Origin of the sequence: Streptosporangium sp. NPDC006007 (genome assembly GCF_040614315.1) — a bacterium.
Taxonomy (GTDB): domain Bacteria; phylum Actinomycetota; class Actinomycetes; order Streptosporangiales; family Streptosporangiaceae; genus Streptosporangium.
This window is the reverse complement of the sequence record NZ_JBEXUG010000020.1, coordinates 1-57,671: the sequence shown is the minus strand read 5'-3', so window position 1 is coordinate 57,671 and position 57,671 is coordinate 1. Positions and strand designations below refer to the sequence as shown.

The following is a 57,671-nucleotide window of genomic DNA, read 5'->3' as shown; positions in this document are numbered from 1 at the left end:
GCGCATCCAGGGTGGCAGCCCCCCGGACATCGCGATCCTGCCCCAGCCCGGCCTGGTCCAGCAGTACGCCAAGGAGAAGGCCCTCAAGCCGCTCACCCCCGAGGTGCGAAAGCAGATCGACGACAACTACACCCCGTACTGGAAGGAGCTCGGCTCCGCCGACGGCCAGGTCTACGGCGTGCTGGTGAAGGCGGCGCACAAGTCGCTCATCTGGTATCGCGACCAGGCCTTCCAGGACGCCGGGGCGCAGCCGCCCGCCACCTGGGACGACCTCGTCAAGACCGCCCAGACGATCGCGGACTCCGGCACCCCGCCCTTCTCCCTCTGCGGCGCGTCCGGCTGGACCCTGACGGACCTGTTCGAGAACGTGTATCTGTCCAGCGCGGGCCCGGAGAACTACACCAAGCTCTCCAAGCACGAGATCCCCTGGACCGACCCCACCGTGACCACCGCGCTGAAGAAGATCGGGCAGCTCGTCGGCAAGAAGGAGTTCCTGCTCGGCGGCCCCTCCGGGGCCCTGCAGACCGACTTCCCCACCTGCGTGACCCAGGTCTACGGCCAGGACAAGTCGGCGATGGTCATCGAGGCGGACTTCGTGGCCACCTCGGCCGAGCAGTCGGGCGCCAAGCTGGGCGAGGAGGCCAAGTACTTCGCGTTCCCGAAGGCCGGCGAGACCGAGCCGGTCGTGCTGGGCGGCGACATCGCGGTGGCGCTGAAGGACTCCAAGGGGGCCATGGCGCTGCTTGAGTTCCTCGCCTCCAAGGAGGGCGGCGAGATCTGGGCCAAGCTGCCCGGCTACCTGTCCCCCAACCGCAACGTCTCACCGGACAACTATCCGGCCGAGCTGACCAAGAAGCTCGCCCAGACGATCATCTCGGCCGGTGACGCGGTCCGCTACGACATGTCCGACCTCGCGCCCAGCGCGTTCGGCGGCACCGAGGGCAAGGGCGAGTGGAAGCTCCTGCAGGACTTCGTCCGCGACCCCTCGGACATCGCGTCGATCCAGAGCAGGCTTGAGGACGAGGCCAAGAAAGCCTGGAAGTAGGGGGGCAGGCCGTGACCGACCGGTTGGACGGCCCGCAGGGTCCGCCCGGCGACGGCGACGCCGCCCGCGGGCCCTCCTTGAGACCGCGCGAAACCCCCGAGCCCCCTCCCGCCCCGGGCCGCGCCGGGAGGCTGGGCCCGTCCCCCAGGCCGGCGATTCTCTTCCTGCTGCCCGGCGCGGTCGTGCTCGGCGCGATGGTGATCTATCCGATCGTCTACTCGGTCTTCCGCAGCCTCTTCGACGCCGGCGGCGGCACCTTCGTCGGCGCCGAGAACTACGCGTCGATCTTCAGCGACTCCTCCACCCTGACCACGATCAGGAACAACCTGATCTGGGTCGTGGTGGCCCCGGCCCTGGTCACCGTGATCGGCCTGATCTTCGCGGTGCTGACCGAGCGGATCCGCTGGGCGACCGCGTTCAAGCTGATCGTCTTCATGCCGATGGCCGTCTCCCTGATGGCCTCGGGCGTCATATTCCGGCTGGTCTACGAGCAGGCCCCCGACAGGGGCGTGGCGAACGCCGTGATCACCTCGGTCCGGGACGTCTTCGGCTCCGACCAGGGCTACCCGGACGCACGGCCCAGGGAGAACGAAGAAGCGCCGGTCACCGCCCGGGACGGCGCGGTGGTGACCAGGCGGCCCGTCGGCCCCGGGCAGGCCGTGCTCATCCCACTGGTGGGCGTGAAACCGGACAGCCTCGCCTCCGCGGCGACGGCGAAGACCGTCCAACCGGGCCCCGGCGAGCTGGCCGGCACCGTCTGGGTGGACTTCACCCAGGGGGGCGGCGGAACGCTCAACCAGGTGGACGGCACAGAGAAGGCCCTGGCCGGGGTGACGGTCGAGGCGGTGCGGAACGGCGCCGTCCAGGCCACCACCGTCACCGGGACCGACGGGACCTTCCGCTTCACCGGTCTGGCCCCGGGTGACCATCTCCTGCGGCTGCCGCGGTCGAACTTCGAGGCGGCCTTCAACGGGGTCCCCTGGCTCGGGCCGACCCTGATCACCCCGGCGATCATCGGAGCGTTCATCTGGGTCTGGGCCGGTTTCGCCATGGTGCTGATCGCGGCGGGGCTCTCGGCCATCCCGCGTGACGCGCTGGAGGCGGCCCGCATCGACGGGGCCACCGAGTGGCAGGTCTTCCGCAAGATCACCGTCCCGCTGCTCTCCCCGGTGCTGCTCGTCGTCTTCGTCACGATGATCATCAATACCCTGAAGGTCTTCGACCTGGTCTTCGTGATCGCTCCGGGGTCGGTGCAGCCGCAGGCCAACGTGATCGCGCTGGAGATGTGGCGGGTCTCGTTCGGCGGGGGCGGCGACCAGGGGCTGGGCAGCGCGCTGGCCGTCTTCCTGCTGGTCCTCGTCCTCCCGTTCATGATCATCAATATCCGCCGGTTCAGGAGGGACAACCAGTGACGACCTCCACCGCCGGCACTCCGCGGCGCGGCGCACTCGGCCGGATCGTCGACCGGGTCGGCGGCGGCCTCGTCCAGGCCGTCCTGGTGCTGATCGGCGTGTTCTGGCTGGTCCCCACCCTCGGCCTGTTCGTGGTCTCGATCCGCGACGAGGCGGCCAACAACTCCACCGGCTGGTGGACGGTGTTCACCAAGCCGGCCGAGCTGACCCTCAAAAGCTACTCGGACCTGCTGGCGACCGGGTTCACCTCGTCGTTCTGGAACACCGTGTTCATCACGGTGCCCACGACCGCCTTGGTGATCGGCATCGCGGCGATGGCGGCCTACGCCTTCGCCTGGATGGAGTTCCCCGGCAGGGACGCGCTCTTCCTGGTCGTGGTCGGCCTGCTGGTGGTGCCGGTCCAGATCGCGCTGATCCCGATCGCGAAGCTCTACGGCACGGTCGGGATCTTCGGCTCCATCACCGGTGTGGTGCTCTTCCACACCGCCTTCGGTCTCCCCTTCGCCATCTTCCTGCTCCGCAACTTCTTCGCGGGCATTCCACGCTCGCTGCTTGAGGCGGCGCGGATGGACGGCGCGGGCGAGTGGAAGATCTTCTCGACCGTGGTGTTCCCGCTGGCCAAGCCCGCGGTCGCCTCGCTCGGCATCTTCCAGTTTCTCTGGGTCTGGAACGATCTGCTCGTCGCGCTGGTCTTCGCTGACGCCGAGAACCAGCCGATGACCAAGGCTCTCCAGTCTCAGATGCGGCAGTTTGGTACCAACATCGACATTCTCGCTCCCGGTGCCTTTCTGTCGCTAATTATCCCGTTAGTCCTGTTCTTCGCATTTCAGCGATATTTCGTACAGGGCATGATGGCGGGATCGGTGAAATAAAGGGGCAGGTCCGGTACGGCTCGCACCGATTTCTGGTGCCAGCCGTACCGGGTCTCAAACCCCGATAGGGTCTTCCGCATGGCCGCACGTCCTTTGAACGAAATCGTGGAAGCCGGGTGGGCCGAGGCCCTCGAACCCGTTGCCGGGAAGATCGCAGAAATGGGTGACTTCCTCCGCGGGGAGGTCGCCGAGGGCAGGCAGTACCTCCCCTCGGGAGCCAACGTGCTCCGCGCCTTCCAGCAGCCCTTCGACCAGGTCAAGGTCCTGATCGTCGGACAGGACCCCTACCCCACACCGGGCCACCCGATCGGCCTGAGCTTCTCGGTGGCCGCCGACGTGCGCCCGATCCCGGGCAGCCTTCGCAACATCTACAAGGAGCTCACCGAGGACCTCGGGCTGCCGATGCCGACCAACGGCGACCTGACCCCGTGGACCGAGCAGGGGGTGCTGCTGCTCAACCGGGTGCTCACCGTCGCGCCGGGCAAGCCCGCCTCGCATCGGGGCAAGGGCTGGGAGGAGGTCACCGAGCAGGCCATCAAGGCCCTCGTCGCCCGCGACCGGCCGATGGTGGCGATCCTGTGGGGCCGGGACGCCCGCTCGCTGCGCCCGATGCTCGGCGACGTCCCGGCCGTCGAGTCGGCCCACCCGAGCCCCCTGTCGGCCCGCAGCGGCTTCTTCGGCTCCCGCCCCTTCAGCCGCGCCAACGACCTTCTCCAGCGGCAGGGCGCGGCACCGGTGGAGTGGAAGCTCCCATAGTCCGATCATCCCCCTCCAGGGCACTAGGATTTCCACCATGAGTGATGAATCGGGCACCGAACGCTATCTACGCCTGACCGTTGAGCTGACCGTGGAGGTGCGGGACATCGCCGCACTTCAGAACGCCGCGTTGAAGGAGATCAACCACCCGGACGCCGATCTGGACGATGACGAGCGCAGGGAGCAGGCGGAGATGGTCTCCGCCGACGAGAGCGGGGCCAGCGCGTTGCAGTGGCTCATCGAGCCGGACCACGTCCTGGGCCTGATCGAACATATCGAGCAGGTCGAGCCCCGGGAGGCCGTGCTGGGTGTGGAACCCTCCGAGGCCCCCTCGGAGGAGGACGACGAGCACGACCACGACCACGACCACTGAGATCGGCACCGATCTCTCAGCCATCCCCGGAGGCCCGGAGCCGGCCCTCCCGCTCGAAGGCCGGGTAGACCCCGGCGCCTTCGGGGGTGGCCCCGGGTTCCCCCGGCCGGCCGCGCGCCAAAGACCGGTCAGACCTTGTGGCCGACCCCGGCCCAGCCGAGGATCTGAAAACGCCTGAGCGCCCCGGCCGAGATGAACCTGCCGCTGTCCAGGATCTCGAAGTCGCCGAAGAACTCCTTGATCTCCTTGAGACTGCGGGGAACCACGCCGGACGGGGTCCGCGCGTAGACCTGCCTCACCCTGTCGGTGTCCTTGCCGCGATCCTCGGTCGAGGACAGGTGGCTGAGCACCAGGTAGCTGCCCGGCGCCATCATCTCCCGCAGCTTGGCGACCTCGGCGTAGGGGTCGTCGAGGAAGTGCAGGACCGCGACGAGGAGGACGGCGACCGGCTCGGCGGGGACGATCAGCCCCGTCTCCACGGCGTCGCTCCAGATCTCCCCGGGAGAGCGGAGATCACCCTCGATCATGGCGACCGTGGGGGCGCCGGCGAGCAGCGCCCTGCCGTGCACGCAGACGACGGGGTCGTTGTCGACGTAGACCGTACGGGCCTCGGGAAGGACCGAGGTGGCGACCTGGTGCACGTTGTCACGGGTCGGCAGGCCCGCGCCGATGTCCAGGAGCTGGTGGATGCCCGCCTCGCTCACCAGGTGCCGGACCGCGTTGCCGAGGAACTCCCGGTTGAGCCGGACCCCCTCGCGGGACTCGGGGAACGCCTTGAGGATCTGCTCGGCCGCCTGGCGGTCGGCGGCGAAGTTGTCCTTGCCGCCGAGCATGTAGTCGTAGATCCTGGCCACGTTGGGCGTGTTGACATCGATACCGAAAGGATGTTGATCGCTCACGGCCACCACCTCGCCCTGCCACTGATCGTGGTAGCCGTAGATCGGCTCAATCGCAAATGATAGCCCAACCAGGACATCGGGAACTTGGAACGGGAACACAGGACTCGCCGCCCATCTCCTCGGTGTGCGGCGGCCCCCCGCGCCACGGTCCGCGCCCCGGCCCGTCCGCCTCCCACGCGGCGAGAAGGGGTGTCAGCCCACCGAGACCAGCGGCGGAGGGTAGCCGCCGATCCCGGCGGGCAGCCGCCACGGCTCATGGAGCGTTCTCGTCGGTACGGCCTCCAGTTCCGGTAGGTAACGCCGGATGTACTCCCCGTGAGGATCGAACCGCCTGGCCTGCCGGACCGGATTGACGACCCGATTCGGCCGGGTGTCGTTACCCGTCCCGGCCACCCACTGCCAGTTGCCGTAGTTGTTGGGCACATCCCCGTCGAGCAGCAGCTCGAAGAAGTGCGCGGCCCCCACACGCCAGTCCACCCGCAACCGCCTGACCAGGAACGACGCCGCGATCATGCGGGCCCGGTTGTGCATCCAGCCCTCGGTGAGCAGCTGGCGCATGCCCGCGTCCACGATCGGCACCCCGGTCCTGCCCTCCTTCCACGCCTGCGCCGCGTCCCCGTCGTCGTGCCACTCCTGCCCTCGCGGGCGGTAGTCGTCCCGGCTGATGCGGGGGAAGGCGGACGTCACCTGGTGGAAGAAGTCGCGCCAGCACAGCTGCCTGACGTAGTCGTCGCCACCCCCGCCATCGCCGCCGCGATGCCCGCCGCCGCCGGAGAGCGACGCCAACTCCAGCGGTGACAGGCAGCCGAAGCGCAGGTAGGGGCTGAGCCTGGAGGTGCGGTTGCCCGCGAGGTCGTCGTGGCCGTCGGCGTAGCCGGCCACGGAGCGCTTCAGCCACCGCGCCATCCGCTCTCGTGCCACCGTCTCACCGCCCCTGAACAGCCTGGGCGCGAGCCGCCCCGGCACGGGCAGCGGGCCGGCCTCCATCTGTGGGGGGACGGGCACGACATCCGGCGCGTCCAGCACCTCCCGGCGCCGCCACCCGTTCCAGGCCCGCCAGTAGGGGGTGAAGACGCGGTAGTGGTCGCCACCGCCGGAGGGTCTGAGCGCGCCGGGCGGCACGACCGTCACGCCGGGGAAGGTGCGGAACCCCATCCGGTGCCGTCCGCACTCCTCGGCCAGCCGCCGTTCCCTGCGCCGCGCGAACGCGCTGACGTCCTCACCGGTGTAGACGGCCTGAGCCGACAGCTCGCCGGCCAGCCGCAGCGTCTCCGCCACCGGATCGCCCCACCGGATCAGCAGGTCACCGCCCCGGCCGCGGAGGGATTCGCGCAGGTCGGCGAGGCAGTCGGCCAGAAAGCCCGTCCGGCGGCCGAGCGCCAGGACGGGATCGACCACGAACAGCGGGGCGACACGGCGGGCGTCCGCGCACGCGGTGGCCAGCGCCGGATGGTCGTGCACCCGGAGGTCACGGTTGAACAGCACGATGACGGTGTCCATCACAGCCTGGTCTTCGCGACTCCGCCCCTCGGTGGTTGCATCCACCGGGACCGCGGACGCGAAAGAAGGTCCGGGACGGACCGACCGTCCACACCGGCTGGCAGGCTGGTACCGCGATCGTGGGACTGTGGGAGCGGGGTGAGACGGCGATGGACGAGCAGGGCCGGGTGGTCACCGAGGAGGAGCCGGGTTACGGCATAGGGGCCGTCGCCCGGCGGCTCGGCGTGCCCGCCCCCACGCTGCGCACCTGGAACCTGCGCTACGGGATCGGGCCGAGCCGTCGCAGCCCCGGCGGGCACCGCCGCTACGACACCGACGACCTGCGCCGCCTTGAGGAGATGAACCGGCTCATCAGGACCGGGGTTCCGGCCGCCGACGCGGCGCGCGAGGTGCTGAGGTCCCGGGGCGTCCCCTCGCCCGCGGTCCGGGAGGAGCGGCCCGCCCGCCCCTCCCCGGCCCCGGAGGGGACCGGAACCGTCCGGCCGGACTCCGCCGGTGAGGGGGCGGCCGACGAGGGGGCGGCCGGCCTGTCACGCCCCCGGCCCCAGATCCCCACGGCGGCGATGCTGGCGCGGGCCGCGTTCGCGCTGGACAGCCAGGCCGTCTCCGACTGGATCGGCGAGGCGCTGGCCAGGCACGGCGTCATGTGGACCTGGGAGCGCCTGGTGCTCCCGGTCTTCGAGACGATCTGCGCGCGCCAGGCCGAGAGTGGCGCGGGCGTCGAGGTCGAGCACCTGTTCTCCGACCGGGTGCTGGCCGCGCTGATCCGGCTCGTCGAGCGTCCCGCCCGGCCCGTCAACGATCGGCCGGTTCTGCTGGCCTGCGCCGAGGACGAGCAGCACTGCCTGCCGATCTACGCGCTGGCCGCCGTGCTCACCGTGGAGTACCGGGTCGAGACCCGCGTGCTGGGCGCGCGGACCCCGTACGCGGCGCTGGGTGACGCGATGCGCCGCCTCGGCCCCGCGGTGGTCTTCGTCTGGTCCCAGCGGCGGGAGACCGGTGACCCCGCGCCACTGGCCTCGCTGCCCCTGCTGCGCCCGTCGAGCCGGATCGTCGTGGGCGGCGGTGGCTGGTGGGGCGGGCTGCCCGCGTCGGTCTCCCGCGTCACCTCGTTCCCCGAGGCGCTCACCCGGATCGGTGCCGCCCTGCGCTGACCTCCTCGGGTGCCGCCCTTCCGAGCCTCTTCTCCCCGGGCCGGTCCCGCCCCCGCCGGGCACGCCCTCCCCGCGCCGCCGCCGCGCCGGCTCCCCGGCCGAGGTTGCGATCACGGAGGCCCGAGGGGTATGAATAAGTTTTGAATAGGTTTTCTCGGCAAGGGGAGCCACCATGACAGAGACCCTGAACGCACGGCTCGCCGAGGGCGACGACGCCGCACTGGCCGAGTGCTTCCGTACTCACGGCTCGCTTGTCCGCTCCTACCTGCGGCGGTTCGTGGCCCCGCAGGAGGTCGAGGACCTGCAGCAGATCGTGTTCGCGGAGGTCTGGCGGTCACGGCACCGCTTCGACCCGGCGCGCAGCCTGCCGGCCTGGCTGCTCGGCATCGCGCACAACCGGGCGGTGGACCACCTGCGGGTGCGGACCCTGCGGACGGTGCCGCTGGACGTGGTGGCCGACCCGGCCGGCGCGGACGGCCGGACCCACGGGGACGGCATGGCGGAGCGCGACCAGGTTCAGCGGGCGCTGGCCGAGCTGCCCGCGCCGCAGCGCGAGGCCATCGAGCTGGCCTACTACGGCGAGCTGACCCAGCGGGAGATCGCCGAGAGGCTGAGCGTGCCGCTCGGCACCGTCAAGGCCCGTACCGCCCGCGGCCTGCGGCGTCTGTCGAACATCCTCGCCCCGGCCGCCGCGTGAGCCGGACTACCGCCACCAAGGGGCGACAGAGGGAATGAGGGGGACAGATGCCATGAACAGCGACGGCACAGGCCAACCAGGCCGCCCAGATCGCGCGGACCATCCAGGCCGCACAGACCACTCAGATCGCGCGGGCCGTTCAGGCCACCCGGACGGGCCGGTCAGGCCCCGGGTCGCGGTGTCCAGCTGCCTCATGGGCGAGCCGGTGCGCTTCAACGGGGGGCACAGCCGCGACAGGTTCCTCAGCGGAGAGCTGGACGCCCACGTCGACTGGGTGCGCGTCTGCCCGGAGATGGAGATCGGCCTCGGCACCCCACGCGAAACCCTCCGTCTCGAACGCTCCACCGCCGGACCGCGCCTGGTCACCAGGAAGACCGGGGCCGACCTGACCGACAGGATGACCGAGCTGGCCACCCGGCGGGCGCGCGCCCTGGACGTGGACGGCTACGTGTTCAAGTCAAGAAGCCCCAGCTGCGGGGTGCACGGCATCCCGGTCTACGCCGGTGAGACGGCCGTGGAGCGCGGGGGCAGGGGCCTGTTCGCCGCCCACGTCCTGGACACCCATCCGCTGCTGCCGGTGGAGGACGAGGGGCGGCTGAACGACGCGCTGCTCCGTGAGACCTTCGTGGAGCGGATCTTCGCGCACGCCCGGCTGCGCGCCCTGCTGGAGAGCGACTGGCACGCCCGCGACCTGGTCGCCTTCCACTCCCGGCACAAGATGCAGATGCTCGCCCACGACCCCGCCCTCTACCGCGAGGCCGGCCGGCTGGTCGCCCGGGCGGGGGTGCGTCCCCGCCTGGAGCTGGCCGCCGACTACGCGCGGGTGTTCGGCACGGCCTTCGCCAGAAAGGCGAGCATCGGCCGGAACGTCAACGTGCTCCAGCACTGCATGGGCATGATGGGGGAGTCACTGGATCCGGCCCGGCGGGCCGACCTGACGGAGGTCATCGCCTCCTACCGGGCCGGCCGGGTGGCGCTGAGCGTGCCGACGGCCCTGCTCCGCCACCACGCGCTGGGCGAGGCCGCCGCGTATGTCCGGGACCAGACCTACTTCGCGCCCTACCCGCCGGAGCTCCGCCTCCGCAACCACGTCCCCGTCTGAGGCCGGGGGCTCAGTCCATCCTCAGCACCGCCAGGGACCTGGGCGGCAGCAACAGCTCCTCACCCCGGGCGGTGATCGCCGGATCCGAGGCCAGCAGGACGTGGCCGGGGGCGAGCCGTACCGTGAGCGGGATCGGGCCGAGGTTGGCGGCGATCCGGAGCCTCCCCCGGTGCACGACCAGCCAGGTCTCGCCGTACTCGGCCCCGACCCGATCCAGCCTCGGGTCCGTCAGCTCCGGATGCGCGCGGCGCAGCGCGATCAGCGCCCGGTACCAGTCGAGATGGGCCCGGTGCGCGTCGTCCTCCAGCTCGGTCCAGTCGAGCTTGGAGCGCAGGAACGTCAGCTCCTCGCCCGGGTCCGGCGCCTTGGCGGCCCAGTCGTCGTAGCCGAAGCCGACGAACTCCCGCCGCCGCCGATCCGCCTCGCCCTCGCGCAGCCGCGGCTCGACGTGGTCGGTGAAGAACAGGAACGGGGTGCGCGCCCCCCACTCCTCCCCCATGAACAGCATGGGGGTGAACGGGGAGGTCAGCAGCAGCCCGGCGGCCAGCCGGAGCGCCTCGGGGGCCATCCGGTCACCCTCGGCGCGGTTGCCGATCTGGTCGTGGTTCTGCGCGCAGCAGACGAAGCGGTAGCCGGGCAGGTGCCGCGCCGGGCGGCCGTGGGAACGGCCCCTGAAGGACGAGTAGGTTCCGTCGTGGTGGTAGGCGGAGGTCAGCACCTTGGGCAGCGCCCCGGCGAAGTCGTCGTAGTAGCCGTGCCGCTCGCCGGTCACCGCCACGTGCAGCGCGTGGTGGACGTCGTCGTTCCAGCTCGCGGTCAGGCCGTACCCGCCGGCCTCGCGCGAGGTCGTCAGCCGGGGGTCGTTGAGGTCGGACTCGGCGATGAGGGCGAGCGGCCTGCCCACGGCGGCCGAGAGCGCCTCCACCTCGGCGGCCATCTCCTCCAGCAGGTGTACCGCGCGCGTGTCGCGCAGCGCGTGCACGGCGTCCAGCCGCAGGCCGTCGACGTGGTAGTCGCGCAGCCACTGGAGCGCGTTGCCGACGAAGTAGCGGCGCACCTCGTCGGAGCCGGGACCGTCCAGGTTGACCGCCCTGCCCCAGAAGGACGAGGCGGTGGGGTGGAAGTAGGGGCCGAACGGCGCCAGGAAGTCACCGGACGGGCCGAGGTGGTTGTGGACGACGTCGAGGATCACACCGATCCCGCGCCGGTGGCAGGCGTCCACGAACCGTTTGAACCCGTCGGGGCCGCCGTAGTTCTCGGTGACGGCCCACAGGTCCACCCCGTCGTAGCCCCAGTTGCGCGTCCCCGGCACCGGAGGCACCGGCATGACCTCGACGAAGTCGACGCCCAGCTCGACGAGGTGGTCGAGCCGCCCGGCCGCCGCCTCGAAGGTCCCCTCCGGGGTGAAGGCGCCGATGTGCAGCTCGTAGATCACCGAACCCGGCAGGTCGCGCCCGCGCCACAGGTCGTCGCCCCAGACGAACCGGTCGTGCTCGTAGACCCGGCTGGGGCCGAAGATCCCCTCGGGCTGCCGGCGGCTCCGCGGGTCCGGTAGCGCCTCGCCGCCGTCCAGCCGGAACCGGTAGTCGGTTCCGTGTCCGGCGCCCGGCACCTCCGCCGACCACCAGCCGCCGGCCCCGGCCGACATCGGGTGACGGATCTCGCCGATCTCCACGTCCACCGCCGCCGCCCGCGGCGCCCAGACCTCGAACACGGATCACTCCCTTTCCAGCAGCGCGACGGGGTGCGCGGACAGCAGATGCGCGAGCGGGATCCGCCCGGTGTGCCCGGCACCGGAGAGCAGGTCCCGCCACCGGCCGGGCGGCAACATGATCGTCCTGCTCCCCCAGCCGCCGCGCCGGGCCAGCCCCACCGGCAGCCGGGTGGCCACCGCCACCGCCCGATTCCCCCGCGCGAACGCGATCGCGTGCTCGTCGGAGGCCACCGGGACGTACGGCAGAGCCGGATCCAGCCTCCGGCGCAGGTGCAGCGCCTGGGTGGTGACCAGCAGTTTGGCCTCGTCCCACGAGGCCGCCCGCGCCGGGGCTCCGGCGCCGGAGGCGAGCAGCCGGCGGCGGCGCGCGAAGTCCACCGGGCGCCGGTTGTCCGGATCCACGAGGGAGAAGTCGGTGATCTCGTTGCCCCAGTAGAGATCGGGCACGCCGGGCAGCATGAGCTGGACGAGCTTCTGGCTCAGGGAGTTGGACCGGGCGTACGGCTCGATCCCGGCGGCGAAGTCCGCGACGGCGGCGCCGCACTCGTCGAGGGCCCGGCCGGCGAAGTCGCGCAGGCCCCGCTCGTAGGCGGGGTCGGGGGCGGCCCAGGAGATCGAGGTCTTGGCCTCGCGGGCCGCCTTGAACAGATACTCGAAGAACCGGTCCCCGCCGATCGGCCAGGCGGCCATCAGGTTCTGCCAGGCCAGATAGTCCAGGGCCGGATCGAAAGACACCTTGGACGACCACTCCCCCACCGCCGCCGCCCACTCCTCGGGCAGCTCCGACAGCACGGCCAGCCGGGCGCGCACGTCCTCGGAGCGCTTGGTGTCGTGGGTGGACAGCGTCGTCATCGTGCCCGGCGGCATCTCCCGGCAGAAGGCGTGGAACTCCTCCACCGGCTCGCCGAACCGGTCCGGCTCCCCGCCCACCTCGTTGAGGCAGGCCAGCGGGTACCACCGGTAGAGGGCGGTGTCCTCCACCCCCTTGGCCATGACCGGCCCGCAGGTCTGCTGGAAGCGAATGACCGCCTCGGCCGGGCCGTACAGCACCCGGTCGACGACCTCCTCGACCGGGGCGCCCTCGGGGAGCCGGGAGGCGGCCAGGAGTCCGGCCGCCTCGACGATCGCGGCCGAGACCTCGGGCACCGGCTCCCCCGGCACCGCGTAGGCCCGGTAGACCGGCATCGCGGCCAGCAGTTCCACCAGCGTCTCGCGGTCGGAGCCGACGACGGCGTGCAGCCGGTCGATCTCGGCGGTGAAGAACAGGTCGAGGACCTCCCGCTTGGACTCCCGGACCACCGTGGCGTAGTCGCGCGGCATGGCGGTGAGCGTGACGAACAGGTCCACCAGTGGCCGCCGCCCGGCCGGGTCCACGAACAGCCCGGTGATCCGGTTGAGCAGTTCGTAGCCGGTGGTGCCGTCGCAGTCCCAGTCGTCCGGCAGCCGTTCGGGGCCGACGAGGATCTTCTCCGCCACGGTCCACACGCCCGAGGCGCCGCGGAGCCTGGCGAGGTAGCCGCGCGGTTCGGCCAGCCCGTCGGGGTGGTCCACCCGCAGGCCGTGGACGATCCCCTCCCGGACGAGCCCCAGGATCACCCGGTGGGTGGCGTCGAACACCGCGGGGTCCTCCACCCGCAGCCCGATCAGCGAGGAGACGTCGAAGAACCGCCGGTAGCCGGGTCCGGCCCGCCAGTCGACCAGCCGGTAGTGGGTGTCGGGGAAGGGGAACACGTGGTCGTGGTAGCGCAGCAGGTCGCCGTCCACCACCGGATCGACAAAGTCGCCGAGCACCGGCATGTTCACCTTGCCGCCGGTCCAGTCGATGTCGAACCACGACGCGTACGGCGACGCCGGCCCGTCCCTCAGCACCGACCAGAGTGGCCGGTTGCCCGGCTCCGGCACCGGGATCGTCATGTGGTTGGGCACGATGTCCACGACGACGCCCAGCCCGTGCGCGGTCAGCACCGCCGACAGCGCCCGCAGCCCCTCGATCCCGCCGAACTCCTCCCGGATCCGGGTGTGGTCGGTCACGTCGTAGCCGTGCCGCGACTCCGGCACCGCCTGCAGGATCGGCGACAGGTAGACGTGGCTCACCCCCAGGTCCCGCAGGTAGGGGGCGAGCGCGGCCACCTCGGCGAAGCCGAGGTCGGGGGTGAGCTGAATCCGGTAGGTCGACAGCGGCCTCTTCGTCGCCTCAGACACGCCGCAGCACCCGCACCGACCGGCCGGCCACCGGCACCGCCTCTCCCGCCCGGCAGGCCGGCGTGTCCTCCGCGACCGGCATCGCCGTGTCGATCTCCGTCACCCACGTCTCGCCGTAGTCCTTGGGGACGGTGAACTCGATGACGTCGTGGTGGGCGTTGAACAGCAGCAGGAACGAGTCGTCGGTGATGCGCCGCCCCCTGCGGTCCGGCTCGGTGATGGCGTCGCCGTTCAGGAAGACCGCCAGTGACTTGGCGTAGCCCACGTTCCAGTCGGCGTCGGTCATCTTCTCCCCCTGCGGGGTGAGCCAGGCGATGTCGCCGAGGTCGTCCTCCGAGCCCCGTACCGGCCGGCCGTAGAAGAAGCGGCGCCGCCGGAAGACCGGGTGGCCGGCGCGGAGCCTGGCCAGCCGCCGGGTGAACTCCAGCAGAAGCCGGTTCTCCCGGACGTCGGACCAGTCCACCCGGCTCAGCTCGTTGTCCTGGCAGTAGACGTTGTTGTTGCCCTGCTGGGTGCGGCCCAGCTCGTCGCCGTGGGAGATCATCGGCACGCCCTGCGACAGGAACAGGGTGGTCAGGAAGTTGCGTTTCTGCTGCTCGCGGAGGGCCTCGATCGCGGGCGAGGCGGGCCCCTCGGCGCCGCAGTTCCAGGAGCGGTTGTCGTCGGTGCCGTCCCGGTTCTGCTCGCCGTTGGCCTCGTTGTGCTTGTCGTTGTAGGACACCAGGTCCCGCAGGGTGAACCCGTCGTGGCAGGTGACGAAGTTGATCGAGGCGGCCGGGCGGCGGCTGTCGTCCTGGTAGAGGTCGCTGGAGCCGGTCAGCCGGGAGGCGAACTCCGGCAGCGAGGCGGGCTCGCCCCGCCACAGGTCGCGGATCGTGTCGCGGTACATGCCGTTCCACTCGGTCCACCGGGCGGGGAAGTTGCCGACCTGGTAGCCGCCGGGTCCGACGTCCCACGGCTCGGCGATGAGCTTGACCTGCGAGAGCACCGGATCCTGCTGGACCAGGTCGAAGAAGGCGCTCAGCCGGTCCACCTCGTGCAGCTCCCGCGCCAGCGTGGCCGCCAGGTCGAACCGGAACCCGTCCACGCGCATCTCGATGACCCAGTAGCGGAGCGAGTCCATGATCATCTGAAGCACGTGCGGGGAGCGCATGAACAGGCTGTTGCCGGTGCCCGTGGTGTCCATGTAGTACCGCCTGTCGTCCTCGACCAGCCGGTAGTAGTGGGCGTTGTCGATCCCCCGCATGCTCAGCGTCGGCCCCAGGTGGTTGCCCTCGGCCGTGTGGTTGTAGACCACGTCGAGGATGACCTCGATGTTCGCCTCGTGCAGCGCCTTGACCATGGCCTTGAACTCCAGTACCTGCCCGCCGCGCTGGCCGGTGCTCGAATAGGCGTTGTGCGGGGCGAAGAAGCCGATGCTGTTGTAGCCCCAGTAGTTCGTCAGGCCCCGCTCGGTGAGGACGTGGTCGGTGACGAACTGGTGCACCGGCATCAGCTCGATCGCCGTCACCCCGAGCGCCGTCAGATGATCGATGATCTCCGGGTGGCCGATCGCCGCGTAGGTGCCGCGGATCCGTTCGGGGATCCTCGGATGGCCGACGGTCAGGCCCTTGACGTGGGCCTCGTAGATCACCGTGTCGTGGTACGGCGTGGCGGGCGGCCGGTCGTGTCCCCAGCCGAAGAACGGGTTGATCACGATGGAGCGGGGGACGAACGGGGCCGAGTCCTTGTCGTTACGGCTGTCCGGCTGCCCGAAGCGGTAGTCGTACACCGCCTCGTCCCACCGCACGTCCCCCTCCACCGCCTTGGCGTAGGGGTCGAGCAGGAGCTTGGCGGGGTTGCACCTCGGGCCGCGCTCCGGGTCGTACGGGCCGTGCACGCGGTAGCCGTACCGCCGGCCGGGGCCCACCCCCGGCAGGTAGCCGTGCCAGACATACCCCTCGCACTCGGTGAACGGGACCCTCGTCTCCCGGTTGTCCTCGTCGAACAGGCACAGCTCGACCCGCTCGGCGACCTCGCTGAAGAGCGCGAAGTTGGTCCCCGCGCCGTCGTAGGTGGCTCCCAGAGGATAGGGGTCACCGGGCCAGATCTCAGTCATCGGGAATCCAGGGCGGAGCCCCTCGCCCTCAGGCGTGGGAGTAGAGCCCCTTCCTCCTCTCTCGAACGTTCGCGGTGGTCAGGTACCCGGTGGCGAGACATGCCCCATGTTCCGCCGACTATGCGCACGCGCCGCCTGAACCTGGCCCTGGGAAACAACATTGACCGCTCGGACCGGCACGGCGCCGGCGCGACACGGGAGTTCCACGAAAGGGAGTTTCGGAGAGCACCGGGAGGGGACGCCCTGCCTTCCGGGGTAACCCGATCCGCGCGCCCGGATCGGATTACCCCGGATTACCCGGCCGGGCGGGCCGAGTTAGCCGAGGTGGCCGGCGGGAGACTCCCGCAGGGCGCGGAGCGCGGGCCGGTAGACCCGCGCCCCGGCCCGGCGGACGAACTCCTCGGCGGCCCGAAGGTGGGCCGAGGCCCGCTCCCGGTCGCCGTCCAGCAGGGCGAGCCGCCCCAGGCACAGGTCGGCCACCGACCAGCCCAGCAGGCGGCCCGCGCCGGGGACGAGCCTGCCGTACAGGATCCGCCCGGCGGCCACGTCTCCGAGCGCCACGCAGATCTCACTGACGGCGTCCGCCGTGAACCGGTACGCCAGGTCGGGGCCCAGGGACGCGAAACCGTCCCCGGCGAGGTCGGCGAAGACGGCGCGCGCCTCGTCCGCCCGGTCCAGGTCGATCAGCGCCAGGCACCTCAGGATCCGCCAGGGCCGCTGGCCCGGTCGTCGGCCGAGCATCTCGTCGGCCACCGCGAGCGCCTCGGCCGCCGCGCCCCGCGCCCTCGCGGCGAGAAAGCGGAACACCCCGCGCCGGAGCTCCCCGTCGTCACGGCCCAGAGCGCCCTCCGGGTAGGCCGCGGCGGACTCCTCGGCCGCGGCCAGCGCCTCGGTGAAACGCCCGCCCAGGTAGGCGTGGACCGCGCGCTGCCAAGCCGCCAGGCTGACCATCGACGGCAGCCGGAGCCGGTCCGCGGTCTCGCCGAGCCAGGCCAGCAGTTCGGGAGCCCGCTCGGTCCTGCCCTGGGCGATCAGCTCGACATACGCGGTCTCACGGCCGATCCACTCGGTGGCCAGGTCGCCGGTACGGCGGCCGATCTCGGTGATCTCGTCGACGATCGACTGCCTGTGGCCGTGGTCGTGGCCGGTCCTGGAGAGCAGCTCCTGGACGATCAGCGCCCTGGCCAGGGTCCGGTCGTCGCCGGTACGACGGGCCAGCCGCACCGCCTCATCCGCCATCGCCGTACTCCGCTCGACCGTTCTCGCGGTGGACCCGGTCAGCGCGGCGGCGGCGAGCAGCTGGGCCCGCCAGGGCGAGCCCTCGGCCAGGCCGGAGGCCAGGACCCGGTCGATGCGCTCGGCGAGCCGGTCGATACCGGTCACCTCCTCGTACATCGCCAGGGAGATCGGGTCGGAGAAGCCCAGCGCCGCCCTGGCCAGCCGGCTGTCGTCGCCGAGCCCCTCGGCGATCTCCGCGGCGGCCTCCAGCGACACGTGGGCCGCGATGCTCATCCCCGCCGCCGCCTGCGCCTCGGCCAGGTCCAGGAGGAGGTCGCAGCGGAGCGCGTCATCGGTCCTGGGGAGCCGGCCGACCATCGCGATCGCCTGCTCCAGGTCCTCCACCGCGTCCTCGTGGGCGAACTGCGCCGTGGCCTGGGCCGCCGAGCGCCGGGTGTAGCCGATGGCCTTGCCGGCCATCCGGGCGGTGAGCAGACTCTCGCGGTAGTGGTGGGCGATCTCGGTGAGACGGGTTCCGCTCCGCCGTTCGAGCACCTCGGCGATCCTGGCGTGCAGCCGCCGCCTGCGCAGCGGCGGCAGCGCCCCGCGCAGCACGTCACGGACGATGTCGTGGACGAAGCGGCAGACCGGCCCTTCGCCCTCGACCAGCAGCCGGGCCCGGACCGCGGCGTCGACGATGTCGAGCACCCGGTCCCCGGGCAGCTCCACCACCTCGATCAGGATGTCCGTCGCCGCGTCCCTGCCGAGCAGGGCCGCGACGGTCAGCACCTCCTCGGTGTCCGGCGGCAGGCCGGCCATCCGGCCGCGCACGACGTCGGACAGCGCCTCGGGGGTCTCGCCCAGTTGCAGGATCTCCCCCAGGAAGAACGGGTTGCCCGCGGTCAGCCTGCCCATCTCCCCGGCCCGGCCGGGGTCGGCGCCGGCCCGGCCGAGATACTCGCGGACCTCCCGCTCACCGAGCCCCCGCAGCGGGAGGCGGCGCACGTGCGGCAGCCGTACCAGCGCGCCGAGCACCCGGTCCAGCGCCCCGCCGGGCCGCACGTCGGTGTCGCGGTAGGTCGCCACCACGGTCAGGTCCGGGCAGAGCCGGGTGGAGGCGAGGAACTCCAGCAGCCGGAGCGATGAGGCGTCCGCCCACTGGAGGTCGTCGAGGACGACCAGGACCCGGCCGTGCTCGTTCAGCAGCCGGGCGAACGCCTCGTAGAGCTGGAACCGCCCGGCCCCGGTGAGCCGGCCCGGCCCGGTGTCCCCGCCGACCAGCTCCCGTACGGCCTGCGTCCACGGCCAGAACGGCGGCGCGCCCGTACCGTCCCAGCAACGCCCCCAGACCACCCGGCGCCCCCCGGCCCGCGCGGTCTCGGCGGCCTGCTCGGCGAGGCTGGTCTTGCCGATTCCGGGTTCCCCTGCCAGCAGCGTCACCCGGTGCCCCTCACCGGTGACCGCCTGTTCGAGCACCTCGGTCTCGGCGTCCCTGCCGACCAGCCCGGACTGCCGTACCGCCGTCACCGCCGCGGCCCGGGGCCGCGGAGTGAGCGCGGGATCCTGGGCGAGGATGCGCCGTTCCATCTCCCTGACCCTGGGGTCGGGGTCCAGGCCCAGGTCCTCCACCAGCAGCCTGCGCCCCTCGGCGAGCACGGCCAGCGCGTCGGCCTGCCGTCCTGCCTGGTAGAGGGCGTGGGCGCCGAGCACGCGGAGCCGCTCCCTGAACGGGTGGGCGGCGACCAGCTGGGCCAGCTCGCCGGTCAGCGCGGCCCCCAGGCCGAGCGCCAGATCCGCCTCGGACACTTCCTCCCGCAGGGCCAGCCTGAGCTCGGCCAGCCGGGCGATCTCCTCCCCGGCCCAGGGGGCGCCGCCGAAGTCGGCGAGCGGCTCCCCCCGCCACTCCGCCAGCGCCAGCCGCAGCTCCCGGCCGGCGGCCCCGTGGTCGCCCTCCGCGCTCAGCCGCCTGCCCTCGGCCGCGTGCCGGTGGACCCTGGCCAGGTCGAGCGCGGTGCCGGGGATGTCCAGGGCGTAGCCCCCCGGCCCGCTGACCAGGATCGCGGGGGGCACCTGGCGCCGCCGGCCGGGTTCGAGGACGCGGCGGAGCTTGGAGACGTAGGCCTGCACGGTGTTGACCGCTCCGGGGGGCGGCCCGTCCTCCCAGAGCGTGTCGACGATCCGGCCCATCCCGACCGGGCGGGGGGCGGCGAGCATGCACAGGGCCAGCACCGCCCGCTGCTGGTAGGGCCCGATGTCCAGCGGTGTCCCACCGTCGGCGATCACACTGACCGGCCCCAGCACACGAAAGTCCATCCGGCCACCTCGCTCACGAACTGGGCAGATACTAGCCTTTCGTCCCTGTGCGGTGCCCGGGGTCCCCGTGCCGCGCCCGGCGACCGCCGCGGGCGGGCGCGGTTTTCACGGCTGGAGCCGGTCGATCCTCCCGGTGCCGTCGCAGAGCGGGCAGCTCTTCTTCCCCGCGCTCCCCGTGGTCGTCACGGTCTCCATGACCCCCGTCCTCCCCGTCCTCGCCATGCCCCCGGTTCTCCCCGTCCTCCTCGCGGCCCCCGTCCTCGCCGTAATCGTCGTCCTCGCCGTGGCCCCCGTCCTCCCCGCGCCCCCCGTGATCGTCACGGTCTCCGTGACCTCCGTCCTCCCCGTCCTCGCCGCCGCCCCCAGATCCTCCGCGCCCCCCGTACCGATCTCGCGGCCGGGCCCTCCACCCTCGCCGCCGAGACGCGCGCCGGCCGGTAGATCGGCCGCCCCCTCATCGTCTTCCTTGTCGTCCCCCTCGCCGAGGCCGCCTCCGCGCGCCTCGCCGTACCCCTCTCCGCGGCACAGGCCGCACTCCAGCAGGGCTGCGAACCTGGCGTCCCGGTAGTTCCGGCGAAACAGCCGCCTCCGGCCGATCTGCCACTCCTGGACCCAGGCGAAGGCGTCGGGTTCCCAGAAGATCCAGTTGTCCAGTGCTCTCAGGTAAATGATCAGTAAGCTCCGTACGGCGGTCCTGATACCGATCCGGACCCCGATGCCGTGGATGCCTTTCCTCAAGGACCGTCACCTCCTTGAAGGTTCGTCCTTTGGCCTACCTCCCTTTTACTCTGTCTTACGTCATCGGCGACTATCATTGGCAATTGCCACAGGAATGTACCTGCGGCGGTTACCTTATGAGGTTGCCACAGGATGTTGCTGTTTGACTGTTACCACCGCCCCGACCTGGGAAGACTCCCCAAAGTGAGGCGGGAGCGTCCGCGTCATCAAAAAGAAGAGGTAAGCGCCGATGGCCGGAACCAACCCCACTCTGCGCCGTCGGCAGCTGGCCGGCCGCCTGCGGGAGCTCCGCGAGCAGGCGGGGAAGAGCATCAGGGAGGCCGCCGAGCAGCTCGAATGCTCACCGGCGAAGATCAGCCGCATCGAGACCGCGCAGCGCGGCGCGCTGCCCAGGGACGTGCGCGACCTCTGCCTCTTCTACGGGGTGACCGATCAGGCTCAGATCGACGCCCTGATGACCCTCGCGCGCGAGGCCAAACAGCAGGTGTGGTGGCAGGAGACGGAGGACGTCGACTTCCGCTCGTTCCTCGGCCTGGAGATCGACGCCACGTCGATCTCCGAGTATGAGACCACGACCGTCCCCGGGCTGCTGCAGACCGAGGACTACGCCCGCGCGGTCATCAGGGGATTCCTTCCGGGGATAGACACCGACGTTCTGGAGGAGCGGGTCACCTACCGGCTGAGACGCCAGGAACGCATGTACGGCCCGCGTCCGCCGAAATACTGGGTTCTCCTCGACGAATCCGTGCTCCATCGCCACGTGGGCGGGGCCGGTGTCATGAGAAGGCAATTGGAACGCCTTGAAAAGGCCTCCGAACTACCTCATGTGACCATCCAGGTCATTCCTTTCACCGTCGGCGCCCACATGGGGTTCGACAGTGCTTTCATCTTATTGGAGTTCTCCGACCCGACGATCGGGGACACAATATACCTCGACACCTTGATGGGCAGTTTTTATCTGGAGAAGGCCAAAGAACTTGAGCGTTTCCGGGAGACGCTCAACCATCTTCGCGCGGTGGCGCTGAGCCCACAGGAGTCGGCGATCCGCATCGCGAGGGCACACGACGGGTTCGCGGCCTGATCGTCGTGGACCGTCATTTAAGAAACCATTCCCAACAAATTATCACGGAGAGACGATGACGTCTTCCAAACCTGCCGAGTTCTCCACTCTTGAGTGGCAGGTCTCAAGCCGGTGCAATAACGGCTCCTGCGTCGAAATCGCCAGAATACCCGGCGGAGGCGTAGGCATTCGTGACAGCAAGAATAAGAGTGGGCCGGTCCTGGAGTTCGGCGTGACCGAGTTCCGGGCTTTTATAGACGGGATCAAGGACGGAAGCCTCGGCCTTTAGCCCCAGCCCCTCACAAGGGGGGTGAAACAGTCGTCGAACGGCACCGAAGGAAGATCCCGGAAGTGCCGTTCTGTTCTTCCCGGCACCCGCTGGGCGCTCGCCCCGCGAGAGGCGGCATCGAAAAATCCCAGGCCCTCGGCGTGAAAGTGAACTATAATTCCCCTGGCGCGGCGCTCTTCTGTGGAAGAGTTGTCAATCTTTCCGGGAGGAAACACATGGACGGCGGCTCGCAGTTCCATGGAGCCATCTGGCGGTCGGGGTGCAACAACGGAAACTGTGTCGAGGTCGCCTCGGGGCACGGCCGGATCGGGGTGAGGGACGGCAAGAACGGCGGAGCCGGACCGGTTCTGTCGTTCACCGTGGAGGAATGGCGGGCCTTCATCGAGGCCGCGAAGACCGGGGTGTTCGACGTCTGACCGGGGTGCACGGCCAGTGCAGGCGTTCCCATAAGTGCTATAAGTGCTATAAGTGCTATAAGTGCTATAAGTGCTATAAGTGCTATAAGTGAAGAGTGGGCGGATTCAAGAAATTCCCGATGCGGGGAAATCCTTGAACCCCTCGCGGCGGCGACGATCGGGGCGACCCCGGCGGGGCATCGTCGGCGAGCCGGCTCACCGGACACCCACCGCCGGGGAGGCCGGGTGTCCGCTGGGGGGAACCGGAGCCGGCGTCGGGAGGCCACCGGCCGGCGGGAAGGACCACCGGCGGGATGATGGGATCTCGACGTCCTCCCCACGGCCGAAGGCGGAGGTCTCCACACTCAAGGAGTTTCGATGAGCTTCGAACTGGCCGTCTGGCACGAGCCCACGCCGATCACCAGGGAGGACGCCGAGCGCGTCTTTCGGGCCCTCGGCGGCCGGGAGCCCGGAGACGCGGAACCGCACCCCGGGGTGGCGGCGTTCGTCGCGCGGCTGCCCTGGGCCAGGCCGGTCTCCCCCGCCCACGCCCTGGTCACCGTGGAGCCGGAGCGGTCGGACGAGGTGTCCGGCGAGGTCTTCGCCCTGGCCCGGGAGTGCGGGCTGGTCTGTTACGACCCGCAACGGCACCTGGTGCACAACCCGGCGCCGCCGGGCGTCCACCCGGGCATGCAGTTGCGCACCGGCGACGGGATGATCGTCGTCGACCCCGACCCGGGGCTCGTCGCCGACGCGCTGACCACCATGTCGCCGCAGAACCCCTTCACCGCGCTGGTCGTCTTCGGTGAGCACTTCATCCAGACGTCACCGGAGATCTCGGGGTATGAGCTGGAATACAAGGACAGCGTGAAGGACGTGATGCTCCGTACCCACGTCTCCGGCGTCGAGGCGGTCCAGCGCGCCTTCGCCGAGTACGCCGCCGGCGGGCGCGCGTTCCTGGACCGCCATCGGTGGCTGCGGGTCTGAGCCGGGGCTGAGCCGAGTCCGGACCGGGGCCGGATGGGGCCCCCGGGATGGGACGGTCACTCGCCGGGGAGGCGGACCTCAGCCGCGGGTGTCGGCGAGCAGCGCCCTGAGCACCAGATCGGGGTGGTCGCGGAGCACACCGCGCATCCGCCACTCGTCGCTGAACAGCGCCAGCAGCTCTCCGTCGAGCGACCGGGTGAAGACCTCCACACCCCGCTGGCGGGCCAGGACCGGCGCGGACGCGGCGTCGGTGATCCTGGCGAGGCTGAAGTCGAGCCGGTCCATCGCGATCTCGGTGTTGAACTCGCCCGCCAGCCGGTGCTTGACCACGTCGAACTGCATCGGGCCGACCGCCGCGAGCACCGGCGACTGGTCGCCCCGGATGTCGGAGCGCAGGACCTGCACGACGCCCTCCGCCTCCATCTGGTCGATGCCCTTGCGGAACTGCTTGGCCCGGCTGGAGTCACGGCAGCGGACCGTCCAGAAGTGCTCGGGCGCGAAGCTCGGGATCCTGGGGAACTCGACCGGCGAGCCGTCGTAGAGGGTGTCACCGGGGCGCAGGGCGGTGGCGTTCACCAGCCCGACGACGTCACCGGGGAACGCCTCGTCGATGGTGGCACGCTCCTGCCCGAAGACCGACTGGGCGTACTTGGTGGCGAAGGGGCGGCCGGTCGCCGCGTGGGTCAGCACCATGCCGCGCTCGAAACGGCCCGAGCAGACCCGGACGAACGCGATCCGGTCGCGGTGCGAGGGGTCCATGTTGGCCTGCACCTTGAAGACCAGGCCGGAGAAGGGCCGCTCCAGCGGGCGCGGCACGTCCTTGGCGTCGGGACGGGGCGCGGGGGCCGGGGCGATGTCGACCATGGCGTCGAGCAGGCGGCCGACCCCGAAGTTGTTGAGGGCCGCGCCGAACAGCACGGGGGTGGACTCGTGCGCCTCGAACGCCTTCTGGTCGTGGTCGGAGCCGATCGCCGAGAGCAGGTCCACCTCGTCCTTGGCCCGCTCCCAGTCCTCGCCCAGCTCGGCCAGGGCCTCATCGGCGGTGAGCGCGGTCTCGATGGCCTTGGTGGCTCCGCCGGGGGTGCGGGTGTAGCGAACCGCCTGGTCGGCGGCGCGGTCCACCACCCCGTGGAAGAAGCCGCCGGTGCCGATCGGCCAGGTGATCGGGGTGGGCCGCAGACCGGTCTTCTCCTGGATCTCGTCCAGCAGCTCCAGCGCCTCACGGCCGGGCCGGTCCCACTTGTTGACGAAGGTGATCACCGGGATCCGGCGGTGCCGGCAGACCTCGAACAGCTTCAGGGTCTGCGGCTCCATGCCCTTGGCCGCGTCCAGCAGCATGACCGCGCAGTCGACGGCGGCCAGCACCCGGTAGGTGTCCTCGGAGAAGTCGGCGTGGCCGGGGGTGTCGACCAGGTTGAACATGTGGCCGCGGTACTCGAACCGGAGCGCCGCCGAGGTGATGGAGATGCCCCTGGCCTTCTCCATGTCCATCCAGTCGGAGGTCACGCCGCGGCGCCCCGCCTTGCCGTGCACGGCTCCGGCCTCACTGATCGCGGAGGCGTGCAGCGCGAGGGCCTCGGTCATGGTCGACTTACCGGCGTCCGGGTGGCTGATCACCGCGAACGTGCGGCGCCGTACCGCCTCCTGAGTGATCGCGGTCATCTCCTGGTCTCCTAGCCGTGCGAGGGGTGGGGGCCCGCGGCACACTGCGGGCCGCCGAGACAGCTTACGCGCCACCACGGCTGTCAACGGATCCGGCAACACTTGCCCAGGCCGCTTGCGTCACCATGGTGTTCAGTGGATTGTGGAACATCTCGGTTCGCCCATGCCCATCCCGACTGCCCGAAAGCGACTTGCTCGTGCAACTCGACGTTCCAGTGGTGCGCAGATGATCACGCTCCGGTATGCGGCCGGCTCCGATGTCGGCCGGGTCCGCCAGGGCAACGAGGACGCGGCCTACGCCGGTCCCCGGCTGCTCGCCGTCGCCGACGGCATGGGGGGCCACGTGGGCGGAGAGGTCGCCAGCTCGGCGGCGATCGCCACGGTGGCCCCGCTGGACGACGAGTGCCCGGCGGACCTGTTCGCCGCGGCCGAGGCCGGGGTCCGCAAGGCCAACCAGCGGCTGCGCGAGCTCGTCGAGCAGGATCCCTCGCTGACCGGCATGGGCACCACCCTGACCCTGATGCTCTGGGACGGCCTGCGGGTCGCCCTCGCCCACATCGGCGACTCCCGCGCCTACCTGCTCCGCCACGGCGACCTCTACCAGATCACCTATGACCACACCCTGGTCCAGACGCTGATGGACGACGGCCGCATCACCGCCGAGGAGGCCGCCCGGCATCCGCACCGGTCGATCCTGCTCCAGGTCCTGGACGGCGGCGACGCCGTCGATCCCGACCTCACTCTGCGCGACGCCGAGATCGGCGATCGCTACCTGCTCTGCTCCGACGGCCTGTCCGGGGTGGTGGAGGCCGACCGGCTCCGTCACGTGCTCGCCGAGGTCGACGACCTCGGCGAGGTGACCCGGCGGCTCATCGAGCTGGCCTGCGACGCCGGCGGCCCGGACAACATCACCTGCGTGGTCGCGGAGGTGGTCGAGGGGCCCGCCCCGGACACCCCCGTGGTGGTCGGCTCGGCCAACCCCTCCTAACTCCTTTCTCGACAGATCCCCTTTTTCCCAGTAAATCCCCCTTAGTCTTCCATGTCCTATCCGGAAACGCCCATGGAAACACCCGTGGAACCGTTCACCGGACCTCTCGCCGGCAAGACCCGGCCCGTTCTGGTCGCGGCGAAGAGCAGGCGCTATCGTCGGTGCTCTGCTCTCCTCACCGATCGTCACCCCGGAGGGATGTCCGTCGTGTACAAGGAATTCGCCATTGAGGCGATCGTGTGGCTTATCCCGGTGGTGGTCCTCGTCGGCCTGGCCTACATGATCACCCGCCCCGCCTGACCCGCTCACCCGGAAGCCGGGGCACCGGGGCGCCCGCCTCCACGCCCCGGCTTTCGCGTGTCCGCCCACCCCGGGCGGTCCCCCTTCCCCGCAAGGTCCGTTCTCGGATAAATGCGCCGAAATCTCCATTAAAGGAGTAATTTCACTCGCAGCCCGATGACGGAAGGGGAGCATCCTTGGAAAAGGACCGGGATGAGACCGGGATGCCCACGAGCGGCACGCGAGACGGCCCATCCGGCCCCCCGCGGTCATCACCCTCCCCGGGGCCGGCCGACCCGGCGGCCCGCCCCGCGGCCGATCGGCCGGCCCCGCGGACGCGCGGCGCCGCGGTGCGGGGATGGGCCGGGCCGCTGCTGGTGGCGGCCTTCGGCGCGGCTCTGCGCTTCAACCAGCTGGGCAGACCGCACGCGGTGATGTTCGACGAGACCTACTACGCCAAGGAAGGGCTGTCGCTGATCACCTTCGGGGTCGAGCGGACGGCGCTGGGCACCGCGACCGAGCACACCGCCGACGACCGCCTCCTCGCCGGGAACACCGACATCTGGGTGCACTGCACGCCGCCCGACGCCGCCCCCTGCCCGCAGTACGTGGTGCATCCACCCCTGGGCAAGTGGATGATCGGGGCCGGGGAGTGGCTGTTCGGCGCGGACCCGTTCGGGTGGCGTTTCGCCGCCGCCCTGACCGGTGTGCTGTCGATCCTGATCCTGGCGCGGGTGGCCCGCCGGATGACCGGTTCGACGCCGCTGGGCTGCCTGGCCGGGCTGCTGCTCGCCCTGGACGGACTACATCTGGTGCTCTCCCGCACCGCGCTACTGGACGTCTTCCTGATGTTCTGGGTGCTGGCCGGGTTCGCCTGCCTGGTGCTCGACCGCGATCGTGCCGGGGGGCGCCCGGCCGCCCTGTGGGGATCCACGCCACCGGCCGCCGGCGGCCCCAGGCTCGAAACGCGCACCTGGCCCGGAACGCGTACCTGGCTCGGAACGCGCCCCTGGCGGATCGCCGCCGGCCTGTGCCTGGGCGCCGCCTGCGCGGTCAAGTGGTCGGGGGTCTTCTTCCTGATCGCCTTCGCCGTCATGTCGTCGGCGTGGGATGTCGGCGCGCGCCGCGCCGCCGGCACGCCCAGACCTCGCCGGGGCGCCCTCACCGCCGGCGCTCCCGCCGCCCTGTTCGCCATGGGCGTGATCCCGGCGCTCACCTACCTGGCCTCCTGGACCGGCTGGTTCCTCTCCCCCCTGGGCTACGGCCGCAACTGGGCTCGGGCCGCCTCCCAGGACCCGGTCAACTCCGTCCTCGACTCGCTCAGGTCGTGGGCCGGCTACCACCAGATGGCCCTCCGCTTCCACACCGGCCTGACCTCCTCTCACCCCTACCAGTCGGAGCCCTGGCAGTGGCCGCTGCTGCTGCGCCCGGTGGCCTTTCACTACCAGACGCCCAAGGGCGCGTGCGGTACCGGCGGTTGCTCGCAGGCGGTGCTGGGGGTGGGCACCCCGGTGATCTGGTACGGCGCGCTCGCCGCGCTCATCGCCATGATCGTCTGGTACGTCGGCGCCCGCGACTGGCGCGCCGGGGCGATACTGCTCGCCTACGGCGCCGGCTGGCTGCCGTGGCTCTACTACGCCCTCATCGACAACCGGACGATGTTCCTGTTCTACATGGCACCGCTGCTTCCCTTCATGACGCTCGCGCTGACCCTCGCCGCGGGCCTGCTCATTGGCCCCCGGGGCGCGCCCGCCCGGCGGCGCGCCGTCGGCTGGGCGGTGGTGGGGGTGTTCACCGTGGCGGCGCTGGCCAACCTGTGGTGGCTCTACCCGGTGCTCAGCGGCGAGATCGTCGCGCAGGGGCGGTGGAGCGCGCGGATGCTGCTGCGGAGCTGGATCTGAGCCGGATCCGACGCGGCCGAAACCACCCCTGTTTCGGGAACCACCAGGTCGCCGACTACTCTGTTCCCGCCCCGCGCACCAGCAACGCCAGAGAGAACGGTTGAGGAACACCAGTGAAGCTTCTCCACTCCGGGAAGGTCCGCGACGTGTACGAGGACCGGGGGGACGTCATCCTCGTGGCCTCGGACCGGGTGTCGGTGTACGACGTCGTCCTGCCCACGCCGATCCCCGACAAGGGGAAGGTCCTCACCCGGCTCTCGCTGTGGTGGTTCGAGCAGCTCGCGGACATCGTGCCCAACCATGTCGTCTCCGCCACCGACGTACCGGCCGAGTTCGAGGGCCGCGCCGTACGGTGCCGGCGGCTGAACATGGTGCAGGTCGAGTGCATCGCCCGCGGCTACCTCGCGGGTCTGGGGCTGAAGGAGTACCTGGCGAACGGCTCGGTCTCCGGGGTGGCGCTCCCCGCCGGCCTGGTGGAGGGCTCCAGGCTTCCCCAGCCGATCTTCACGCCCACCACCAAGGCCCCGCTCGGGCAGCACGACGAGTTCATCACCTTCGAGGACGTGGTCTCCCAGGAGGGCGCCCAGGTCGCCGCCGAACTCCGCCGGATCACCCTGGAGGTCTACGGCCGCGGCGCCGAACTGGCGCGCGAGCGCGGCATCGTCATCGCCGACACGAAGATCGAGCTGGGCTGGGCGTCCGACGGGACGCTCGTGCTCGGCGACGAGGTGCTCACCTCCGACTCCTCACGGTTCTGGCCCGCCGACGACTGGGAGCCCGGCCGGCCGCAGTTCGCGTTCGACAAGCAGTTCGTCCGCGACTGGGCCGACGGGACCGGCTGGGACAGGAAGGAGCCCGCCCCCGAGGTTCCCTCGGAGATCGTCGAGGCGACCCGGGCGCGCTACATCGAGGCGTACGAGCGCATCACCGGCAGGACCTGGTAGGCCGGACGGGCTCCCCCGCGTGACGGAAACGGCCCTTTGACCGACGTGACCGTGGGGGCGTGGCGGCTCCCCCGCGTGACGGGCACGGCCGCCGCCCCGTCAGGGCGTCAGTTTCCGCTCGGTGGCCGCGCCCACGACGGACCGCTCGGTGGAGGCGGGGTGACTGCCGAAGTCGGCCACGATGCAGGTGATGTTGTCGGGGCCGCCGCCCCGGTTGGCCAGGTCGATGAGCCATCTGGTGGCCTCGGCGGGGTCGTCGATGTCGCTCAGCGTGTTGAACAGGGTCTCCGGGCCGACCACGCCGGTCAGGCCGTCGGAGCAGAGCAGGTAGCGGTCGCCTCGCTGTGCCTCGCGCAGCGACAGGTCCAGCTCGCCGTCGCCGGTGCCCTCCAGGACCCGCAGCACCATGGAGCGGCGCGGATGCTCGGCGGCCTGCTCCGGGGTGATCCGCCCGTCGTCCACCAGCGACTGGACCAGGGTGTGATCGTGGGTGATCTGGTAGAGGGCGCCGTCGCGCAGCATGTAGGCGCGGGAGTCGCCGACGTGGGCCAGCGCGAAGGTGGCGCCCTCCCAGAGCATGGCGGTCAGGGTGGTGCCCATGCCGCGCAACGTGGGGTCGTGCTCGCTCATCTCGCGCAGCGCGTGGTTGACGTCCCTCGCCGTGTCCCTGATGGTGGCCACCAGGTCGACGCCGGTCCGTGAAAGGCTCTCGTCCAACGCCGCCATGGCCGTGATCGCCAGTGAGCTGGCGACCTCTCCACCCGCGTGACCGCCCATGCCGTCGGCTACGGCGAGCAGGCGCGCGCTCGCGTAACCCGAGTCCTCGTTCGCCTCACGGCGGACGCCGACATCCGAGCGGGCGGCGTAACGCAGTGCCAGGGCTTCGTTCAGTGCCATGAAGGCAGTAAAGCATTGGTTGAAGCACTTCACAAGCAAACCTGTTGTAGACCGTTGCGGCACAGTCAACTACTGTGGCCCAGTATGGAGGAGAGCCAGGACATCACGGTGAACGCGGGCGACATCGCCCGGCTCGCCGCCGTCGGCCGTGCCGCGGTCAGCAACTGGCGCCGCCGCCACGACGACTTCCCCCAGCCCGTGGGCGGAACCACCTCCAGCCCCCTGTTCTCCCTGCCCGAGGTCGCCTCCTGGCTGCGCCGCAACGGCAAGCCCTTCGAGGTCTCCCTGGGCGACCTGGTCTGGCAGCGGCTGCGCACCTCCGTCGACGACCTGCGCTTGGGCGACCTGGTGGGCAAAGTCGGCGTGTTCCTGCTGTTCCTGCACCGCGAGCCCGGAGCCTGGCGCGAGCACGGCGCCCGCTCGCTGACCGGCCTGGCCACGGCGACGGCCGACCTTCCCGGCTCCGCCGACCCCCGGCTGGACGACCCGGTGCTGCTCAGGCTGGTGGCCGAGCTGGCCGCCGAGCACGGGCCGCTGGACGCCTTCGAATTCCTCTGCGAGCGCTACGTCGAGGCCCACTCCCGCCGCCTCGCGGTCACCAGGGACGACGTCGCCGCCCTGATGCACCGGCTGGCCGCCCAGGAGGGCGGCACCGTCCTCGACCCCGCCTGCGGTGTCGGCACCCTCCTGCTGCACGCGGACTCCTCACTCGGACAGGAGATCAACGAGACGAACGCGCTGCTCACCGCCGTCCGGCTGCTGCTGCGCGGATCCAGGGCGCGGATCGTCGCCGGTGACTCGCTCCGTGAGAACGGCCTGGCCGGGAAGACGGCCGACGCCGTGGTCTGCGATCCCCCGTTCAACGAGCGCGCGTGGGGTTACGAGGAGCTGACCGGCGACCCCCGCTGGGAGTACGGCCTGCCGCCGCGCGGGGAGTCCGAGCTCGCCTGGGTGCAGCACTGCCTGGCCCACGTGCGGCCAGGCGGCCTGGTGGCGATCCTGATGCCCACCGCGGCGGCCGGTCGCCGTCCCGGCAAGCGAATCCGGGGCAACCTGCTGCGCACGGGGGCGCTGCGGGCCGTGGTGACACTGGGCCCCGGCGGCTCCGACCTGTGGTTACTCCGCCGCCCCGACGGCGGGCGGCCCCCTTCACAGCTTCTGGTCGTGGACGCCGGCGAGGACCTGTCGGTTGTGGAGCCCGCCTGGCGGGCCTACCTGGGCGACCCCGAGGCCGAGCTGTCCGGCGAGAGCCGTACCGTGCGGATCATCGACCTGCTCGACGACGAGGTGGACCTGAGCCCGGCACGGCACCGTCCGCAGCAGGGCGGCCAGGACTTCACGCGGGACTTCACCGAGGCGCTGGAGATGTTCCGGGACACCTCGGCCACGCTGTCGGACGCCCCCCCGGCCCTTGAACTGCTCGGCGAGCGGCAGGACCTGCCGACGACCACCGTCGGCGAGCTGGCCAAGGCGGGGCTGATCACGATCCTCCAGGCGCCCCCCAGGATGTCCGCCGACGAGGGCCCCCTGCCGGTCCTGACCACCGACGACACCGTGCTGGGCACGGCCCCGTCGGGAGGGACCGTCCTGGACCCGGCGCTGGTCATGGTCAGACCGGGCGACGTGGTGACCACCGTCCTGGGGGTGGTCCGGGTGATCACCCGCAGCGGGGCGGCGCTCGGCCCGCAGCTCACGCTCTACCGGGTGGACCGGCAGCGGCTCGACCCCGACTTCCTCGCCGGCTTCCTCCGTTCGGCCGACGCGGCCCGGATCCACCCCGGCTCCAGCCGCCTGGACGTACGGCGGGCCCGGGTGCCCATGCTCCCCCTCGCCGACCAGCGACGTTACGGAACGGCCTTCCGCGAGCTGTTCGCCCTGGAGGACAGGCTGCGTCAGACGGCGGCACTGGGGGAAACCTTGATCCGGCTAGGCTTTGACGGACTGGTTGACGGCCATCTCCGGCCGTGCGACCAAGGGGTGTGATGTCCCGTGGGGGTGGGAGAGCCGGATGGTCATCGACGACCGATATGTGCTCGACGACCTCCCCCTGGGACAGGGCGGCATGGGCGCCGTCTACGGCGGCCATGACCGGCACCTCGACCGCAAGGTCGCCGTCAAGTTCCTGCGGCTCGTCACCGGCCCCGACGAGGAGCTGAAGCGGCGTTTTCTACGTGAGGCGCGCATCCTGGCGAAACTGGAGCATCCCGGCGCCCCCGTCCTCTACGACTTCGGCACCTTCGAGCACCGGCTGTTCCAGGTCATGCAGTTCATCGCCGGTGTGACCGTGGCCGACCTGCTCAGCGAGCACGGCCCGCTGCCGGTCCCGTGGGCCGCCGCGATCGCCGCCCAGGCGTGCGCGGTGCTGTCCGCCGCCCACGCGCTCTCCATCTACCACCGAGATCTCAAGCCGACCAACCTGATGCTCTGCCCGGACGGCAGCGTCAAGGTCCTCGACTTCGGCCTCGCCATGCTGCGCGAGGCGGATTCGGCGCAGTTCACCCGGGTCGGCCAGATCCTCGGCACCCCGTCCTACATGGCTCCCGAGCAGATCCAGAGCGGCCTCGCCAGTCCGCGCAGCGACCTCTACGCCCTGGGCTGCGTGATCCACGAGATGCTGACGGGCGAGCAGCTGTTCACCGGGCCCACGGAGTACGCCGTGTTCGAACGCCAGGTCAAGGAGCGCCCGCCCGCCGTCCCCGGCGTCCCCGCGGGGCTGAACCGGCTTCTCCAGGACCTCCTGGAGAAGGACCCCGACCGGCGCCCCCGGGGGGCCGACACCCTCTACGAGCGGCTGCAGCCCTTCGCGGTGAGCCTGCCGATGCTGCCCGGTTTCCTCAACCCGCCGTCGATCCCCAGCCCCGGCCGGATGTACGCCCGCATGGTCGGCCGAGTCCTGGCCTGACGGTGAGGGTGCAGGTGAACGCCTCCCGGCTGGGGCACGGCTCTTGGCCTGACCGGCCACGGTGTTCTCAACGGGATGAAGTCGGCCCTGTCCGGGAGGCGTTCGTCCGCGCTCACCGGACGCGGCGTGTGACCCGGGACCCGGGCTGTCACGGTGTGAGGCGCGTGACGGCGCCGGATTACCGAACTGTCCGCGTCACCGGCGGGATGTCCTCCGCTCACATTTGGTGTACCACCGCTCCATGCAGTCCAGCCTGTCGCGGTGCCGGTGGCGAATCTGCCTGACGTGCCCGCCGTCCCGTGGCCTGGCGGCCGGTGCGGGCGAGGGCCGGGCGGTGGTCACGGACGCGGACACGGGAGAGGGGGACGGCGGGGCCGGAGAGCCGGGGATGACCGTGGCCGCGGCGGCCGGGGAGTCCAGCGGCGCTCGCGCGGCGTGGGCGCCCGCCTGCCCGGCGAGCAGCACACCCAGCACGAGGACGAACGTGACACCCGCTGTCCGGGACCGGAGGAGTCCCACCGGGCTCGGGGCGGCACACATGAGGTTGGCTGTCATTCGGAGATCCCTCACATGGGTGAAAGGCGATCGGGACAGGCCGGCCTCCGCGCCGGCCGCGAGTCAGGTCGCGCGTCGGGCACGGATCCGGTGGGCGATCGGCGGCCCGTGGAACCGGCCGGTCCGATTGATTTCGGGAGACGCCGACGAGGATCTCCTGGAGAGGGTAACGAGAATCCGGCTTTGGCCGCCGATCCACGCTTTTCGCCATCTCCAACGTCTGTCAATGAGTTCTTGGCGGAACGGAGCGGTGTAGGCGGCCGGGTGCCGGCGCTCCGGCACGGGGCCGGACCGCCGAGGATCAGGCCGCGGGCCGGACCAGAGACCGGGGGCGGGACCGGGGCGGAGCAGGGCGCGCGACCGGGCTGCGGAGGGGCGCTCTGGAGCCGGGTGATGGAACCGGTCCGCGGAGAGGAGCCGTAGGACAATGCGGTGTGTGGAAGGACGTTGGATCGAGGTGGCCGACCGGGTGCTGGTACGGCGGTACGCCGAGTTGGACCTGTCCGTGGGGCTGGTCGTGGGTGACGGCGGCTGCCTGGTGGTCGACACCCGGGGCGATGAGCGGCAGGGCGCGGAGCTCGCCGCCGCGGTGCGGCGGGTCACCCGGGAGCCGTGGACCGTGGTGATCACCCATTCGCACTTCGACCACAGTTTCGGCACGCGGCCGTTCCTGGGGTGCCCCGTCTGGGCGCAGGAGGGCTGCCGGACCGACCTGGCCGCAACCGGAGCCCAGGCGAAGGACGTCTGGGCGCGGTGGTACCGGGAGCGGGGCCGCGCCGACATCGCCGACGACATCGCGCGAACGGAGATCGTGCTGCCGGACCGGCTGGTGACCGACCGGGTGGAACTGACCGTGGGCGGACGTGCCGTCGTCCTGGCCCACTTCGGCCCCGGCCACTCCGGCCACGATCTCGCGGTCGGAGTGCCGGACGCCGGCGTGGTCTTCGCCGGCGACCTGGTGGAGAACGGCGCGCCGCCCGCCTACGAGGACGCCTATCCCCTGCACTGGCCGGCCGCCGTCGACGGGCTGCTCGGACTGCTCGGCGAGACCGTCAAGAGCGGCGAGGACCACGGAGGCGAGGGCGGAAGCGGTGGGGGGGTTGTGGTGCCCGGCCACGGCGATCCGGTGGACCGGGGGTTCGTCGCGGCCCAGCGCGCCGAGATCGCCGCGCTCGCCGAGCTCTGCCGGGAGGTGACGGCGGGCCGGATGCGCGTCGAGGAGGCCGTACGGCTCTCGCCCTATCCGGAGGAGACCACCGGGACCGCCGTCCACCGTTCTGCCTTTCGGGGGCGTCATCGCAGGTCAACGGCTGCGAACGACCTTGATTGACACCGCCGGCGGTGGAAGACTCGGAGGTGAGGGGGAAGGGGGGATGGATCATGCTTGACATTAGGAGCACCGACAAGCCGGACGAGCGCCGGGACTTTCCCATGGGACACATCGACGTGTTCCACCTCCCGGGGCTGAGCTTCGGCGTGGCCACATTCGAGCCCGGATGGCGTTGGTCGGAGTCGGTGAAGCCGATCGCCGGCACCGAGTCGTGCGAGGCTCACCACAACGGATACGTCCTCAGGGGCAGGTTGCGCCTGCGGATGGACGACGGCACCGAGGCCGAGGCCGGTCCCGGCGACCTCTTCGTGGCCACCCCCGGACACGACGCCTGGGTGGTGGGCGACGAACAGGTCGTGGTCTACGACTTCGCGGGCGGAGCGGCCGAGTACGCCAGGGCGAAGAACATCTGATCGCGGAACCGGAGGCCGCCGAGAACAGGATGAAAGGGGCCCCGACGCGCGGCCGCGCGTCGGGGTTCGCCCTGCCCGGCCCGGCCCGTGTCCCCCGCCCGCCCGGCTGTTTCCCCGACTTCCGGCCTGTCCATGTTCGGACGCACCCGCCTGGGCCCAAGGAGTCGTAGGCGGCGCGCGATCCGGTGGACGCCCCGGCGGACCGGCGAGCTGGAACTCCCACTTATCCGTCATCACCCGGCAACCCTGGCAATACCGGCGGCGTCTAAACAGCGTGAGCGCCCGGGACATGATCTCTCATCCCGGGCCGTCACCTCGGTGCCGCACCGTGACAGCGGATCGCACGACACAACTCAATGGCATGTCCCCGCACGTCGTGATGAGGAGGAACCCCGATGGGGCTCGCTGCGACCTTCCGGCGATGGCGGCGCGGGCGGAGGCCCTCGGGGGATCTGACGGGGTACTACCGCACGGAGAAGTATCGCTTCGCGCGGGAGAAGATGGAGTGGCAGCTCGCCAGGATCTTCCTGCTCTACCGTCTGCTGCACATCTTCCAGATGGCCGGGACCGCACCGGACATGCTCGACCGCCTGAGACCCGGGACGGGCGTCGCGATCCTCGCGATAGCGGCGGCCGAGACGTCGTGGCTGTTCTTCCGGATCATCCGGGGCAGGCGGTACGGCGGGACGCTCACCGCCTCCGTCGAACTCGGCACCGGAGTGACAATGCTCCTGCTCGCGGGGTGGGGGGCTCCCCCGGCGAACCGGCCGGAGGCTCTGGCGCCGCTGGTCTTCTGGACCACGGACCAGATCAGCGGCGCGGCTCTCTCCCGCAATCCACGACTGCTGGCGGCGGGCACAATCGCGATCTCCGGAATCTACCTCGCCGTCATCGCCGGGGGTGACCGGGCCGAGCTCACCCGGTCGCCGACGCTCATCGCGGTGACCGGGTTCCTGGTGCTCGCCGTACTCATCGAACGGGGTGCGGCCTACCTGCGGCGGACCGCGGCGGACCTGGCCGACTTCAGCCGCCAGGTGGCGGAGGAGCGGGCCTATCTGCAGCTCGCCTACGAGCTCTACAACCACTGGGGAAACACACTGCTCAGGGTCACCGGCCACGACTGCTCGCGCGACGGCGAGTTCACGGAGCTACGGGACCTGCTGGTGGCCGACTACGGCCGGCTCAGGGCGTTCTTCACGACCGGGAGGCCAAGCGACCGAGCCGCGCTGCTGCGCATCCTGCACCGGGAGATCGTCGACATCCGCGGCCGGAGACTGATCGTGGAACCGGTCATCTCCGAAGACTTCCGGGAGTACGCGGAGACGGTTCCCGAGGTGGTTCAGAACACCTTCGGTGACGCGCTCCGGGCCGCGCTGACGAACGTGGCGGACCACTCTCAGACAGATCACGCCTACGTTCGCGCGGACATCGAGGACGGCACCGCCAAGATCTCGATCACCGACCACGGCCGGGGTTTTCCCGACAGGCCGGCGCTGCGCGCCCTCACCCAGCTGGAAAGGCGCCTGCGCGATCTCGGCGGCGCCCTCACCTGGTCCTCCCCGCCCGGAGAGGACACCAGAGTCACCATCGAGTTCCCGGTCGCCGCCGTCGCGGTGGAAGGAGTGAAGTGAGCGCGCCCATCCGTGTCGCCGTCGTCGAGTCGCACACCACCACTCGCGAGGGAATCGTCACCGCGCTGAACCTGGACGACCGGTTCGAGGTCGTCGCGTCGGTATCCGACGCACAGGCCATGGTCGACTCGGCGGCGGGTGCGGACGTGTGCCTGCTGGACCTGCACGTCGACGACTCGAAGGAGAACACCCTCCAGGTCATGTCGCGGCAGCCCACGGTGGTGTGGACCGACCGGGAGGATTGGCAGTTCCGCGTGGAGGCGTTCGTCCTGGGCGCCTGGAGCGTGCTCCCCCGGGGAAAGGTCCACCCGTCGAGTGTCGAGGAGGCCCTGCTCCACGCCCGGCACCGCGAGGTCCACCTGTCCCCGCAGCTGGCGTCGGCCGTGCTGGACGCCGCGAGCCGGGACATGTTCGAGCTCAGCGCGGCACAGCTCCACCTGCTCAAGGAGATCGCGTACGGCACGCGGCTTCCCCTGGCCGTCACCCGCGCGGGGCTCACCCCCGACGAGTTCCTCACCGAACGCGAGAAGATCACCACAGCGTGCCGCTCGATCGCCCCCGGCAGGCTGGGGCGGCTGCACATCGTCCCGGTCGCGCCGATCAGGGAGCCGCGCTTCATGAACTCACCGACGGAACGGGACTCCAGGATCCTCACCATGCTGGCCGACGGATATCCCAAGGATGTGATCGCCAAGGAGGTCGGCATCGCGTCTCGGACGGTGGCGAACGAGGTCGACAAGGCGCTCAAGAAGATCGCGGGCGTGACCCACGCGAGCGCCCACGAGCGGCTGCTGCTGGCTCTCTACTACATGAGGCGCCACCGCAACCCCGAACTGCTCTGGGATGTGCGCCTGCGCAAGCTGGCCCACTCTGACCAGCGGATTCATCCCGACGCCGGCAGAGACTGACCGATAGGGGAAAAATCCCCCGGCCTCTGCCCACACGGGCGGAAGACTGAGGGAAAACTCCCCTCGCACCCGGCCTTCTCCTCCGTCCTCCCCCGGCGAATCCTGATCCCGAGGCGAGATGTCCTCGTCCGTTCGAGTCCGCTCGGTACGGCCGGCGCCGTATCCGAAACGGGGACGGGATCCCATGATGAACGATTGGTCAAACAACGGGTCCACACGGGTGGACACCACTTCGGACGAGGACGGAGGCGGCGGCGGCCGTCCCTCGTTCCTCCGCCGCGTCGGTGACTTTCTGATCGTCGTCACCGGCGCGGTCCCCCGGCTGATCGGGAACACGCACGAGCGCCACCGATTCGTCACCCTGGGCACGCTCATGCTGCTCACCGCCGGGCTCGCGGTCTACAGTGCCGCGTCGATCGCCGCGATGGGGCTGGCCGTACCCGTGGTGACCATGCTGCCGGTCGGCCTGTTCTTCGCCGCGTTCGTGCTGATGATCGACCGGTCCATCGTCAGCCACGTCAGCCCGCTCCAGGAGATCGTCCACCGGAGGCCGGGCACCGCTCCCCCGGCCCCCGCCGACCATCCCACGCCCCGCCTGGTGAAGACGGTGAACACCCGGTCGGCGACGACCTGGGCCCGCGTGGGCATCGCCGTCGCCGCGTCCTTCCTCATCTCCGAGGTGCTGCTGCTGCAGATCTTCGCCTTCCGGATCGGCGAGCAGCTCGCGCTCGACGAGGCGAGCGCGGCCGACACGCGGGACAGGGAGGTGGCGCTGCCGTACGACCGTAAGATCAACGAGCTGCAGGCGGCGATCGACAAGCGGCAGAGGGTCGTCACCGGCTTGGAGAAGGACTACCGTGACGCCGCGAAAGTGGCGAACTGCCAGCTGACCGGTGAGTGCGCCGGTTACGACGCCGGGGCCGGCGACCTCTACCGGGCCGCGCTCGCCAAGCAGCGGAACCTGCGGAGCGACCTCGCGAGGGCCCAAGCCGATCTGGACGCGGTCCGCGAGGAGAACCGGACGCGGATCACCGCGCTCCGGACCGAGCGGGAGGGCAGATCCAAGGAGGTCACGGGCCTCGCGGATGGCGGCCACGATCTCCTGGACCGGGAACGGGCATTCCTGAAGATCACCGGACAGAACGGCGAGGTCCTGGTCTGGCGCCTCCTGCTGACCCTTCTCCTGCTCGGCGTCGATCTCGCGCCGGTGCTGCTCAAGGCCACCCTGAAGCGCAGCGTGCACGACCAGCGGGTGCGCGGCGACCAGCTGGAGGGCAACGACCGGGAACAGGTCCTGCTCAACGGCAAACTGGTCCGTCACCGGGGAGACGGCGAGCTGGCGCTGCAGGCCGTCGCCTACGAGCACGAGCAGAGAAGGGCCTGGCTGGAGGCCCGGCACGAGCTGGCCAAGATGACGATCAAGGACTGGCTTCGCGCCCAGCGGCAGAATCCGTCACCTCCCTTCCGTCCCGCGGACGTCCCCGGCCCCACCACCCCGATGTGGTTCGACGAGGCCGGTCCTCCCCCGCGGCCGGGCCCCCGGCAGCCGGAGCCCAACGGACAGGCGTTCTACCAGCCGTCCACGCCCAGCGGCCACGACCACACGCCGATCATGGTGCTCAACGACAGGTGGTGCGTCTACGGGTCGCTGAACGCCGACTCCAGCGACATGGCCACGCTCTACAAGGCGTACGAGCTGACCAACCCCGGCAGGACCGTGGTGGCGAAGGTGTTCCACCAGGCTCAGAACGACCCGAAGCGGTTCCGCACGTTCCTGCGGGAGGTACGGGGCATGCGGCTGAGCAATCCGCACATCGGGGAGATCATCGACTCCGGCCAGGACCGGAGATCGAGGGCCGTCTACCTCATCTCGCCGCTGTACCGGCCGGGCAGCCTCAACATGTACGTCCAGCGGCTGAAAGGCGCGGGTGTGCCGCTGAAGTGGAGCCTCTGGGTCCTCGACCAGGTGCTGGCCGGGCTGGAGGCGGCGTCGACGAGCAAGATCATCCATCTGGACGTCAAACCCCAGAACATCGTCCTCGACGGTCAGAGCAACATCAGGATCATCGACTGGGGGATGTCCCAGCTGCACGAGGCGGGCCAGAGTGTGTCAACCGTCTTCCCCGGCGGGACGAAGTGGTTCGCCAGCCCCGAGCAGCTGGGTGACGGCGACATCACGCCCAACAGCCTGTCCGACCTCTACGGCGTGGGCGCCCTGGCCTACTGGCTGCTGACCGGCATGGCACCGCTCCGCCGCGAGGTCGGGGCGGACAGGAAGGCCGACATCCTGCAGGCCCGCCGCCTGATGGAGGCCGGGGTACGGCCGGAGCGCGCCGACCGGCTCGTCCCCGGCCTGCCCGAGGAGCTGGGACTGCTGATCGGCCAATGGCTCAGCCACCGGCCCGCCGACCGCGCCCCCGAGGGCCTCACTCCCACCACGGCGCTCAGCTGGGCCAGGGAGAGGTTGAACGGGCTGATCGCCACCGCGCCCGACATGCGGGTGGGATTCGAAACCACGCGCTCACCCGCGGGCGACGACGTCACGGGAGCCCACCCACGGGAGGGAGACGAGGCCCAGCCGCCCCGCGGTGTCCCGGAGGACCGCCTGGTGGCGGTCGCCCGGACGGCGTCGGCGGCCGGCCGCGAGCACGGAGAGCACCCCGCGAGCGAGGACTCCCCGGACAGGCCGTGACAGCACGTCGGGGGTCCGGGACGACCTCACGGAGCGGACGCCCCCGGAGATCCCCCAGGTTCTCGTGGGACCTGTGAGGTCCCACGAGTCCTGAGCCCCGGGGGTCACAGGGTCCTGGGACCTCCGGGGTCGTGGGTCCTGAGGGCCCCTGGGGCATGGGGTCACCGAAAACCTCCCGGGATCTCCGAAGTCCCCGGAGGTCCCTGGGACGAATTCACTGAAAACGCACGACAGCCCAAGGAGGCCCCATGCCGGCCCCGGTTGCCACCGCCTCAGCCGCACCGGCCGCTCCGGCGGCTCCGCCCGCCCCAACCCCCCTGACCACCGTTCCCCCTCCGCCCGCTTCCGTTCCGCCCCTGCCCGCTTCGGCGGTGAGGTGAATGTTCGCCATTCTCGCGGCCTCGACCGCCACCGCAGTGGTGATCGTGGGGATCTCCACCTATGTGTTCAGGATGAACCGCCCGGCGCTCTCATCCACCGGGCGGGGCCGAGCCGGGCAGAGCCTGGCCGGGCAGAGCGGGACGGGAGAGAACACAGCCGGACAAGGCCAAAGCGGCGGCCCCGCATCAGGACAAGGCGCAGGCCGACACGGAATACACCGAGGACACAGCGACCTCCAGGAGACACCGGGACCGGAGAGAGCAGCGGACACCCCGCCCTCGACGGACAGCGGAGTCACGGTGAACGGCCGGAACGTGGCGGACCACCGGGACACGGAGAGCCGCCGGGACACGGAGAGCCGCCGGGACACGGCGAACGCCCCGTTCACGGAGGACGATCAGGGCGCGGAGGAGAGGGGGCGGTCTCTTCCCGCTCCCGACTCCACGGGGCCGCTTCCCTCACGTGCCCTGGTGTTCGACGCGGCCGGCCGTACGAACGCGGGAGCCCGGGGCGAGAACGCGGACGGTTTCCTGATACAGGATCGCCTGATCGCGGTCGCCGACGGGGTCACGGCGGCGACCGAGAGCCGCTGGGCGTCGGCGCTGGCTCTCGGCGCGGTGGTGGGGGACCAGGCGGGCAGCCCACCCGATCCACTGCGCGGGCTGCAGGACAGCCTTGAGGTCGCCAACGAGGCTCTGCGGCGGAAAGGGCGTGACGCCCCGGAGTTGATCGGCATGGCCACCACGCTGGACCTGGTCACCCTGGCCGAAACCGGCGGCAGGTGGATCGCGGCCTTCGCCCACGTGGGCGGCGGGGCCGTCTACGCGTTCACCGGTCCGGAGGAGGGCCGGATCCTGACCACACCTCACCGCTTCGGCACGGGACCGCTGCTACGCGCGATCGGCGCCGAGGAGACGCTGCACAGCGACGTGGACATGATCGACATCCAGCCGGGCACGTTGATCATCGTGGTCACGAACGGGCTGACCGACGTGCTCACATTTCCCGACGTCCGGAACGTGGTGAGGCGGCACTTCGACGCTCCTGCCCACCTGTGCGCCGGAGCACTGCTGGACGCCGCCTACCGGCGTTCAGCCGGCGACGACGTGACGGTGGTGGTGGCCCGTGTCATCGAGATCACCCACTACGTCTGGCCCCGGATGCCGTAGCCGTCCCCGATGTCCACCTCACGCGCCGGCGGCTCCGAAACGCCGCCCTCCACGAAAGCTCTTCCGCCCCGGCCCGATCTCCCTGTCGTCCCGGTCGCGGTGACCTCAATCGCCGCCCTCACCGGTCACCGCGGCCACCGGCACACCGCCGTCGACCGTGACCAGATCATGCGCGACCTCGAAGAGGTGCGCCGCAACGGCTACGTCGTGGACATGGGGGAACTGCTCGCGGACGCCGTAGGCGTCAGTCGCAACCGCAGGCGCAGCCGTCGCAGCTACAGCACTCGCAACACCCGGAGCAGCCGTCGCCGCACTGCCCGCAGCCGTCGCAGCCACTGGCGTCGCAGCGCTCGCAGCACGACTTGTGACGCTCCTCATCCCACGGCGGCCGGTACAGCCCGCAGGTACAGCAGGCCGCCGCAGCGCACAGCAGCGACAACAACCCGCCGGGGTCGGGCCTCAACCGCGGATCACGCGGCGGCGCCCCGGGCCTCTCCCGCTTGGCCTCGCCGAAGACCCGGTCGACGGCGCGCCCCGTCTCACCGACCAGCAGCGCGTTGACCAGCCCGCGCCGCTCAAGATCAAGTTCGGCCACCGCCAGGCGCAACCCGTACAGGGCGTCGTCGCAGTGGCGCCGCGCGACGACCAGGTCCGCGCCCGAGGCCGTCAGCGGGTTGTAGGCGCCGCGGGCGCGGTCGCGAGCCAGGTCCTCAACCGCGTCGAGCAGGTGCGCCAGGCGGCCGAAGTAGCGTCCGGCCTCCTCCAGCGCCTCCCGGTTGTGCGGCTTGCCGGTGAGGACGGCGGTGTGCGCGAAGGCGGCGGCGACCGCGGCCTCAGTGGGGGCGGTGAGCCGGAGCAGCCCCGGGTCCGGCAGGCGTTCCAGCCGGGCCTGCTCCTCGACCGCGACGAGGAGCGGAGCGGGGTCGAACCCGAGGGCGGCGGCCGTGCCTGTCCCGGCGGCCGACCAGCGAGCGGCCACCCGCCCCGCGCCGGCCGCCACCAACCGGCGGGCGTAGACGCCGTCGCCGTCCTCGACATGGTCCCTGACCTTGCCGGCGGCCAGGATCAGCGAAACCGCCGCCGCCAGCCGTACCCCCTCGGCCTCGACGACGTCCGCGCCCTTGAACCCGCGCAGGGCGCAGGCCGCCGCACGCCGGTGCGGGGAGGACGCCGGCGCCTGCGCCTCGGTGAGCACGGACACCAGCAGACCGTCGTAGTTGGTCACCAGCCGGGAGGCGTGCCCGTGCTCATCCCTGAGCGCCAGGCAGAGCCCGCACAGATGCGCCATCCACTCCTTGAACAGACCGCCGCACATTCCGTGCCGACACGGGCGAACAATCCCGAACATACGTCCCTTCCCATATGGCCGACATATGGCCAACGCCCACCCTGCCAGCCCCCACTTGTCACCCACTTGCAGACGCCCCATCAAGCCACCCACGGCGAGACCGCCGGGACTCTTCGGCCGGGAAGGGGATGGATCACGGCTACGCCTGGACACCTGTGAACCCCGAGCATCCGTGGTGGGACGGGCGTGGGCGGCCGGAACACGAGGGGTTCGGCCTCACCGTCACCCCCGGCGGACGTCAGGAGACATGGCCGCGCGAACCGTCCGCCCTCCTGCCACGGGCCGCGCCCACACGCCGACGCGGCGCCGCACCACCGCGGCTACCTTCGGTCACCCGGCGGATATGAGATTCCCGCCCTTCCGGCACCTGACCCGCCCCAAGAGGTTTTATACGGTCCGGGCATGCCCAAAGACCGACTGACACGGGTCGCGGCGCACTGGCGGAGGCTGGCCGACGGCCGGATGGTCAGGGTACGTTCCCACCACCGCAGAGTCCCGATGAAGGTCAAGGCGGGCATCAGCGGAGCGGTGGTGTCCCTCATCATCATCGTCGCGCTGGCCGTCGCCCCGGCAGGCGAGCCGGACCATCCGGCGAAACCGGTCGAGCCGGCGCGGGTGAGGACAACGCCGCCTCCCGAACCGGCGCCTCCCGAGCCGACCGGGACCGCGGCCGAGCCCCCGCCCCCGATGCCGACCTGACCCTCACGACGGACGCCCCCATGACGCGAGGGCGCCCTTTCTTGACGAGCCGGACATACCCTTCAAGCGGTCCCGGAAAGGCGAGCCCTACCCTCGGACCGACCCCCTCAAGGAGGCTCCGTGCGCGACCCCGACGAGACGCTGGCCGCGATCGACGACATCCTCACCGACTGGCGCGGCTCTCAAGACGCCATGACGTGGACCTCCAACGAGCCACCGCCTCCCGCCATCGAGGCCACGAAAGCACGGTGGGGATGGAGAGCCGTCAAGATCATGGCTTTCCTCTACCTGTGGATCGCCGGCACACACCTCACCGCCGAACTCATCGTCGGAGTCTGGGGCGGCACACCCCAGGATCCGTTCTGGCTCGGCGCCGTGTCCACCGGCGTAGGCCTGGCCGTCGGCTCTGTCGCAGCGATCCTCGGCGTGACGACCATCGAAAGGATCAGAAATCGCCCGCGATGAGCGCCGGTCCCGTCACCCCCACGGGCACTTCGAGATGATGGGCTTCGCACTCATCAGATGATCGTCGGCGCCTACAGAAGGATCCTGTCAACGCGGACCGCACGGTCTCCTGGGATGACGATCGGATCGGCCACCTCGACCACCCGTCCCCGGCTGAGCATGCGCCGGGTGATGGCGAACACCGGTACTCCGCCGCCAATCGCGAGGATCGCGCTCTCCTCGGCGGTGGGCATCCGTACGACCGTCTCCTCGATGACCTCATCCACCTCTATGTCAAGACTCCTGAGCTGGCCGATGTTTCCCCCGGGCCAGGGTTCGTGCTTGGGGTCGGCCACAGCGGTCCCCTCGACATCGGCGGCCAGCAGGCATGAGCGTGACATCTGGGAGGGCACACCCTTGGCGTAGAAGACGAACCTGCGTTCCAGCACCCTGGATCCGGGATCGGCCCCGAACAGACCGGCCAGGGAGGTGTCAGCGGCTATCCACCGGTACGCCTTGTCGAGCCGGTATTCCGACCACACGACACCGGCGTCCCGTGTGAAGGAGGTCTGGGGCACGATCTGCGGGCCGGCGTCCGCGTGATAGCGGTCCATCGAGATCCGGCGGACGGGCGGGCGTTCTCGGACCGTGGTGCCGCCCCGGCCTCGTGTTTCGACGAGTCCCCGGTTCTTCAGGTCGTCGACGGCCTTACGGATGACGATCTCAGAGACGCCATAGCGCTCGGCGAGGTCGGCGTGCTTGGGCAGCCGGGTGCCGGGAGGGTGGTCGCCTCGGAGGATCGCCTCACGCAGCTCGGCTGCGACGTGCTCATGGGCATGGCCCCGCACCGACTTCCTCCTTCTCGCCGTGGAGATCTTTGCGAACGGCAGAATCCTGAAACCGACTATGGAAATGTCCTTTAACGGCAGGAAGGGCGGGGCGCCGTCGTTTCCGGGTCAGACCGAGCGGTCCCCAAACGCCAACGCGCGCAACTCCCGAACGGCGGGCAGGGCGCGGGCAGGCTCGGGAAGCGTCTTGATCACACGCTGAACATCAGCCACATAGCGGATAAGCCACCGCTTGGGCGGAATATCGGCCACAATCCGGAAAGCCTCGTCCACGGCTTCCGTCGGGTCGGTACGAGCGTGCAGCGTGGTCCGATGGAGACGAACCCGAGGCAGGGTCTGATCTCCCGGTGAATACAGTTTTTCGGCGCTGCCCTGCGCTTCCTCGGCGCTTCTCTCGTGACCGGCAAGGCTGTAGATCAGGCTACGCCCGTAGCGGAGTTCTCGCTCCACGCTCCGGAAGCGTCCCTCCGCACCCGGAAGCCGGTCGAATATGTCATCGGCCGCACGCAAAGCCGTGACCGCCTCCCCATGACGGTCCATTGCCGCAAAAATCATCGCTTCTTCCGCGACGGCGGCCACCAACGGGGCGCTTGGCCGCTGACCGGCCAGGCTGCGAGCCTCCTGAGCGATCGACAGAACCTCCGCGAGATCCTCCGCCGGGTCGCCGGCCCGATGCAGAGCTTCACGCCTACGCAGCCAGGAGGCGAGCAGGCGATCGCCGGATTCGTCGACGAGCGTTCGCGTCGTGCCCCACCAACGACGCGCCTGCCTGCGATTGCCCATGTCGGTCCACTTACCGGCTATCAAGGCGGCGTGCCGGGCGGCGGCATGGGTGAGGTCCCGCCGTACCGCGTCAGGCTGCCGACGGGCGAGATGGGGCGCCATCTCGGCGAAGTCGGCGGCGAGCGCGGCGAGAACAACGGTGGGCGGCTCGATACGGGCGGCCTTCGCGTGCGCGTCGGCGGCGTCCTCCCAGTCGTCGATCATCCCCCGTGACACGCTCGCCCCGGAGATGCGCGGTTGGGACGCCTGCCAGGCATCGGTCAGAGTGGTCAGTGTGGGCCCTATCGCCCCCCCGACCGCGACGACAGCGGCATCCCGCATGAGTCGTCTGCGTTTCATCTCATCATCCTCGTCCCGCGTTGAGGCTTTTACCGGGAGGGTACGCTCTCTCGGTTCGCCGGAGTCGTTCTCGGATATGCCCGGCTGTCCGAACAGTTCGGCTTCGGTAAGGCCGAATGCCAGAGCGAGCAACCGAGGGTAAGGGAGGCGAGGGCGTGTCCTACCGGACTCCCACTCACGGAGCATCCGGGTCAAGGACTCCCGGCTGGGCAGGCTGATATCGGCGTGCTCAGCGGCGACCTCGGCCAAACGGCGAGCCATCTCTCTCTGCGACCAGAAACGCTCATGCCGCTCACTCTTGAGCCGCCGAGCCCAAGCCGGAAGAAAAGCATTCATAATCACCTCGCAGACGTGAGGGGATCCGCTTTCTCCCTTCATCCTCCTCTACCGGATGACGACCGTGCGGCGTTCTGATGGATTCGCTGTGCCGACGGCGCAGCCCCGACAAAAAGCGGAACCCCGCAGGCGGACAGACCATACGGGGTTCCTTGATCGCAAAGGAGCTGCGACCCATGAGCGATGGTAGGGCCACCGTGCCCTCACCGACCATCCCCGGATGGCGGGTGATCCGCAGTGACGCCGGGCGGTTCTGGGCCAGCCGGGTGAAGCCGTTTCCCGGGGAATCGGAGTGGTACGCCCCGCCGTTCCGCACGGTCGACGGCGACACCTTCGACGCCCTTCAGGCCGAGGTCGAGCGGCAGGAGAAGGCGGCCCGGAACGTGGAGGCCCTCTCCAGCAGGGGCGCCGGGCAGACGGCCGACAAGAGGGCCACGTCCGGGGGAGCGGTCGGGCCGGTGAACCGGTGATCGGGCAGCCCCGCACCATCGGGCGGCACCGGGCCGGGCAACCGTACGCTCCCGCGCACCGGCGGCTGTGGGACGGCCCGGCCCGCGACCACGCCGAGCGGCTGGGCCGGGCGTATCCGGGGTGGGTGGTGCTGTACGGCACCGGCAGCCGCCGGTTCTACGCCCTCGCCGCCTGGCCGGCGCCCGAACCGGTCATGGTGGAGGACTCCACCGCCGACGGCCTGGAGGAACGGATGCGTCACGCCGAGACGGCGGCGGCCCTCCGGACCGCTCCCCTCGGCCCGTCCCCGGCCCCCGCCGCACCCTTCCCCCAGCGGGTACGGCGACGCCCCCGCCTCCCCGGCACCCGCCGCGTCGTACAGCCCGCCGGCGCTCTGCCCTACCCGCCGGAAGGGAGCGCCGCATGACCCCCGCCGCGCCCCCTCCCGGCCCACGCCGGAAAGCACACCAAGCCCGGACACCCCGAGAATCCCAGGAGAACGGGGAGAAAGGACCGCCCTGGGAGAACGAGGAGAGGAAGCCCCCGGAACACAAGAAAAACGAGGAGAGCGGGGAGAACGGGGAGAACCGGCGGATCCGCGAGGTCTGGGAGGCCCAGCGGGCGGCCCTGGCCGACGCCTTCCCCGCCTGGAAGATCGTCTGCGTGGCCGACCTGTCGATCCCGCTGTGGTTCGCCCTCTACCGCGAACCCCTCACCCCCCAGCAGGAACAGGCCGGGTTCCGGCCCACCATGTTGCGCGGCTCCGCCGAGGACCTCCAGGCCGAACCGGCCCTGCGCTGCCGGGTCACTCGCCCGCTCCCGCCTCTGCCCACCCCTTGAAAGCCAGTACGGCAGGGCGGGGGAGCATCCCTCTCCCCCGCCCTGCCGTATCACCCGCTCTACCCCGCTTCCGGCGGGACAGCCCTCCACCTTCCTCGGGGGCCGTCCCGCCAGAACGCCAGGGACCGCCCTCCCGGGGCCGAAGCCGAAATCCAGGCTCTCCTCCGCATCGGCCGGACCCCCTGACCTGCCAGGACCCACGCCTTCTTCCACAAATTTCCGTCTTTCCCCGCAAGTCTCCCTTGTCAAGATTCAGGGTTGGATGAACACTTGTGCCTCGACCGTTGCCGACGAACAGAGAACATCCGGGTGCGAGGGCTGTGTGTAGGGCTGGCCGTCTCCGTCGTCTCGATCATCGTGAGTGCGGGGCCGACCGCGCTGCCCGCACTCGCCACGGAGACCGCGAAGACCGCGGACTGTGCGAACACGTCGGTGGCGCTCACCGTCGAGGAGCAGCGCCTCGCGAGGGCCGTACCGCAGGAGATCCTGCGACGGTCCGGCTTCGACGCGGTGGCCTACCGGTTCGCGCGGGCCCTGTGCGGGGCGGGTTCGTACCGCGAGGCGGAGCGGGTCGTCGCCGACCACGGGCGGCGGTTGTGGCGGCGCGCGGTCGATCGGGCGCAGGGGCGCGGCCTTCCGGGCGGGGACCTGAGCCGGGACGACGACCGGCCGCTGTACTGGGCGCGGCTCGGGATGACCGGCGCACTGCGGCGGTGGCAGCCTGAGTTCACTCTCTCCGGCGCCGGGCGCGAGGCGCTGTTCGACGGCCTGGAGCGCGGTTCTCGCGGTCAGGACACCATCCGCCTTCCCGGCGGGAAGGGCGTGAAGCGGGTGCTGGTCACCGGCTTCGACCCGTTCACCCTGGACCGGGACATCCGGATCAGCAACCCCTCCGGGGCCACCGCGCTGGCGCTCGACGGCACGACCGCGCGGACGCCCGCGGGCCCGATCAGGATCGAGACGGCCACCTTCCCGGTCCGCTGGGGCGACTTCGCGGAGGGCGCGGTGGAACGGGCACTGCGCCCGCACCTGCCGCGGGCCGACCCGTTCGCGACGGTCAGCCAGGGCAGGGTCGGCCGGATCGACGTCGAGCGCTTCAACGGGGCCTGGCGGGGTGGCTTCCCGGACAACGAGAACCTGTCGTCGACGGGCCTCGTTCCCGTGTCCGCCCCCGCCCGGCAGCCCCAGTGGACGGTCACCACGCTCCCGTACCAGGACATCCTGGCCGCCTCAACGGGCCGCTTCCCGGTTTACGACAACACCCAGGTGACCGAGATCCCGGCGGGCGCGACCGATCCCGTGGTGCGGCCGGACGGGCCCACCGAGGGCTCCGCCGCGCGCGGTGGCGGCGGCGGGAACTACCTGTCCAACGAGATCGCCTACCGGGTCACGCTGCTCCGCGACCGGCTGGGCCTGGACATCCCAGGCGGCCATGTGCACACCCCGGTCCTGACGTTCGGCGCGGGCAACACCGATCCGGCGACGGGCAGGGTCACCGATCCCGAGTTCGTGCGCAACCGGCTGGACATCGTCGACCAGATCCGCTCGATCATCCTCGTGGCGGCCGACGCCGATCCCGCGGGAAGGTGAACAGCGGGGCGCCCTTGTCGGTCACGATGCCCCCCCCAATCGCCCGCATGGCAACGCGGCACGCGAGGTGGTTGGCCTTGCCAGCCAGTGCAACCACCGCCGTCGTCACCTGCCGGAACAGGGGACGCTCGGCGCTGGTGAAGTCTGTCAGGCTCGCGCCGACCGCCGCCACCCCGGGCCGCCTCCGCCGAGATCCCGGCGCTCGCGCCGGCCAGACCGGAGAAACTACTCGGTCTCCGCCTCGTCTAAGCACCTGCCGGACGACCAGATGAGCTTGACCGTCAACTGCCCCTCGGTGGAGGCTTTGGCGATCAGAGCGCCCATCTCGGTGTTGAGCTTGACACCGAACCCGATCTCGATCTGGTCCGGCTTGAGGCGGCCGGAGCGGAAGGATTCCAGGGCGTCCGCGGCGGCGCTCTCGACCTCGTCCAGCACTTCGCCGAAGCGGCGGGCCACCTCCGTCACCCCTTTCCGGGAGACCCTCTGCACCCCGAGCTCGTCGGCCGCCTCCACGAAGACATGACCACCGGTGGTCTCAAACCGCATCAATTCAGGCACAAAAACTCCTCCAAGTAGGGCCATTCATTCGTGTTCCTCAGGTCGAGGGTCGGAGGGCGGACCTTTGTCCGAATGCTCCCACAGCCATTTATCGTGGATTTCTTGCCAACGCCCATTACGCTTACGCTTACGCTTACGCTTGATATCTTCCAGGACGATATCTGTGAATATCAACAGCTTTTCATATCGATTCCACTTTCCATATCGATTCCACTTTCCATCTACGTTCCGGAAGGCGAACCCATAGGATCCACTGGCGAACCAAGTACACTCAGATTTTTTATTCCGATCACATTTCCTAATGTTCGTCGGAAGAGGATTGTTCAGAAGCTCGGTGTTGTTGTCCATGTCCTTAAGACCGAGCAGAATGCTCTCGTCGGAGGAAATCGCTTCGACCTGCCTCTGCCGCAACATCAGTAGGCAGTCGCTGGTCACAGGTGCGGTGACCGGCACCATGTTCCCCGGCAACTCCCGGACACGCTCGATCGAGACGGTACCCTCCCCCGAGCACACCTGCCTCCCTTGCAAGTCATTGATGCTTTTATATTGAGGCTCAGTGCGGACCGGCTCAGTGCGGACCAGCATGGTCTGGCCGGTGTCGAGGTAGCCGACGGAAAAGGCGACGCCTTTCTCGTCTTTCGTGCCTTCCTTACGCGCACACGTTATGGTCATTGACTCGGCAAGGACGTCCACGGCGTCTTCATTGAGCCGCTTGATCCCTTCAGCGAAAGGCACAACGAAGAAGACAATCCTGTCCCTGGCATTCTTCGGCCCGAATATGGCCTTGGCGATCTCCATCACCATGTCGATCTCAAAGCCCTCAAACTCGCCGGTATACGGGTTCCGGAATGACATTCTAGGGGTGGACTGCGAGATGCCCACTTTTAGACCCTCCTTCAGCTCCTGCCTCAGGTCCTGCCTCAGGTCCCGCTTCAGCTTCTCTCTCAGCCTCGGGTCCGACCTCAGGTCCTGCCTCAGGTTCCAACGGTCGCGCTCTTCCTGGAGAGAGCTAAAATTGCACTTCCCAGACAGGATGGGCGCGGGCTCGATGCTCACCCCCGGAGGCGTTGGCAAGGTGATCTGAGGCGGCTGGTAGGGTGCGGCGCAGCCGGAGGCCACCAGCGCCAGCATGGTCAGGGCCGCGGCGGGTTTCTTCACAGATACTCCTTGATCCTGATCCAGAAGCCGAGGCCGGCGCAGACGACGGCGCAGACGGCGGCGCAGGAACACAGCAGTGCGATCGGGAGCCCGATCAGCGACGGCAACGACACTTCCCCGACCCTAAGCTCGATTCGACCCGCCCTAGTTTTAATCTCCTCGAAGTTGGATTTATTAGCCGCATCGAATTTTTGCGCGAACTTGCCGCCGGGCAGTGCGGCGGTCGCCGCCCTGCCACTTTTTCCTTTATTCATCGGTTCATAGATGAAATCGTTGTAGGCATCGCACAAGCTTTTTTGCTTAAAGCAGTAAATATTTTTTTCAAATCTACCCTTAAATTCATTCAACGTAAGTGGGCTGGCCCCACCCAAGAGCAGGTTGATGTCCGCGGAGGCGTCCAGCATCTTCCTCTCCGTATCAATAAGATCTCCCTGCCTGGTCAGTTCCTTGCCGATTTCCACAAACTTATTCTCGGCCTCTGACCAGTCCCACAGCGACAAGGCTGTCATGCCGAGCATGACGACCATCAGGACCGTCGCGCCGAGCAGACCGCAATTGAGGGACCGGTGAGTGCGGTGTGCCAGTGACCATTGAATCCAGGCCAGCCCGCCGAGCCCTGCCAGGAGCAGTGGAAGGTGAATGACCCAGGTCCAGAAATCGGTGCCCGCGGCATCGCGCAGATTATCGGTCTCGTGGTCCCGAAACTTCATGACGGCCGGCAACAGCTCCTTCTGCAGATAAGAACTGGCCTGGCGCATATAAGCGGCCCCGAGCAGCGCCTGGCCGACGGCGCTCTTCTCCTTTTTCGAATCAGCCTTCTCAGCCTTCATCAAGGCAATCGTTTTCCTTGCGCCATCCACCAGCCCCCTTGCTTCGCCCATCATATTGGTGTACAAGGGAAATCGCAGGACAATGTTGGCGATATCGGTTGCGCGGGAGGTGTCTCCGCCCATCAAGTTCGCCACACCGACCAGACGCTTCGCGACCTGGTCGCTTGCGTTGTCATAGCGTCTCCACAGTGTTTCCGGGGGCTTGGACCCGACCAGGAGATGTCCAGTGGCGGATTTGTCGGCTATGGTAAGCGACTCGTAGATCGCCTGTGCTTCTCTGCTCAACCGAGCGACCGTTCTGACTTGCTCCCTGCCCTCCGGATAAAGGGCGTTGTCGGCGAAGACCCCCGTAACACCGACGCCGACCAGCAACACCGTTACAAGAAGCGCCTGAAGCAGAAGCCTGGTCCTCGTGTGCCTGACTCTGATGTGACCACCCCCGTCGTCATCGACGCAATCGGCGAAGCCATACAGACCGGTATCCCCCGCCGATAAGCGGCGCAGACTGCGGGTCGCCTTCCACAGGAAGGCCATGATGTCCGGTTTTCTCACCAGCGTTTGGTACCGATTCGATTTATATCAGAAGCAGCTCCTCGACTGAACCTTCTCCCTGATATCGGTTTATGCGTAGTCTTTTAGGATGAAGGTAGCGCCGGGAGAGGAAACCTGGTGGGCGCGGATCCGCCAGACCGATGGTGAAGTCCTGGGGGCAGGCGTACTGCTCACCCCCGAGACCGTGCTGACTTGCGCACATGTCATTCCGAACCGCTCCGAAGAGGTCGTGGTGGAATTTCTCGGCCGGCTCAGCACATGTCCTGGCAGAGCCAAGGTGAGCTTCTGGGTCCCTCCCGACGACGACCAGCGCGGTGACCTCGCCCTGCTCACCCTGGCCGTGCCCGTGCCGCTTGAAAAGGAACCGGTGCTGCGCCGGCCCCACCTGTGGAAGCGCGAGGTCTACACCCGAGGCTTCCCCTCACTCCTCGACGACGGTCTGTGGGTGCGCGCGCGGCTGGGCGGCCGGGCCGGGCCCGGCGGCGAGTGGATCCAGATGGACGCCGAGCCGCACCGCGAGATCCGCCGCGGCTTCAGCGGTGCTCCGGTGGTGGACGATCAGACCGGGGACGTCCTCGGCATCGTGGTCAGTGAGTTCTCCGGACTGGTGGGACTGGCGTGGATGATCCCGGTCGAGACGATCGTCCGCCACCTCCCGGTCCTGGCCGGGCGGGTGGCCGACGACCCCTCGTTGGCGGATCAGATCAAGGAGTTCTTCGGACCGGGCGCCTCGGGCGGCGCCATGGTCGTGATCACCGGCGGTGACCCGGTGTCCGATTCGCTGGAGCGGCCCACGCCGAACAAGGAGGACGTCTCGGGCAAGACCGTCGCCGAGGTGGCTCGGCGGGTGCATCGTGCGCTGGAACGGCACCCGGAGCGGCAGACGTTCGTCTTCGACGCCGTGGACGCGGCAGCCGACCCCGAGCCCCTCGCGCAGGAGGTGATCCGGCCGCTCGCCGAGGCGGGCCATCAGGTGATCACCGGGCTGCGACACGAGTCGGCGAAACTCCGCCGGATCTTGGACCAGCCCTCGGTCACCCGGCGGCTTGAGGTGCTGAACGTCCGGATCGCCGAAGCGAGGGCGGTGGCACGGGTGGCACGGGCGGAGCATCGCAGAGTCGCCCGCCTGGTCGCCCCCATTCCCGACTGGCCGGACGGTGGTCCCGCGCTACAGCTCCGGGCCAACGATCTGCGGAGCAACCCAACCCTTCCCGAACTTGAGGCGTGCGAACAACAGGCCGAGGAGCTTCTCCGTAAGTCCATTGAAGTACATAGAAAACTAAATAAAATAAGAAAAGAACATAACAGCCTTCAGCGCCTTCTTGAGGCCTACCATTTAGGGTCGGGGACCGAGCGCTCAGAACGTGACCCCATCCTCGCCGGATGGTACGCCCAAGCCCACAACCTCCTCTCCACGCGACCTTGCAACCTTTTGGCGGCGAGCGAGGCGGTTAACCGTTACATCCACGCACTGAGGGGCAATTAATGGTCTCTTGCACCTTTTGCTCAGGTGAGGTGGATGAGGATGGCTTCTGCAAGAAATGTGGACTGCCGGCCAGGGCGACCGTCCCATCCAGCTCCACACTCCCCATGTCGAGCGGCCGGACGCTCAGCATGGCGGCTGGACTGGTTTCCGTGCCCGTGCCCTCCGTGGAGGACCCGTCGTCCCGAGTGATCTCCGACCCAGGCAAGATCCGTTTCAGCCGCAGGTGCCGTAAGGGCCACACCATCAACTTCACCTACGCCGGGCAGGCCACCCTGCTGAAAGGGTTCTGCCCAACCTGCCGAGAGTCGTTCGACTTCGAGCCGCGCCTGACGCCGGACGAACTCGTCGCCGGCCAGTACAAGGTCATCGGACCCATCGCACACGGCGGCCTCGGCTGGGTCTACCTGGCCCGGGATCGCCACCTCAACGACAATTACGTCGCCCTGAAGGGCCTGATCCAGCCGGACGACCCGATCGCCGTGAGCCTGGAGGTCTCCGAGCGACACTTTCTGATCTCACTGGACCACCCGAACATCGTCCGCATCTACAACTTCGTCACGCACGACGACAGCCACGGAGACCGTAGTGGCTACATCGTCACGGAGTACCTCAACGGTCGGTCACTCGGTGAGATCCTCAACAACCGGCACGAGCAGCCAAAACCGGAACACGTCCTCGCGTACGGTTACGAGATCCTCATGGCCCTGGACTACCTGCACGACCGGAACCTGCTGTACTGCGACATGAAACCCGACAACGTCATCATCACCCCCGATCGGGTGAAGATCATCGATGTTGGCGGAGTCCGGCGGAGCGACGACAGAGCCAGCCCGATCGTGGGCACGCGCGGCTTCCAGGTGAGCGCGGAGGAGATCAGGGAACGCGGGCTGACCGTGCGCTCAGACATCCATACCGTCGGCAAGACGCTGGAGATGCTTTTCAACGCGAGCAGCCGCTCCCGCATCGGGCCGGTCGCCGAATCGTTCCGAAGGCTGATCCAGCGCGCAGCGCATAAGGACTGGGAACGGCGCTTCGAGTCCGCAGCGGAGATGCTCGAACAGCTCAAGGGCGTATTACACGAGGTAAAAGCGTTCCAGCCCGGTCACCTTCCCACGGTGTTCGAGCCGTCCACGGTGTTCGAGCCGAGCCCCGAGCTGCTGGACGGCGGGCTGAGTATCGCCTCGCCGCTGGAACGATGGATCCACGACCGGCCCGGCGCCCTGCTCGGCGACCCGCCGCTCGCAGCCCTGACCGCCTGTGGACTGCCCGTGCCCAGAACCGACCCCGCCGACCCGTCGGCCGATCTGCTGGCGTCCTTGGGAAGCACCACCGCCCGGAACCTGCTTGACCAACTATCGGAGGTCTCTCCGTCGCCCGAAGTCGGGCTGCGCCGCTGCCGTGCCCATCTGGAGCTGGGCGAACTGGACGAGGCCGAAGGCTGCCTTTCCGGCAGCGGCTGGCGGGTCACGTGGCACCACGGGCTACTGGCGATGGCCCGGCAGGAGTACGGCACGGCGCTGTCATGCTTCAACCGGGTTTATGGCGCACTACCAGGAGAGACCGCGCCGAAGCTGGCACGCGCGTTCTGCCAGGAGCAGCTGGGCGACCTCCACTCGGCCGACGAGGGGTTCGACATCGTGTGGCGACGAGACCGCTCGCAGATCAACGCCGCATTCGGACTGGTCAGGCTGCGGTTACGGGAGAAGAATCGGTCAGCGGCGGTCGGCGTCCTTGACGAGGTGCCGAAGGTGGCCCAGCACCACAACGCGGCCCGCGTCGCCACTGTACGCCTCCTATCGGAGGAACTGCCCAACGGGGACCTGTCGAGTGCGGACGACCTGGCGCGGGCGACCCAGCTACTGGCCTTGCTGGTCCTGGACGGAGGGGAACCGACCGGCAAGGTCAGAGACCGTCTCACCGCGGCTATCCAGGAAATGCGCTTCAGATCCGACCAAAGCGATGAGACACGCAGAAAACTGGAGACGTCATACATGAAGCTCGCAGAGCATGCCACCACCTGGCAGGACAAGGGCAGGCTGGTCGACCTCGCGCACTCCGTCCGCCCCTGGAGCCGGCTGTGACACTGAAATTCGAGCTGCATGTCGACCAGAACCCGGCCCTGACCATCGGGCAAACCGAGCTGCACGCCGTCCTCAGAGTCACCGGGCAACAGCTCAGCGGTGGGACCGCCCCGGAGGCCGAGCGCTGCGAGATCATCATCATCGACTGTTCCGGCTCCATGGGCGGGTTGAGCCGCCGCGCCGGAAGCCGTCGTTTGAAGATCGCCGCCGCGATAAGGGCCACCGTGACGGCGATCGACGTCCTACCCGACGGGGTGCGTTTCGCCGTGATCGAAGGCAACCACGAGGCTCGCACCATCTACCCACTAACGGTGGCCGACAAGCGGACCAGAGCCGAAGCCAGAACAGTCGTACGGCGACTGACCTGCAACGGCGGCACCAACATCGGCTCCTGGCTCACCGAGGCTCGTCGGCTGCTCGCGCCTTATCCTGGCGCGCTTCGGCACGCGATCCTGCTGACCGACGGCCAGAACAACGAACCCCCCGCGGAGTTCGAGCGGTCGCTCGCGGCGTGCGAGGGCGAGTTCGTCTGCGACGCCCGGGGTATCGGCGAGGATTGGGTGGCCCACGACCTGCTGCGGATCGCCACCGTGCTACGTGGCTCGGCCGACGCCGTGGTCGACGACGCCGATCTTGAGGCCGAGTTCCGGAAGACGATCAAGGCGGCACTCGGTAAGGTGGCCCCGCAGGTGCTCCTACGGTTCACCACCACCCCGCCCAGCAGGCTGGTTTCGCTCAGCCAGGTCTACCCCACCCAGGCTGACCTCATCAGGCATGTGTGCACGCTCGGCGAGTGCGACTTCGAACTCGCCAGCGGCTCCTGGGGCGAGGAGACACGCGACTATCAGCTATGTTTCAAGGTTTCCCACGCGGGCGTCCCGCACTTCACCGATCTACGCGTGGCCCGCGTTGAGGCGATGGTCGACGTAGAGCGCCGCGGCACCGCCAACATCATGATCCACTGGACTGAGGACTCGGCTCCGTCGGCGTTCACCAGCCACACGCTCTCCCTCTACCAAGCCCAGGACAACATGAGCCAAGCCGTGGACGCGGGCTTGGCCGCCTACAGCCGAAACGATCTGCCCGAGGCCGAGCGGGAGTGGGCTCGCGCGGTCCGCCTGGCCGCCCGCTGTGGTAATCAGCGAGTCCTGGAGAAGCTACAGCGTTTCATGGAGATCCTCGACCCGGAGAAGGGCGTGGTCAGTGCTCACGCCGACCTGAGCCACCACGACGTCCAATTGGTCAAAGTGGCCCTCTCCCACTACGAGCAAGCCCCCGAGGAGCATCCCGATACCGCCTTCGTCGCAGGTCCCCCCTGGACCTGTAAGTGCGGCCGCACCTCCCCCGCCGCAGCCGGCTTCTGCATTCATTGTGGCCACAACCGCCAAACGTAGGCTGGATGGTGCGCTGTGCCCCGGCTCCACGGGACCTTGGCGTTCCCCCCCGGGGTGTGGACACCCGGTTTCATGCAGCCAGTGCCGTCATCCTAGCAAGCTGATCTTCGTACACGGCCGGAGGTAGGTTCCCGATCGCCGAGTGCCGTCGACGGTGGTTGTAGCGAGCGATCCATCGGAAGATCTCCGTGCGGGCGTCGGCCTCGTCGCTCCAGCGGCGCTTGCCTCTGCCGTGCAGCAGTTCGCGCTTGAGGGTGGCGTTGAACGCCTCGGCGAGCGCGTTGTCCAGGCATGTCCCCGTCCTTCCGCTCGATCGGCGGATGCCGTTGGCGGCGCACAGCGCGGCGAACTCGGCCGAGGTGTACTGACAGCCGCGGTCGGCGTGGAAGATCACGCCGGGCACGTGCCCGCCACGTGCCCGCACCGCCGCCGTCAGCGCGTCGCTGATCAGCTCGGTAC

General features: G+C 69.7%; 50 protein-coding genes (1 of these 50 running past the window's edge). 33 read left to right on the top strand and 17 right to left on the bottom strand.

The window, feature by feature from the left end; genetic code table 11:
* The 5 genes from ABZ194_RS17520 to ABZ194_RS17500 form a co-directional block, all read left to right on the top strand.
* On the top strand, positions 1-1,045 hold the 3' portion of the coding sequence (locus ABZ194_RS17520; RefSeq protein ID WP_355597332.1) for an ABC transporter substrate-binding protein. Its footprint begins 272 nt before the window's first position; the window shows 1,045 of its 1,317 coding nt (coding positions 273-1,317); its start codon lies off the left edge, out of view; its stop codon occupies positions 1,043-1,045.
* 11 nt (positions 1,046-1,056) lie between these two features.
* Complete coding sequence (locus tag ABZ194_RS17515; RefSeq protein WP_355597330.1) at positions 1,057-2,457, top strand: ABC transporter permease subunit; 1,401 nt, start codon at positions 1,057-1,059, stop codon at positions 2,455-2,457.
* Positions 2,454-3,329 carry a carbohydrate ABC transporter permease gene (locus tag ABZ194_RS17510; protein ID WP_355597328.1) on the top strand — a complete coding sequence of 292 codons (876 nt, stop codon included), beginning with the start codon at positions 2,454-2,456 and terminating at the stop codon, positions 3,327-3,329. The genes ABZ194_RS17515 and ABZ194_RS17510 overlap by 4 nt, the downstream gene beginning before the upstream one ends.
* A 78-nt stretch (positions 3,330-3,407) precedes the next feature.
* Entirely contained in the window at positions 3,408-4,085 is a 678-nt protein-coding gene (locus ABZ194_RS17505) for a uracil-DNA glycosylase (RefSeq protein WP_355597326.1), read from the top strand.
* A 37-nt stretch (positions 4,086-4,122) separates the two neighbouring features.
* Positions 4,123-4,458 carry a hypothetical protein gene (locus ABZ194_RS17500; protein WP_355597324.1) on the top strand — a complete coding sequence of 112 codons (336 nt, stop codon included), beginning with the start codon at positions 4,123-4,125 and terminating at the stop codon, positions 4,456-4,458.
* 128 nt (positions 4,459-4,586) lie between these two features.
* Here ABZ194_RS17500 and ABZ194_RS17495 read toward each other — a convergent pair whose 3' ends face one another.
* Both ABZ194_RS17495 and ABZ194_RS17490 read right to left on the bottom strand, forming a co-directional pair.
* Entirely contained in the window at positions 4,587-5,357 is a 771-nt protein-coding gene (locus tag ABZ194_RS17495; protein WP_355597321.1) for an SAM-dependent methyltransferase, read from the bottom strand.
* A 192-nt stretch (positions 5,358-5,549) separates the two neighbouring features.
* A complete protein-coding gene (locus ABZ194_RS17490; RefSeq protein WP_355597319.1) occupies positions 5,550-6,857 on the bottom strand; it encodes a deoxyribodipyrimidine photo-lyase in 1,308 nt (435 codons plus the stop codon).
* 119 nt (positions 6,858-6,976) lie between these two features.
* Between ABZ194_RS17490 and ABZ194_RS17485 the strand changes: the two genes are divergently transcribed.
* The 3 genes from ABZ194_RS17485 to ABZ194_RS17475 all read left to right on the top strand — a co-directional run bounded on the left by ABZ194_RS17485 (position 6,977) and on the right by ABZ194_RS17475 (position 9,810).
* Positions 6,977-8,011 (top strand): MerR family transcriptional regulator, encoded by a 1,035-nt coding sequence (locus ABZ194_RS17485; RefSeq protein ID WP_355597317.1) that lies wholly within the window; start codon positions 6,977-6,979, stop codon positions 8,009-8,011.
* Between the two features lie 172 nt (positions 8,012-8,183).
* Entirely contained in the window at positions 8,184-8,708 is a 525-nt protein-coding gene (locus ABZ194_RS17480) for a sigma-70 family RNA polymerase sigma factor (protein WP_355597315.1), read from the top strand.
* Positions 8,709-8,886: 178 nt separating this feature from the next.
* Positions 8,887-9,810 (top strand): DUF523 and DUF1722 domain-containing protein, encoded by a 924-nt coding sequence (locus ABZ194_RS17475; RefSeq protein ID WP_355597313.1) that lies wholly within the window; start codon positions 8,887-8,889, stop codon positions 9,808-9,810.
* Between the two features lie 10 nt (positions 9,811-9,820).
* Here ABZ194_RS17475 and treZ read toward each other — a convergent pair whose 3' ends face one another.
* The 5 genes from treZ to ABZ194_RS17450 form a co-directional block, all read right to left on the bottom strand.
* Positions 9,821-11,524, bottom strand: coding sequence for a malto-oligosyltrehalose trehalohydrolase (gene treZ / locus ABZ194_RS17470; protein WP_355597311.1), 1,704 nt, complete (start codon positions 11,522-11,524; stop codon positions 9,821-9,823).
* Between the two features lie 3 nt (positions 11,525-11,527).
* Positions 11,528-13,726 carry a malto-oligosyltrehalose synthase gene (gene treY, locus ABZ194_RS17465; RefSeq protein WP_355597309.1) on the bottom strand — a complete coding sequence of 733 codons (2,199 nt, stop codon included), beginning with the start codon at positions 13,724-13,726 and terminating at the stop codon, positions 11,528-11,530.
* On the bottom strand, positions 13,719-15,824 hold the full coding sequence (glgX, locus tag ABZ194_RS17460; RefSeq protein ID WP_355597307.1) for a glycogen debranching protein GlgX: 2,106 nt from the start codon (positions 15,822-15,824) through the stop codon (positions 13,719-13,721). Before glgX ends, treY begins: the two co-directional genes overlap by 8 nt.
* A gap of 315 nt (positions 15,825-16,139) precedes the next feature.
* Positions 16,140-19,355 (bottom strand): BTAD domain-containing putative transcriptional regulator, encoded by a 3,216-nt coding sequence (locus tag ABZ194_RS17455; RefSeq protein ID WP_355597305.1) that lies wholly within the window; start codon positions 19,353-19,355, stop codon positions 16,140-16,142.
* 105 nt (positions 19,356-19,460) lie between these two features.
* On the bottom strand, positions 19,461-20,093 hold the full coding sequence (locus ABZ194_RS17450) for a hypothetical protein (protein ID WP_355597303.1): 633 nt from the start codon (positions 20,091-20,093) through the stop codon (positions 19,461-19,463).
* A gap of 229 nt (positions 20,094-20,322) precedes the next feature.
* On the opposite strand from ABZ194_RS17450, the gene ABZ194_RS17445 reads away from it, so the two are divergent.
* From ABZ194_RS17445 to ABZ194_RS17430, 4 genes are all read left to right on the top strand, one after another.
* A complete protein-coding gene (locus tag ABZ194_RS17445) occupies positions 20,323-21,174 on the top strand; it encodes a helix-turn-helix transcriptional regulator (RefSeq protein ID WP_355597301.1) in 852 nt (283 codons plus the stop codon).
* Positions 21,175-21,229: 55 nt separating this feature from the next.
* Positions 21,230-21,442 carry a DUF397 domain-containing protein gene (locus tag ABZ194_RS17440; protein ID WP_355597299.1) on the top strand — a complete coding sequence of 71 codons (213 nt, stop codon included), beginning with the start codon at positions 21,230-21,232 and terminating at the stop codon, positions 21,440-21,442.
* A 215-nt stretch (positions 21,443-21,657) separates the two neighbouring features.
* A complete protein-coding gene (locus ABZ194_RS17435) occupies positions 21,658-21,858 on the top strand; it encodes a DUF397 domain-containing protein (protein ID WP_355597297.1) in 201 nt (66 codons plus the stop codon).
* A 357-nt stretch (positions 21,859-22,215) separates the two neighbouring features.
* The gene (locus ABZ194_RS17430) at positions 22,216-22,824 is read left to right on the top strand and encodes a hypothetical protein (RefSeq protein WP_355597295.1); all 609 of its coding nucleotides are present in this window, start codon (positions 22,216-22,218) and stop codon (positions 22,822-22,824) included.
* A 78-nt stretch (positions 22,825-22,902) separates the two neighbouring features.
* Here ABZ194_RS17430 and ABZ194_RS17425 read toward each other — a convergent pair whose 3' ends face one another.
* Positions 22,903-24,486 (bottom strand): peptide chain release factor 3, encoded by a 1,584-nt coding sequence (locus ABZ194_RS17425; RefSeq protein ID WP_355597293.1) that lies wholly within the window; start codon positions 24,484-24,486, stop codon positions 22,903-22,905.
* Between the two features lie 226 nt (positions 24,487-24,712).
* Between ABZ194_RS17425 and ABZ194_RS17420 the strand changes: the two genes are divergently transcribed.
* The 4 genes from ABZ194_RS17420 (at position 24,713) to ABZ194_RS17405 (ending at position 28,598) form a co-directional block, all read left to right on the top strand.
* Complete coding sequence (locus ABZ194_RS17420) at positions 24,713-25,474, top strand: protein phosphatase 2C domain-containing protein (RefSeq protein ID WP_355597291.1); 762 nt, start codon at positions 24,713-24,715, stop codon at positions 25,472-25,474.
* A gap of 51 nt (positions 25,475-25,525) precedes the next feature.
* Positions 25,526-25,774, top strand: a complete 249-nt coding sequence (locus tag ABZ194_RS17415) for a hypothetical protein (RefSeq protein ID WP_355597289.1) — start codon at positions 25,526-25,528, stop codon at positions 25,772-25,774.
* A 329-nt stretch (positions 25,775-26,103) separates the two neighbouring features.
* The gene (locus tag ABZ194_RS17410) at positions 26,104-27,654 is read left to right on the top strand and encodes a phospholipid carrier-dependent glycosyltransferase (protein WP_355597287.1); all 1,551 of its coding nucleotides are present in this window, start codon (positions 26,104-26,106) and stop codon (positions 27,652-27,654) included.
* A 113-nt stretch (positions 27,655-27,767) separates the two neighbouring features.
* A complete protein-coding gene (locus ABZ194_RS17405; protein WP_355597285.1) occupies positions 27,768-28,598 on the top strand; it encodes a phosphoribosylaminoimidazolesuccinocarboxamide synthase in 831 nt (276 codons plus the stop codon).
* Positions 28,599-28,697: 99 nt separating this feature from the next.
* Here ABZ194_RS17405 and ABZ194_RS17400 read toward each other — a convergent pair whose 3' ends face one another.
* Positions 28,698-29,495: a protein phosphatase 2C domain-containing protein gene (locus ABZ194_RS17400; RefSeq protein ID WP_355597283.1), complete on the bottom strand. Its 798-nt coding sequence runs from the start codon at positions 29,493-29,495 to the stop codon at positions 28,698-28,700.
* 84 nt (positions 29,496-29,579) lie between these two features.
* Here ABZ194_RS17400 and ABZ194_RS17395 point away from each other — a divergent pair, with 84 nt between their 5' ends.
* Positions 29,580-31,478, top strand: a complete 1,899-nt coding sequence (locus tag ABZ194_RS17395) for an N-6 DNA methylase (protein ID WP_355597281.1) — start codon at positions 29,580-29,582, stop codon at positions 31,476-31,478.
* Positions 31,479-31,503: 25 nt separating this feature from the next.
* On the top strand, positions 31,504-32,397 hold the full coding sequence (locus ABZ194_RS17390; RefSeq protein WP_355597279.1) for a serine/threonine-protein kinase: 894 nt from the start codon (positions 31,504-31,506) through the stop codon (positions 32,395-32,397).
* A 195-nt stretch (positions 32,398-32,592) separates the two neighbouring features.
* On the opposite strand, the gene ABZ194_RS17385 is transcribed toward ABZ194_RS17390, so the two are convergent.
* The gene (locus tag ABZ194_RS17385; RefSeq protein WP_355597276.1) at positions 32,593-32,952 is read right to left on the bottom strand and encodes a hypothetical protein; all 360 of its coding nucleotides are present in this window, start codon (positions 32,950-32,952) and stop codon (positions 32,593-32,595) included.
* Between the two features lie 427 nt (positions 32,953-33,379).
* Between ABZ194_RS17385 and ABZ194_RS17380 the strand changes: the two genes are divergently transcribed.
* The 6 genes from ABZ194_RS17380 (at position 33,380) to ABZ194_RS17355 (ending at position 41,476) form a co-directional block, all read left to right on the top strand.
* On the top strand, positions 33,380-34,282 hold the full coding sequence (locus tag ABZ194_RS17380) for an MBL fold metallo-hydrolase (RefSeq protein ID WP_355597274.1): 903 nt from the start codon (positions 33,380-33,382) through the stop codon (positions 34,280-34,282).
* A gap of 50 nt (positions 34,283-34,332) precedes the next feature.
* Entirely contained in the window at positions 34,333-34,695 is a 363-nt protein-coding gene (locus ABZ194_RS17375) for a cupin domain-containing protein (protein ID WP_355597273.1), read from the top strand.
* Between the two features lie 395 nt (positions 34,696-35,090).
* Complete coding sequence (locus ABZ194_RS17370) at positions 35,091-36,326, top strand: ATP-binding protein (RefSeq protein WP_355597271.1); 1,236 nt, start codon at positions 35,091-35,093, stop codon at positions 36,324-36,326.
* A complete protein-coding gene (locus ABZ194_RS17365) occupies positions 36,323-37,234 on the top strand; it encodes a LuxR C-terminal-related transcriptional regulator (RefSeq protein WP_355597269.1) in 912 nt (303 codons plus the stop codon). The genes ABZ194_RS17370 and ABZ194_RS17365 overlap by 4 nt, the downstream gene beginning before the upstream one ends.
* A gap of 187 nt (positions 37,235-37,421) precedes the next feature.
* Positions 37,422-39,926: a DUF4407 domain-containing protein gene (locus ABZ194_RS17360; protein WP_355597267.1), complete on the top strand. Its 2,505-nt coding sequence runs from the start codon at positions 37,422-37,424 to the stop codon at positions 39,924-39,926.
* A gap of 680 nt (positions 39,927-40,606) precedes the next feature.
* Entirely contained in the window at positions 40,607-41,476 is an 870-nt protein-coding gene (locus tag ABZ194_RS17355; protein ID WP_355597265.1) for a protein phosphatase 2C domain-containing protein, read from the top strand.
* Positions 41,477-41,720: 244 nt separating this feature from the next.
* On the opposite strand, the gene ABZ194_RS17350 is transcribed toward ABZ194_RS17355, so the two are convergent.
* Positions 41,721-42,824 carry a DUF5685 family protein gene (locus tag ABZ194_RS17350; RefSeq protein ID WP_355597264.1) on the bottom strand — a complete coding sequence of 368 codons (1,104 nt, stop codon included), beginning with the start codon at positions 42,822-42,824 and terminating at the stop codon, positions 41,721-41,723.
* Between the two features lie 402 nt (positions 42,825-43,226).
* On the opposite strand from ABZ194_RS17350, the gene ABZ194_RS17345 reads away from it, so the two are divergent.
* Both ABZ194_RS17345 and ABZ194_RS17340 read left to right on the top strand, forming a co-directional pair.
* Positions 43,227-43,523 carry a hypothetical protein gene (locus ABZ194_RS17345; RefSeq protein ID WP_355597263.1) on the top strand — a complete coding sequence of 99 codons (297 nt, stop codon included), beginning with the start codon at positions 43,227-43,229 and terminating at the stop codon, positions 43,521-43,523.
* A 120-nt stretch (positions 43,524-43,643) separates the two neighbouring features.
* Positions 43,644-43,988, top strand: a complete 345-nt coding sequence (locus tag ABZ194_RS17340; protein WP_355597261.1) for a hypothetical protein — start codon at positions 43,644-43,646, stop codon at positions 43,986-43,988.
* 71 nt (positions 43,989-44,059) lie between these two features.
* Here ABZ194_RS17340 and ABZ194_RS17335 read toward each other — a convergent pair whose 3' ends face one another.
* Both ABZ194_RS17335 and ABZ194_RS17330 read right to left on the bottom strand, forming a co-directional pair.
* Positions 44,060-44,815, bottom strand: coding sequence for a GntR family transcriptional regulator (locus tag ABZ194_RS17335; protein ID WP_355597259.1), 756 nt, complete (start codon positions 44,813-44,815; stop codon positions 44,060-44,062).
* 108 nt (positions 44,816-44,923) lie between these two features.
* Complete coding sequence (locus ABZ194_RS17330; protein WP_355597257.1) at positions 44,924-46,069, bottom strand: hypothetical protein; 1,146 nt, start codon at positions 46,067-46,069, stop codon at positions 44,924-44,926.
* A 380-nt stretch (positions 46,070-46,449) separates the two neighbouring features.
* On the opposite strand from ABZ194_RS17330, the gene ABZ194_RS17325 reads away from it, so the two are divergent.
* The 4 genes from ABZ194_RS17325 (at position 46,450) to ABZ194_RS17310 (ending at position 49,153) form a co-directional block, all read left to right on the top strand.
* The gene (locus tag ABZ194_RS17325; RefSeq protein WP_355597255.1) at positions 46,450-46,743 is read left to right on the top strand and encodes a hypothetical protein; all 294 of its coding nucleotides are present in this window, start codon (positions 46,450-46,452) and stop codon (positions 46,741-46,743) included.
* Positions 46,740-47,150, top strand: coding sequence for a hypothetical protein (locus tag ABZ194_RS17320; protein WP_355597253.1), 411 nt, complete (start codon positions 46,740-46,742; stop codon positions 47,148-47,150). The genes ABZ194_RS17325 and ABZ194_RS17320 overlap by 4 nt, the downstream gene beginning before the upstream one ends.
* On the top strand, positions 47,147-47,563 hold the full coding sequence (locus ABZ194_RS17315) for a hypothetical protein (protein WP_355597251.1): 417 nt from the start codon (positions 47,147-47,149) through the stop codon (positions 47,561-47,563). The genes ABZ194_RS17320 and ABZ194_RS17315 overlap by 4 nt, the downstream gene beginning before the upstream one ends.
* A gap of 309 nt (positions 47,564-47,872) precedes the next feature.
* On the top strand, positions 47,873-49,153 hold the full coding sequence (locus tag ABZ194_RS17310; RefSeq protein ID WP_355597249.1) for a pyroglutamyl peptidase: 1,281 nt from the start codon (positions 47,873-47,875) through the stop codon (positions 49,151-49,153).
* Positions 49,154-49,378: 225 nt separating this feature from the next.
* On the opposite strand, the gene ABZ194_RS17305 is transcribed toward ABZ194_RS17310, so the two are convergent.
* The 3 genes from ABZ194_RS17305 to ABZ194_RS17295 are packed head-to-tail and all read right to left on the bottom strand — an operon-like array spanning position 49,379 to position 52,251.
* On the bottom strand, positions 49,379-49,711 hold the full coding sequence (locus ABZ194_RS17305) for a CU044_2847 family protein (RefSeq protein WP_355597247.1): 333 nt from the start codon (positions 49,709-49,711) through the stop codon (positions 49,379-49,381).
* Between the two features lie 24 nt (positions 49,712-49,735).
* Complete coding sequence (locus ABZ194_RS17300; protein WP_355597245.1) at positions 49,736-50,869, bottom strand: transporter substrate-binding domain-containing protein; 1,134 nt, start codon at positions 50,867-50,869, stop codon at positions 49,736-49,738.
* Positions 50,866-52,251 carry a hypothetical protein gene (locus ABZ194_RS17295; RefSeq protein WP_355597243.1) on the bottom strand — a complete coding sequence of 462 codons (1,386 nt, stop codon included), beginning with the start codon at positions 52,249-52,251 and terminating at the stop codon, positions 50,866-50,868. The genes ABZ194_RS17300 and ABZ194_RS17295 overlap by 4 nt, the downstream gene beginning before the upstream one ends.
* Before the next feature lie 88 nt (positions 52,252-52,339).
* Between ABZ194_RS17295 and ABZ194_RS17290 the strand changes: the two genes are divergently transcribed.
* The 3 genes from ABZ194_RS17290 to ABZ194_RS17280 are packed head-to-tail and all read left to right on the top strand — an operon-like array spanning position 52,340 to position 57,212.
* Positions 52,340-53,737, top strand: a complete 1,398-nt coding sequence (locus ABZ194_RS17290) for a serine protease (RefSeq protein WP_355597241.1) — start codon at positions 52,340-52,342, stop codon at positions 53,735-53,737.
* Positions 53,737-55,818 carry a tetratricopeptide repeat protein gene (locus ABZ194_RS17285; protein WP_355597239.1) on the top strand — a complete coding sequence of 694 codons (2,082 nt, stop codon included), beginning with the start codon at positions 53,737-53,739 and terminating at the stop codon, positions 55,816-55,818. Before ABZ194_RS17290 ends, ABZ194_RS17285 begins: the two co-directional genes overlap by 1 nt.
* Positions 55,815-57,212, top strand: coding sequence for a vWA domain-containing protein (locus ABZ194_RS17280; protein WP_355597237.1), 1,398 nt, complete (start codon positions 55,815-55,817; stop codon positions 57,210-57,212). Before ABZ194_RS17285 ends, ABZ194_RS17280 begins: the two co-directional genes overlap by 4 nt.
* Positions 57,213-57,282: 70 nt before the next feature.
* Here the strand turns inward: ABZ194_RS17280 and ABZ194_RS17275 are convergent.
* Positions 57,283-57,671: integrase core domain-containing protein (locus tag ABZ194_RS17275; RefSeq protein WP_355597235.1), on the bottom strand; the 389-nt coding region annotated here is incomplete at its 5' end.

What these genes read in the sequence shown, in the direction of transcription:
- ABZ194_RS17505 (WP_355597326.1), top strand. Translation starts at nt 3,408, where the DNA reads ATGGCCGCACGTCCTTTGAACGAAATCGTGGAAGCCGGGTGGGCCGAG.
- ABZ194_RS17500 (WP_355597324.1), top strand. Translation starts at nt 4,123, where the DNA reads ATGAGTGATGAATCGGGCACCGAACGCTATCTACGCCTGACCGTTGAG.
- ABZ194_RS17490 (WP_355597319.1), bottom strand. Translation starts at nt 6,857, where the DNA reads ATGGACACCGTCATCGTGCTGTTCAACCGTGACCTCCGGGTGCACGAC.
- ABZ194_RS17480 (WP_355597315.1), top strand. Translation starts at nt 8,184, where the DNA reads ATGACAGAGACCCTGAACGCACGGCTCGCCGAGGGCGACGACGCCGCA.
- glgX (WP_355597307.1), bottom strand. Translation starts at nt 15,824, where the DNA reads ATGACTGAGATCTGGCCCGGTGACCCCTATCCTCTGGGAGCCACCTAC.
- ABZ194_RS17455 (WP_355597305.1), bottom strand. Translation starts at nt 19,355, where the DNA reads ATGGACTTTCGTGTGCTGGGGCCGGTCAGTGTGATCGCCGACGGTGGG.
- ABZ194_RS17445 (WP_355597301.1), top strand. Translation starts at nt 20,323, where the DNA reads ATGGCCGGAACCAACCCCACTCTGCGCCGTCGGCAGCTGGCCGGCCGC.
- ABZ194_RS17440 (WP_355597299.1), top strand. Translation starts at nt 21,230, where the DNA reads ATGACGTCTTCCAAACCTGCCGAGTTCTCCACTCTTGAGTGGCAGGTC.
- ABZ194_RS17435 (WP_355597297.1), top strand. Translation starts at nt 21,658, where the DNA reads ATGGACGGCGGCTCGCAGTTCCATGGAGCCATCTGGCGGTCGGGGTGC.
- ABZ194_RS17430 (WP_355597295.1), top strand. Translation starts at nt 22,216, where the DNA reads ATGAGCTTCGAACTGGCCGTCTGGCACGAGCCCACGCCGATCACCAGG.
- ABZ194_RS17425 (WP_355597293.1), bottom strand. Translation starts at nt 24,486, where the DNA reads ATGACCGCGATCACTCAGGAGGCGGTACGGCGCCGCACGTTCGCGGTG.
- ABZ194_RS17420 (WP_355597291.1), top strand. Translation starts at nt 24,713, where the DNA reads ATGATCACGCTCCGGTATGCGGCCGGCTCCGATGTCGGCCGGGTCCGC.
- ABZ194_RS17415 (WP_355597289.1), top strand. Translation starts at nt 25,526, where the DNA reads ATGTCCTATCCGGAAACGCCCATGGAAACACCCGTGGAACCGTTCACC.
- ABZ194_RS17400 (WP_355597283.1), bottom strand. Translation starts at nt 29,495, where the DNA reads ATGGCACTGAACGAAGCCCTGGCACTGCGTTACGCCGCCCGCTCGGAT.
- ABZ194_RS17395 (WP_355597281.1), top strand. Translation starts at nt 29,580, where the DNA reads ATGGAGGAGAGCCAGGACATCACGGTGAACGCGGGCGACATCGCCCGG.
- ABZ194_RS17390 (WP_355597279.1), top strand. Translation starts at nt 31,504, where the DNA reads ATGGTCATCGACGACCGATATGTGCTCGACGACCTCCCCCTGGGACAG.
- ABZ194_RS17385 (WP_355597276.1), bottom strand. Translation starts at nt 32,952, where the DNA reads ATGACAGCCAACCTCATGTGTGCCGCCCCGAGCCCGGTGGGACTCCTC.
- ABZ194_RS17380 (WP_355597274.1), top strand. Translation starts at nt 33,380, where the DNA reads ATGCGGTGTGTGGAAGGACGTTGGATCGAGGTGGCCGACCGGGTGCTG.
- ABZ194_RS17375 (WP_355597273.1), top strand. Translation starts at nt 34,333, where the DNA reads ATGCTTGACATTAGGAGCACCGACAAGCCGGACGAGCGCCGGGACTTT.
- ABZ194_RS17370 (WP_355597271.1), top strand. Translation starts at nt 35,091, where the DNA reads ATGGGGCTCGCTGCGACCTTCCGGCGATGGCGGCGCGGGCGGAGGCCC.
- ABZ194_RS17360 (WP_355597267.1), top strand. Translation starts at nt 37,422, where the DNA reads ATGAACGATTGGTCAAACAACGGGTCCACACGGGTGGACACCACTTCG.
- ABZ194_RS17350 (WP_355597264.1), bottom strand. Translation starts at nt 42,824, where the DNA reads ATGTTCGGGATTGTTCGCCCGTGTCGGCACGGAATGTGCGGCGGTCTG.
- ABZ194_RS17345 (WP_355597263.1), top strand. Translation starts at nt 43,227, where the DNA reads ATGCCCAAAGACCGACTGACACGGGTCGCGGCGCACTGGCGGAGGCTG.
- ABZ194_RS17325 (WP_355597255.1), top strand. Translation starts at nt 46,450, where the DNA reads ATGAGCGATGGTAGGGCCACCGTGCCCTCACCGACCATCCCCGGATGG.
- ABZ194_RS17315 (WP_355597251.1), top strand. Translation starts at nt 47,147, where the DNA reads ATGACCCCCGCCGCGCCCCCTCCCGGCCCACGCCGGAAAGCACACCAA.
- ABZ194_RS17290 (WP_355597241.1), top strand. Translation starts at nt 52,340, where the DNA reads ATGAAGGTAGCGCCGGGAGAGGAAACCTGGTGGGCGCGGATCCGCCAG.
- ABZ194_RS17285 (WP_355597239.1), top strand. Translation starts at nt 53,737, where the DNA reads ATGGTCTCTTGCACCTTTTGCTCAGGTGAGGTGGATGAGGATGGCTTC.